The organism is Grimontia indica, assembly GCF_000333895.2.
GTDB lineage: Bacteria > Pseudomonadota > Gammaproteobacteria > Enterobacterales > Vibrionaceae > Enterovibrio > Enterovibrio indicus.
This window is the reverse complement of the sequence record NZ_ANFM02000017.1, coordinates 57,672-110,031: the sequence shown is the minus strand read 5'-3', so window position 1 is coordinate 110,031 and position 52,360 is coordinate 57,672. Positions and strand designations below refer to the sequence as shown.

Genomic DNA, 52,360 nt, shown 5'->3' with positions numbered 1-52,360 from the left:
CGTTTTATGCTTTGTTGAGGTGTATTTGCTTAGAATGACTAGGCGGCACACACCTCGCCGCGCCTAAAACGCTTATGGCTAGAACAAAATTTAACCACCAAAGGTCAACAGCCCCTAGAACGTGGTCGTTTACTTTCTCTAAGAAAAAGAAATAATGGTCTTAATTGTTTCTCAGAGTGAGTGAATGCTGTGCGCGCGGATGATCTGATTCTCTTTTCCCAAGTGGTTGAGCTGGGCAGCTTTAGTAAAGCTGCCGAACAAAACAGCCTGACAAACTCCGTTGTCAGTAAACGTGTTGCGCGTTTAGAAGAAGAATTAGGCGTTCAGCTTCTCTACCGTACTACTCGCAAGCTCACACTGACAGAAGCGGGAAAAGCCCTCTTGCAGGGGGCTAAAAACGTCAAACAGGCTACCCAAGAAGCGGTCGATTCTGTCGTGGGGTTTGGCGAAAACATCACAGGGCATATCAAGATGTCGGTGCCAACCATTTCTGGTGATTTGCTACTGGCAGATGCAGTAGCAGAGTTCTGTCACCAAAACCCTGGCCTGACGGTTGATATGTCGCTCGACAACAAATTCGTCGACCTGATTGAAGGTGGTTATGACTTGGTTATCCGCACGGGATATCTCGAAGATTCCAGCCTGATTGCCCGCCATTTTCTTGATTCCCAATGGATAGTTTGTGCTTCGCCGCAATACATTGCCCAGCACGGAAAACCCGTCACACCTGAAGCATTGGTGGACCACAATTGTCTTCAATACGCGTATCAAACCACGGGGGCGTCGGACTGGGAATTCAAGGCGAGTAAAGGTAACTACATCGTCAAAGTGTCCGGCAGTTTCTCCACTGACAATGCTACTGCACTTCGCAAAGCTGCACTGGGCGGCTATGGCATAGCTTATGTGCCGCGCTGTTTGGTTTACCACGACCTGTTGGAAGGGACGCTGATTGATATTCTTCCTGAGCAAGTGGGTAAGAAGCTCGGCATCTATGCCGTGTATCCGTTTACCCGACAGCCTCCGACCAAGGTGAAGGCGTTGATCGAACATATCCGCAGTCGGTATCTGGACATCGCGCATTATTTCTAAGTACGAACGAATCCCTCTCATTGTGCGAGCTGAATTTAAAGGACAAAAATGCTCTCTATTCCTTTGCCATTTGTGGCGTCGTTGATGTTGCTCTTCGGTGCGGCGATAATTTTCAATCGTTCACACCACCAGTCAAACCGTGCTTTCTGGTTTTTGGTTCTGTGTGCTGCTGCGACCGCGGTCGTGGGTTTGAGGTGGACGACGGATATTAGTTTCTTCCGCACGATCCAACCCATGTTAGGAGCGTGCCTTCCTGTCGTGGCATGGCGGTGTTTCTCTCATGCACACTCGAACAAGCCTCTCAGTAACGTTCACTGGATTGGTCCTGGGTTGGTGGCATTGTCCTCTGCCAGTTATCCATATCTATGGTTGGGGCTGACAGATGTATTGCTGGTGATTTTGTACCTAGTCTATGGTGTGTGGTTACTGTCTCTTTCTTTCAGCACCGCAGACAAGGTAAGGCTCAGCGACACAAATCAGACAAGTTACTCCGAAAGAGTTGCGGGTGCACTGTTACTGTTTTCTGCATTCATTGATGGGGCAATCTCCTATGACTTTGTCGCGTTTGGTGCTGAGCACACGGGCTTCATTCTGACGTTTAGCTATCTAATACTGATACCTGTCATGGGTATGCTGGTGGTGATTGTTGACGGAAGTGTGCCCTCCCAAGAGCAAGTTCCCGAAGGGGAAGTGTTTGAGGCGAATGACGCTGAGTTGGCTCTCAATGACTTAAATTCTGAAGTGGATCACGAACCTGGACCCATCACTGACGAGAATGATGAGGCGCAATCGGTTGTCGCGAAATTGGATGAGATGATGGAGCAAAGGGAGCTGTTTAAAGACCCTGATCTGACGTTAAATAAGCTGGCAAGGAAACTGGGTATTCCGGGGAGAAAAATCTCTTCATCGGTGAATCAGGTTTGTGGGGAGAATATCTCCCGCGCAATCAACCGCTATCGGATTGAGCACGCCAAGTCTCTGCTGAAAAACAGCGACTTGGCGATCACTGAGATCTATCTTGCTGCGGGCTTTCAGACTAAATCTAATTTCAACCGAGAGTTTTTGCGAATTACCGAAAAAACGCCCAGCGAATTTCGAAGCGGCACCCTTTGATTCCTGTATGAGTTACTCAAGAAACCAAAGGATATCCTCCAACATGTCGGCATGCAGTGCTTCGCGCCGGGTGCCGAATCCATCCTTACAGATAATGCCATCGCCTTTGTGTTCCTGTTCCAGCAGGTCGATAGCACCTGTCTTACATCGCTGCATGAAACTGAAATGGGTGGCTTCCTCATACACCTTGTAGTGTCTCGTCGACAAAGGTAAATGTTCAGCCAAATAGCCTGACTCCATAGCTTGTGGCAAATCGCCTATGTCGATTCCTGCAGCGAGAATGAGCGTCGGTGTTAGCGTTTCAGTCATACTCTGAACAGAAAATCCGCGCGCTAAACCCAAGTCCAAACTGACGACACGTTTGATACGTGTATCTTTAAGCGAGTTGGTTTCCGGCTCCTTTGGCTGAGTCTTATCAAGCCCCAGTTCTTTTGCCAGTCCGCACGTTCTTGGATTAAAAATGAGCTGGCATTGTTTTTTCAATTCGTTTCTATCAATTTCAACGCCAGCCAACTGCATCACCGTCCATCCCCCCAAAGAGTGGCCGATAGCGGAAATGTTGTTCGCGTCCAAAGCGTTACTCCACTTTGAGTCAGCCAGTAGAAAACTCAGCAAGCGGGAAACATCTCTTGGTCTTTGCCACCATTGCGCGGCTTGAGATGGAGCTTGGTCAAAAGTTGTTGTACCGGGGTGATCAGTGGCGGCCACCACGTAACCACGTTTAGCAAGCTTAGTCGCCAGCCAATTGAGATTTCGCCAGCTTCCACGATAGCCATGAGAGAGCAAAACAACAGGCGCTTTTCTCGCATCTAGCGTTGCTGCTTTGATCACTTCAGTACCAACAAAAGCGGGATTTTCGGCAATCACGGTTTTTGGTGACGTTTGAAATGTTGGGTACCAGATGGAAACATTCAGTGGTCTTGATGCGTCATCATCAAGCGAGAATTGCTCAAACCCAATATTCGCTGCAAAGGCAGAATTTAGGACGAACGTTAATAGGATAACGAGTAAATAAATGGGTTTCACCTTGTGGCTCCTTAAACCATGAAATTGGAGCCAGTATGTGCTGAGACCAGTGTTGGTGCGTCCTAGAACACGATCGAGGACGTCCTCGAACGTGATTTTATTCCTAATATATGAGCTCCTTGTTAGTTCGTTTGATTAATTTGACCAGTCACCCAATTGATAAACGTCCGTACTTTGGGTCTTTTCTCTGAGCCAAGCGGGCAGAGCAGATCATGGGTTTTGTGGGTCTCCATTCCGGGATAAGGAGAAACCAGTTCGCCACTTTCCAGTGCGTCTTTGACGAATCGGTATCTACCCATTGCGACCCCCAATCCTTTTCTTGCGCTGAACACAGCCATGTCTTGGTGTGTGAAAACGCAACATTGTTTGGCGATGTCGATATCCACTTTGTGGTGCTTTGCCCATCGTGACCAGACTGTCGATGTGGAAGCGTAGAGGAAATTCACTCGGGAAAGAGAATTCATTCCATCCTCAAAGAGATGGTTCTCTTTAGCGTATGTCGGTGTGCAGACAGGCACATAACGCTCATCAAACATTTTAATGCGGTAGACATCGGGTCTTTCTGATGCCCCGTAGTAAAGCGCGACGTCAATATTGTTGGTCTCGAAGTCCAGTTCGAGCTCTTGCGTCATCACCTTCAAATTGAATTTAGGGTACTTGGCTTTGAAATCTGCCAGCATTGGAATAAGCCATTCGTAGGCAATACCAGGTGAGGTTGCAATGGTCAGGTCACCGCTCAGTTCCGTATGCCGAATATCATCAATTTCACTGAAAATGTTGTTCAGTGAGCTCGCCAGTGTGCCCTGAAACCGTCTCCCTTCCTCTGTCAGCGTCAGCTTTCGCGTGCCGCGAACAAACAAATTGAACCCCAGTTCCTGCTCCAACACCTTGATGCGATGGCTGACAGCGCCTTGCGTTAAGTGCAGAAGTTTTGCCGCTTCGGTAAAGCTCAATGTTCTTGCAGCCACATTGAAGGTATGGAGATTGCCAAGCAGGGATTGAAGGTTCGCCATCGTTTTTCTGTTAACGCTCTTATGCATTAAAAATATTAATTCATGATGGCGTCGGATTGGTTTGTTTGCAAGCGGGTTTAATCGTCAAATAGGCCTAAAGCACTGATTGTGAAGCAGCGAAAACAAGCCAATAACGACAGCATCACAATCATGCGGGGGATTAAGAATTTTATTGAATAAAGCTTGGGGGCTTAGATGAATATCTTGGGATATATGCAGAAAGTCGGTAAGGCATTGATGGTACCCGTTGCCACTCTTCCTGCCGCAGCAATTTTAATGGGCGTCGGGTACTGGATTGATCCGGTGGGTTGGGGTTCAGAAAGTGTCATGGCGGCGCTATTAATCAAATCCGGCGGCGCCATCATCGACAACATGGCTGTGCTGTTCGCCATCGGTGTCGCATTCGGTTTGAGTAAAGATAAAAACGGCGCTGCAGCCATGGCGGGTTTTATCTGCTTTATGGTCGTTACGACGCTCCTTTCTCCTGGCGCTGTAAGCCAATTTATGGGCATAACAGCCAGTGAAGTGCCGGATGCCTTCGGTAAGATCAATAACCAGTTCATTGGTATTTTGGTCGGCATTATCTCGGCGGAGATCTATAACCGCTACCACACGGTTGAACTGCCAAAAGCACTCGCGTTTTTCAGCGGTAAACGTCTGGTGCCTATCCTGACCTCGATTGCAGGTATGGCGATTGCGTTTGTACTGCTCTATGTCTGGCCTATGGTTTACAACGCACTGGTTGTTTTCGGTAACCATCTTGTCGCGCTGGATGCACTGGGTGCGGGCTTATTCGGCTTCTTTAACCGCCTGACACTGACCATCGGCATGCACCACGCGCTATACCCAGTTTTCTGGTTTGATGTAGTCGGCATTAACGATATCCCTAACTTCCTGGGTGGCGCGCAATCTATTGCTGACGGCACGGCTATCCCTGGTAAAACCGGCATGTATCAAGCGGGCTTCTTCCCCATCATGATGTTTGGTCTACCGGCAGCAGCACTGGCGATGTACCACTGTGCAGATGCGGAAAACAAAGGCGCGACATTCTCTATCATGATTGCAGCTGCCATGGCGTCATTCTTCACGGGCATCACAGAGCCGCTTGAGTTCAGCTTCATGTTCCTGGCACCGGCACTGTACTTCATTCACGCTGTACTGACGGGTATCTCGCTCTACATCGCGGCAAGCATGGAATGGATGGCAGGGTTTGGTTTCTCAGCAGGTTTCGTAGACTTCGTGCTCTCTAGCCAGAACCCACTTGCAACCCAGTGGTACATGTTGATTGCTCAAGGTCTGGTGTTCTTCGCGGTGTACTACTTCACCTTCCGCTTTGCGATTCTGAAGTTCAACCTGAAAACGCCGGGTCGTGGAGAAGGTGCTTCGAAAGAAGAAACGAAAGAAGAAATTGGCCAACTGACGAATGACTACATTGCAGCCATTGGCGGTGCAGAGAATATTCTGGAAGTCGACAACTGTGTCACCCGTCTTCGCCTGACAGTGAAAGACTCTGGACTGGCTGACAGTGAGAAACTGAAACAACTTGGCGCGGCAGGTGTGATTCCAATCGGTAAAGGTGGCCTGCAAGTGGTCGTCGGATTGGGCAAGGTCGACAAAGTCGCCGAGCAGATGAAAGTCGCGCTCGCTAATTAAAACGAATCAAACGGCATTTAAATGCCAATAGGTTCCCCCTGAAGTGCAGTTTCGCATTCCCCCGCGATTCTGCACTTCGCCTTTTGTGGTGGACTAGATTTTCCCTTGCTGAATCAGCGTACTTAACCGCAGCACCAAATCTGCCACATTGCTTGCCTCGAACTTCTTCATCATGTTCGCGCGGTGAACTTCAATGGTGCGCAGAGAGACACACAAAGTCTTCGACATCTGCTGGTTGGTCTGGCCTTTCAGCACTTCTCTCAGTACTTCTTTTTCACGTTCAGTCAGGCTGTTGTATTTCTTTTCGACACAGACATGACCAACACGCTGGAAAGAGTAGGCGAGGGCTTTTTCAATCGCTGCTACCAAGCGATCACCGTCGACCGGTTTTTGGAAGAAATCGACCGCACCGTCTTTGAGTGCATCCACTGCCATGGGCACATCGCCATGACCTGTCAGGAAGATGATAGAGAGTGGACTTTGTGCGTCGTTGAGGATCTGTTGTAGCTCCTGACCGCGCATTTCTGGCATCCGGCTATCGAGCACAATACAACCGGGCGCTGAAATATCGACGCTTTCCAGAAACGCAGGGCCAGAGGCGAAATCTTTTAGCACCAAGCCATAGCTTTCCAACATAAAGACCAGTGACTCGCGGACTGCATCTTCATCATCAACAATAAATACCGGGCCTTTGTTCATTTATTCTTGTTCTCGTTTGATTGGCAGCACCACAGTAACTTCACAGCCAACCGGGCGTGCAGCTTGAATAATAAAATGTCCGCGGTGGGCTTCGACGACTTCACGGCAGATAGGTAAACCAAGGCCCAGGCCATCTTCTTTGGTGGTATAGAAAGGCTTCTTCACTTCGGTCTCGCTTGCCGCAAGGCCGATGCCGTTGTCCTGAACCCGGATAACCACTTCATGGGTGCCATACAAAAGCTCAATAGTGACGGTCGGCGAGACTTGGTAATCCAGACTTGCCACGCAGGCATCTTTGGCGTTTTTCAGCAGATTGATCATCACCTGCTGCATGCCAATGACATCAAATTCGCCATGGATTGGTTTGCCTTCAACAATCAGATTGAGCGCGATTTTTTGCGCCTGAAAGTCGTATTCAATCAGTGAAATCGACTCTTTGACAAAGAAGATCGGATCGCAGGTGACATAGTCTGTCGGTGTCTGCTTTATCAAGCCACGCAAGCGCTGGATAATGCCACTGGCGACCGTCACCTGTTGTTCTATTTTCCCAAGAAAAGGTGACATTTCATCCGGTGTCATGCCTTGGGCAATACGGCGCTGCAAACCTTCGGAGTAGTTTTTAATGGTAGAAAGCGGCTGGTTGATCTCATGGGCAATGCTGCTGCCAAGCTCGCTGACAATCATGGTGCGCTGGGCATGCTCCAGTTGTTCATTTCTCTCTTTGAGTTCATAGAGTGTTTTCTTGAGGTCATTTTTACTGCGCTTGAATCGGTATTCCAGCCAGAAGTGATAGATGTTCATTAGCAAGAAAACGATGAAGGTGGCGAAGGCGAGTACCTGATTACGATCCAGCCATTTCATGAATCCTTCCTGCCAGGTACGCTGTAAGGGGTGCATGTCGAGTTGGTGCAGCACATGGTCGACTTTGACTGGGCTTGCTGGCAGCGTCCACCCTACATTACCCGCAGCCTCTGCGGCGTAAGCACTTTCATGCATCGAGAGCAGTGACTGGGTGACCAACTTGCCAATGCTGTCAGAAGCGCGCTCCGTTTTGGCAAACGTCCAGTTTGGATAGAGCGGGGTAGTCACCGTACAGATCGAGTCATTCGGACGCTTGCCTTCAAGTACTCGTACTTTATGCCGCTCGATGCGGCCTTCTCTAATCATGCTTTCCAGCGTACAGGCAGGCAGCACCGCGACATCTAAATCGTTGTCAATCACACTTAGCAGAATGTTATCTGTTGGTGGGCCATAGAATTTCACCCGCTTAAAGAAGCTACTGCCAAACACATTACGTCTTTCAATTTCATAGCGGAGCGCCAGAAAGCCACCAAACGCTTTTTCGGAAACGGCACCGACGCGGGCATATTCAATATCGCGAAGGGCAAGATACGGCGAGTCACTGCGCACCACAGCAACAGAAGCAATGGAGTGGGTGAGGTTGCTGCTGTATGGGGTTTTTTGGGTGGCGAGCCAGTTCAGAGGATATTGCCGTGCAATGCGCGTGGCCTGTCCCGGACTGGTCAGTAGGAAATCCAACTGGTTGTGCTCGAAGGCTTCATCCAACTCTTCAAAGTCGTAGGTATGAAGGGTGAACTCGGTATTCGGAATGGTGTCTTCCAGCCAATCCAGTGTTGGCCGCCAGGATTGCTCAGCATGCTGATCGCCACGAAGCGCTAACACACCGACATCATAATGCTGGAGCACTTCAGCTTGTGCGGGACATACGCAAAAGCAGCACATGCTGACGGTATAGAGAAAGACAGCTTTTATGCCGAGTAGCGGGGTAAATCGTTGGAGATATTCGTTCAAATGAAAACGACACAACAAGGAGGCGAGTGGCACGCATTCTACCCTAGAAAACCCTATGTTTTATGTTGCTTTAGATCAAATATTTCGCACTATTGTGGTAAACCACAATATCCCGCAAACCTTCCTTCACACACAATCCGTGCTACTGACCCGGAGCGGTCAACCCAACGCATTTTGAGCGCGATGCTGGCAGTAAGATTGGCACTTAAAACGAATCATAAAGCCGAGTATTCAGCATCCCGTTATTGATTTCCTTTTGCCCTTGATAAGGCAGAAAAATTTTTAATAATCTTGGGAATTTCACGATGAAAAAATCGACAGTTGCAATCGGCGTTGTCGCTGCTGTTCTGGCAGCAGGTTATGTCGGCTACACCAGCATGTTCGGTGCAGAGGCGGTTCAGGTAAGTGCTGAAGTGTTAGATCAGAAGTTTGCTGAGTACGCGAACCCAGAAGCGTTCGTTTCTGCACAGGAAGTGAAGCAGATGATGGATCGCGATCTGGATGTGGTTGTGATCGGCGCGCTGAACCCAATGAAGCCAGATGCACCTATCGAAGGTTCATTCTCAATGTGGCGTCCTGATTACTCTGCAGCGAAAGACGCGTATGAGTTTGACGGCATGCGCAACTCAGTCGAAGAAATGGAATCCCTGCTGAGCAGCTACGGTGCAACACCGGAAACCACCATTGTGGTTTACGCTGCAAACTCTCACCACGATGCAGCCCGCCTGTTCTGGCAAATCAAAAACCTGGGCCATGAAGATGTGCGCTACCTGGATGGCGGCCTGAATGCGTGGATTGGTGAAGGCCTCCCAACAGGCAATGCAAACCCAACGGTGACAGCATCTCAGTACAAAGCCCCTGCGCCACAAAGCGAAGAATCAGCACTGGCAACACTGGATATGGTTCTGGCAGCGCAAAACACCGCTGACTGGGTGATTCTGGATACCCGTGGCACCGCGGAATTTGATGGCAGCACCACAGTATCTGGCGCATTTGGCCCGGGCACTATCCCTGGCAGTGTTCACATCAACTGGACCAAAGCGCTGAACGACGACACCACACTGAAGTCTGCAGAAGAACTGCAAGCCCTGTACGGCGACGTGATTAAAGGCAAGAAAGTGATTGCCTACTGTCAATCAGGCGTTCGTTCTGCACACACCATGATGGTTCTGGAAGAAGTTCTGGGTGCACAAGACGTCTACAACTACGACGGTTCTTGGATTGAGTACAGCTACGCGCACTACGAACAAAATCGTGCGGATATTCCAGTGCAAAGCGGTGCGAAGAAAAGCTAATCAATGACTTACCCAGACACACTTGAGCACTGCGTCTGAGTAGGTACTGCCAAAAGAATTACATATACCGGAATCATAACAACAATGAACAATGTCATTTTTAGTCAAAAGCTCTACGACGCGGCACAACGCGTAGTAGACGGCTGTATGGGTGATGCAGACCCAGCATGCCAAACTGCATGTCCAATGCACACTGACGTTAAGCAGTACGTACGTCTGGCTGGCGAAGGCAAGTATCAAGAAGCACTGGACGTGATCCGCGGCAAACTGTTCCTGCCACAAACGCTGGGTCGCATCTGTGCGCACCCGTGTGAGCAGGCATGTCGTCGCCAGACTGAATACGGTCAGGGCATCAGCGTGGCGGGCATCAAACGCTTCGTTGCAGAAAAAATGGATAACAAAGAGAACTGGGATCTGGCGGTTCTGAATCCAACTGGCAAGAAAATCGCGATCATCGGTGCTGGCCCTGCGGGTGCACAGGCGGCAATTGAACTTCGCCGCAAAGGTCACGACGTCACTATCTTCGAAAAAATGGACGTGTACGGCGGCATGATGCGTGTAGGTATTCCTGAGTACCGTCTGCCACGCCATGTTATCGATTTCGAATACAGCTACCTGGATATGCTGGGCATCGAAACCAAGTTCGGTGTGGAAATCGGCAAAGACATTACATTTGAAGAACTGCGCAATACACACGATGCAGTGGTTCTGGCACACGGTGCGCACGTGGGTTCTATCATCCCGCTGCCTGGTCACCAGTCTGAAGGCGTATTCTCTGCGGTTGAATACCTGAAAGAAATCTCTGAAACCCGTGCATTCCCCCGCGCAGGCAAACGAGTAATGGTGATCGGCGGTGGTGACGTGGCGATGGACTGTGCACGTTCATCATGGCGTATCGGTGCTGATGAAGTTTACCAGTGCTCTCTGGAAGCGATGGAAAAACTGCCAGCAAGCCATGTTGAAATCGAAGAGTCGCTGGAAGAAGGCGTGGTCTTCAACGCTGGCTGGGGTCCAATCTCTATCGAAGAGAAAGACGGTAAAGTGACCTCAATTACTCTGCGTCGCGTGCTGTCTATCTTCGACGAAAACGGCAACTTCGCACCAAGCTACAGCGATGAAACCCGCACTATCGAAGTCGATACTGTGGTATTCGCAACCGGTCAGCTGGTGGCAGACATCACTGACGGCGCGCTGGAAACCACCCGTGGCGGTCGCTACGTGGTCGACAAAGACACGCTGGCAACTTCGCTGGAGGGGGTTTACGTCGCAGGTGATGCGGCTGGCGGTAACATCGTGATTGAAGCGATGGCACTGGGTCGTAAAGCAGCCATGAGCATCGAGCGTCAGTTCGCGGGTCGTCCTTTGGAAGAAGGCCGCGATTTCCAGGAAGAGTACAGCTACAAGTCTCGTCTGGACATCCCACTGCCTAAAGGCACTACCGATGTTCCTCGTCTACACGGTGAACTGCGTGATGCCGAAGTGCGCAAGCGCGATTTCGCACAGGTTGACCTTGGTTTCACCCAAGAGCAAATCAAGCAGGAATCAAGCCGCTGCCTGCAGTGTACCTGCAAGCTGTGTATGAGCGAGTGCATCATGATGAACGACTTCGGCGACTGTCCGAAGACCCTGTTCAGCGACTTCGTGAACAACAAAGAGATGGACCCACTTCTGGCTTACTCCTGTAATGCCTGTGACCAGTGCACCATCGTTTGTCCTAAAGATTACCCAATGAAGGATATCTTCCTTGGCGCCCGTGTTGACTTCGTTAATGCGAACAATGGCGAATCGCCAATGAAAGGCCACAAGGCAATCAACATGCACCAGAAGCTGGGCTTCTCGAAATTCTTCACAATGGCTAAACGCGCGGTAACCACAAAATGACCAATAAAGTATTCATGCCAGGATGCAGCCTGCCATCCTACTCGCCAGAAGGTGTCGCGGCGATTGCACAACACCTGAAAAACGTGTTCCCGGAAATGGGTGCAGTTCAGAAATGTTGTGGTAAGCCAACTGCAGCGATTGGTCAGGCAGACAAATTCAAAGAGCGTTACGGCCAGCTGCAAGCTGACTTTGACAAGCTACAAGCAGACGAAGTGATCGTGGCGTGCCAAAGCTGCTACGGCATGATCAAGAAATCGGGTGGTACGCAAAAGCCCGTTTCTCTGTGGAAATTGCTGCCAAAAATCGGTCTGCCAAAAGAGCTGGTGGGCAAAGCAAAAGACAGCGACGTGGTATTCACCATTCACGACTCTTGCTCAACCCGCTACGAGAAAGAACTGCAAGACGGTATCCGTTGGATCCTGAACGAGCTGGGCTACAAAACCGCTGAGCCAGAACACACCCGCGAAAATACGCGCTGCTGTGGCTTCGGTGGCATGGTTGTACCGGCTAACCCTGACGTGGCAACCCGTGTGGTTCAGCGTCGTGTTGATGAGTTTGAAACTGACCACGTGGTGGTTTACTGCGCAGCATGTCGTGCATCCATGATGGGTGTGGGCGCGAAATCTTGGCACATTCTGGATCTAATGTTCGGTCCGGTTGTGATGCAAGATACTGCGCCACCAGTGAACGTACTGGCTAACCCTGCAAAAGCTTGGTTCAACCGCTACAAGTCAAAAGCTGGCCTGATTAAGTGCATGTCAGTGTGAATTAAGAAGCCGCCGGGTGTTGAGCGATACGCAGTTGTCTCCTGCAGTTTCGCCCGGCGAGTTTCTTGCCTTAAGAAGTCGTTCGGTGTGCTTTTAGGATGCGTCTGGGCCTAACGGGAGCCCCTAAGCAAACAAAAAGCGCACATTCAAGGCCGAACGCCTTCTTCAGGAAAAAGCAGAATTCTTTATTTTTCGGGTAAATACTCATGAAATTTCTAAAAATAGGTCTGATCGTTGCGGTTATCGCCGCTGTTCTGTTTGCAGCGAAACAAAGCGGCATTCTGGAAATCATCACTGACATCCAAAGCCTGCAAGCTTGGATCGCAAGCTTCGGCGCAATGGGTTACGTGGTATTCCTGATTGCTTACGTTTTCGCCTGTATCTTCATGCTGCCAGGCAGTGCGTTCACCATCGTTGCGGGTATCGTCTTTGGCCCGGTTCAAGGCGGTATTCTGGCACTGGTAGCTGCAACTGTGGGTGCGTCTGCAGCGTTTGTTGTCGCTCGCTTCCTGCTGCGTGGCACCATCATGAAAAAGTTTGGCACCAACCCAATCTTCAAGAAAATTGATGACGGTGTTGCACAAAACGGTACCAGCTTCCTGATCCTGACCCGTTTGGTTCCAGTGTTCCCATTCAGCCTGCAAAACTACGCATACGGCCTGACTGGTCTGAGCCTGAGCACTTTCGCGCTGGTTTCAATGATCACTATGGCACCTGGCGCTTTCATCTTCGCTTACATGGCGGGTGACATCGCGACTAACGGCGTGTCGGCAATGCTGCTGGTGAAATTCGCGGTTGCGGGTCTGGTGCTGTTCGGCATGTCTCTGATCCCGAAATACATCGCGAAGAAAAAAGGCATCGATATGGCGGAACTGTCTAAATAAGCTTGCGCTGGATTCGAAAGTGAATATTGTATCGTCCCTTGCCGCGCGTAAGGGGCGATTTTCGTCTTTTTAACGCCCTAGAAATTTATAAAAACGAAGTAGTATGAAAAACCTTTTCACCGCGCTTGCTTTAGCGGTCACCACCTTCTCTGTGTCTGCGACGGACACCGAAAACTGGCAGCAGATTGAAGCCGAGGCTGCCGGACAACACGTTTACTTCCACGCCTGGGGCGGTAATCAGGAAATAAACCGTTATCTGGGTTGGGCAAAAAAAGAGCTTAAGCGTCGTTACGATGTCACGCTTCATCACGTCAAAGTGACAGACATTACCGAATCCACTACGCGCCTGATTGCAGAAAAGGCTGCAGGCAAAGCGCAGGGTGGCAGCGTTGATATGCTCTGGATTAACGGCGAAAACTTCAAATCCCTCAAAGATAATCAACTGCTGTTTGGGCCATTTGTCGAAGAATTACCAAGCTGGCAGTACGTGGATCAGTCACTGCCTGTGACCGTGGATTTTTCCGAGCCAACAGAAGGGCTGGAAGCGCCATGGGGCATGGGGCAACTGGTGTTTATCTATGACGAGGAAGAGCTTTCATCTCCGCCACGTTCTTACGCGGACATGCTGAAATATGCGCAGGCGAATCCAAACCGACTGACATACCCACGACCACCGGAATTTCACGGCACCAGTTTTTTGAAGTCTTTGCTGATTGAACTGACATCGAACGATCCACGTCTGCAGAAAAACGTGTCTGAAACAGATTATGCAGCTGTTACCAAACCGCTTTGGGACTATCTGGATGCGTTCCATCAAGTGGCTTGGCGTGGTGGCAAGCAATTCCCGGCAGGCACAGCCGAAACGCTGCAATTGCTGGATGATGGTCAAATCGATCTGGCGATCACTTTCAACCCAAACGCGGTTTATGCTGCCCATGCCACGGGTAACCTTGCGGAAAGCACTAAAGCTTACGCGATGGATTTCGGCGCGCTGTCGAACATTCATTATCTGGCGGTGCCATGGAACGCCAATGCAAAGGCTGGGGCGTTAGTGGTCATTAACTTTTTGATGTGTCCTGAAGCGCAATCACGCAAAGGCAATATCGATATTTGGGGTGATCCATCCGTACTGAAAACCGAATTCCTTTCAGGATCGGCGAAAGAACACAAGCCGTTCAAATCAGTGCCTGAAACCCACCCAAGCTGGCAAAGTGCCATCGAAAAAGAGTGGCTACAACGCTACGGAAGTTAGGTGTGATGTTACGCGCGAGCTATCTGTTCATTCTTCTTATCTGCGTCCTGCCGACCCTGTTTGGGTTGGCGGGTGTTGCTGTCTCTTCAGTGGGCTACATTCCGCCGCTCGACATGCACCTCGTCTCGCTGAACGGATTTTCCAAAGTGTTCGCTTGGGAAGGCGTTTGGCGTTCGATTGGCATGACGGTCTATTCCGGATTAGCGAGCACGTATCTGGCGTGTTTGCTGACATTTACCATTCTGCAGGCAACCTGGGGAACTAGGTTCTGGCGTAAGGTCGAGGTCTCCCTTTCTCCTTTGCTGGCTGTACCGCATGTGGCCTTTGCCATTGGCTTTGCCTTCCTGTTTGCCCCAACGGGGATGGGAATGCGTTTGCTGGATGTGGTTGGCATTAGCGCTGATCCAAATGCGTCTGATCTCGCGCTGCTGATCAAAGACCCGCACGCGCTGGGTTTAATCCTGATGCTGGCATTGAAAGAGGTGCCGTTCCTGCTGCTGATGAGTATTTCCATTCTCCAGCAGGTGAAAGTGAACAGAGTGGAAAAAGTCGCCGCTTCACTGGGGTATTCGCGTGCGGAAGCCTGGTGGAAATGCGTGTTCCCGCAGTGGCTGTCCAAGCTGCGTTTTCCATTGCTGGCGGTCATGGCCTATGGCTTGTCGGTAGTGGATGTGGCATTGATCATTGGCCCAACCAACCCGCCAACCTTTGCGGTGTTGGTGTGGCAATGGTTTAACGATCCTGACTTAGCGCTGCTACCGCGCGCGTCGGCAGGCGCTGTGGTGTTGCTGGCGATCTCCCTTGTGCTTATTGGTGTTGCGCGTCTGATTGAATGGGCGGTCACCCAAGGCTTCAAGCAATGGCAATATGCTGGGCGTACAGGTTTCGCGTTACCGGGAAAAACCCTGTTTGCGGGTATGCTGACACTCTCGATTTCGATGATCCCGCTGATGCTAATCTGGAGCGCAGCGCAGCGCTGGCGCTTCCCGGATTTATTACCAAGCCGATACAGTCTGCGCTTCTGGGAATATGAGTGGGATGCCATTCTTGGCTCGATTGAGCAGAGCATCGTCATCGCGCTGATCTCCGCCACGTTGGCTTTGGTGATGGCGTTACTGGCGCACGAATACCGCCTGCGTCACCGCATTCAGGTGCCGGGTTACATCATTGCTGTGCCAATGCTGGTGCCGCAGCTTTCCATCCTGTTTGGCATGCAGGTTGCCACACTTTACGTGAATGGCGACGCACACTTTTTCTGGGTCTGCTGGGCGCATCTGTTCTTTGCTTTCCCGTATGTTTATCTTTCGCTGGACGGCCCTTGGCGCAGCTACGACGAGCGTTTAACCCGCGCGGCGTTGAGTCTGGGTAAATCGCCACTCCGCGTCTGGCTTAAAGTGAAAATGCCCATCCTGTTGCCCGCGATTCTGTTCGCTTGGGCAATTGGTATCAGCGTCAGTCTGGCGCAATATCTGCCGACACTGGTGCTGGGGGCAGGACGCATTACCACATTGACCACGGAAGCGGTGGCGCTTTCCAGCGGCTTCGATCGTCGTGTTACGGCGATTTACGCTATTTGGCAGGCATTGCTGCCGTTCCTGTTCTTCTCGCTGGCGATCCTGACAAGCCGTTTGCAGCTAACGCTTCGCCGCAAACCAATCAAAGAGTTGTTTCACAATGAGCTTATGTCTCGAAAACCTCGCCATTCGTAAGTCCTCTGGCGAGGTGCTGTTTTCATCGCTGAACATGTGTGTAGAAAAGGGCGATGTGCTGTGCCTGATGGGACCAAGTGGTTGCGGTAAATCCACTTTGTTGGATGCCGTCGCAGGCCACCTGTCAGATGAATTCGAATATTCCGGCTGCATCAAACTGAATGGCATCAAGCTTGATGGCATGGCGGCGCACAAGCGCGAAGTCGGCATTCTGTTTCAGGATGACTTACTGTTTCCGCACCTGTCTGTTTGGGAAAATCTGGCGTTTGCTTTGCCGGATACCATTAAAGGTGCGGAACGCAAAGAACGTGCGATGCAGGCGTTGAAAAATATCTCGCTGGCACAGCTGGCGAACTCGTTTCCAGACCAGATCTCCGGCGGGCAACGGGCCCGTGTCAGCCTGACCCGAATGTTGTTAGCAAAACCCAAAGTGGCGCTGCTGGATGAACCCTTCAGCAAGCTGGATAAAACCTTGCGCAGCCAGTTCCGCGATTGGGTGGTTGAGCAGCTGAAAGAAGCCCATATTCCCGCGTTGATGGTGACGCATGATCTCGAAGATATTCCTCAAGGCAGTCAGCTTCTGAACTGGCCTTGGCACGCCACACAACAGGAGCGTCAGCATGCTTGATAGTTTTTGCATTAAAGTGGTAAAGCGCCCGCTGGCGATGTTTGCTGAGATGGTCGATGAGATGGGCGTTTCTGCCAATCAGGTGACTTTGGCAGGCTTTTGCATCGGATTTCTGGCTTTGCCAGCGCTGGCGATGCAGCAGTACGAACTGGCGCTGATTTTCATCATGATCAACCGAATGATGGATGGATTGGACGGCGCGTTGGCGCGGATTCAAGGCATTACTGACGCCGGTGGCTTTTTGGATATTAGCCTCGATTTCCTGTTCTACTCGCTGGTGCCATTTGGTTTTATTCTGGCGAACCCAGAAGTGAATGCGGTGGCGGGCGCTTTCCTGATTTTCTCCTTCATTGGCACAGGAAGCAGCTTTCTGGCGTTCGCGATCATGGCGAGCAAGCAGGGGATTGATGACCCGGTTTACAGCAACAAATCACTGTATTACATGACGGGATTGACCGAAGGTTCAGAGACGATTCTTTGTTTTATGCTGATGTGTTTGTTCCCTGCACATTTCGTGACGATTGCCTGTGTGTTTGGCGCGATGTGCTGGTTTACCACAGGCTCGCGCATTTATAACGGCTACCAGACACTTGCCAAGCAAATTCGCTGAGTTTGCAAGTCGCCCAACGACATGTTGGGCGATTTCATTTTAAGCCACCAATTTCTCCCACGTTCTTCGGCCAACCGTGCCGTCGTCAACCAGTCCTTTCTTTCGCTGAAATGAAATCACTGCCGCTTTGGTGAGTTGGCCAAAATGACCGTCGATGGTGAGGTCTATTTGCAGCTTTTCATTAAGTAGCGCTTGAAGGTGAGCAACAGCGGCACCTTTGGCGGTGAGTTCAAGAATGGGCTGCTCAACCCGCTGCGGCTCACTTGCTGGCGCGTTTTTTCTGTCTCCTGATTCGGTTAATCCCAACACGGTTTTATAGTCAAACGCCGGGCAGGTTTTGGCTGAAACCTCACAGTGTCCGTGGAAGGTAAGTTGGTTTTCATAGGCTTTGTCGATTTCCCGACAAAGTGCGATGAGCCGCTCGAACTGGGCTTTGGTGAATTTTTCCTGCTTCAAACCATGCAGGCAAATCGCAATCGAACCTGTATTGTGACCTTGTTGTGCGGCAGGTACCTCTTCCAATGAGCGACCAGCCTCCAACTCGCCACTCTTTCGGATGAAATAGTGATAGCCCACATCCCGCCATCCTCTTTCAAGATGCCATCTTCGCATGGTTTCAATGTTGTCGTGTGCCTCTGAATCGCTGGCACTGCAATGCAAAAACACCCTATCGACAGGGCGCTTGGGTTTGGAAAAGTCCATGGTGATACCTATGTCGTTGATTATCGCCACGTCCTTGTTGAATTATTTTCTTCCTGATGCGGCCGTCGTAACGCCGCTATACACCAAGTATCGTAACGATTAGCGATGGAAGGGATATCACAGATGCGACTTAATGAGCGATTGCTAATGCTGAAGTGGAAAAGCCGCTGAGTGCGGAAGAACGGAATCAATGTCGCTTTTTTCCAGAAAGGGCAGGGGAGCGAACGGATTTTCCGGCTTGGTGATGCATTTCACACATCGATTCGCATGCGACTTTTGTCCAGTAAATGTTAGTTATTTCATCTGTTTGAACGGGTGTGAAAGGCATAGCATGAGCACATCCGAATCAAACAAAAAGCCATGCTATGAAAGTTGTTGCCATCACTGCCTGCCACACAGGTATCGCCCATTGCTACATGGCTGCCGACCGACTGGTTGAAGCGGCACGCACCCTGAATATTCAAATAAAAGTCGAAACTCAGGGCGCAATGGGCATCGAAAACAAAATCTCCGAACGCGAGTTTGATTCCGCGGATCACATCTTGTTGGCTACCGAAATTACTCCTTCTGAAAGCGACCGCTATGCCGGGAAGACGCTGACCATCACCTCGGTGCAGGAAGCCATCAATCACCCTATTGCCCTTTTGAAAAAATTTAAGTGAACAAAATGAAAAAAGAAGTCGCATTTACCTGTGAGCTGCCAAACGGCATTCATGCCCGCCCTGCAAATCATCTTGAAGCAGTGTGTAACCAGTTCAAAAGCACCATTACGTTGAAAAACCTGCGCAACAATAACGAAGGTTCAGCGAAAAGCGTTCTGTCGTTAGTGGGTACTGACACGCTACTCAATGACCCTTGTTCCATGCTGATTGAAGGTGAAGACGCAGACGCCGCGTTCGATGTGCTGGCGAAATACCTTCACAACGAATTCCCGCATTGCGATGAAGAATTGGTGGTGATGGATGAAGGCGAGGTGACGCTGCCACAATCGCTGATGCGTCATAACCCGACACTGGTGAATACGAAACGTCTGTCGGCAGGCATTGGCAAGGGCAAACTGATTCGATACAGCGAAGTGGAACTGTCACTGTTCGACAGTGCGGTATCAGCAATGACGTTTGAGCACGCGAAAACCTTGGTGACGGAGAAGCTTCTGGATCAGGCTGAAAGCGCATCTGGTCAGGAAAAAGCGATTATCGAAGCGCACCTGAGCATTCTGAAAGACGAAGCGCTGAACCATTCTGTGATGACATTTATTGAGCAAGGCGAAACGCTGGCGAAGGCGATTATTCTTGCGGTAGATGTGATTTGTGAAAGCCTGTTGCAATCTAGTTCTGACTACCTCAAAGAGCGTGTTTTGGATATCAAAGACATCGCACTTCAACTGCTGATCGCTGCCCACCCTGAGATGAATATCTCAACGGAATTTGCGCTGACTGAGCCTTCGATTGTTATCGCAAACGATCTAACGCCAAGCCAGTTCCTGGGTCTGGATCGTGAACACTTGAAAGGCTTAATCCTGACGCAGGCAGGCTCTACCTCTCACACTATTATTCTTGCCCGCGCATTTAACATTCCCGCGGTTTCCGGTGTGGCAGTGGCGGAATGTGCTGCTCAGGAAGGTGAATTGATTTATCTGGATGGCAGCTTGGGTGTGGTGGCGCTGGCACCGTCAGAGCATGTAGCGACCTACTTTGAACGCGCCATCTGGCTCGCCGGGCAAATGGCAGCGAAAGAGGGTGCATTTACCCATCTTTCCGGTAAAACCCGTGACGGCAAAGATATTGAAATCGCTGCGAACATTGCTTGTACCGTTGAAGCTGAGCCAGCTTTCGCCAAAGGCGCTGAGGGTATCGGCTTGTTCCGCACTGAAATGCTGTTTATGGACCGCGCGACGGCACCAGACGAAGATGAGCAATTCCACGCTTACAAAACGGTGCTGGAAGCGGCAGAAGGCAAGCCAGTGATTATCCGCACTATGGACATCGGCGGCGACAAGCCTATCGAATACCTGAACCTGCCACATGAGCATAACCCGTTCCTTGGGTATCGCGCCGTGCGTATCTATCCGCAATTTATCAGCCTGTTCCACACCCAAATCCGCGCCATTTTGCGCGCCGCACCTTTTGGTCAAACCAAGGTGATGATCCCGATGATCCAAAGCATCGAAGAGATCCGTTGGGTGAAAGTGCAGATCAACGCTGTTAAAGCGCAAATGGAACAAGACGGTGTGGTGTATGGTGAGTTCGAACTTGGCATCATGGTCGAAATTCCGTCTGTCGCCTTCATCATGGATCAGTTCTGCAAGGAAGTAGATTTCTTCAGCATTGGTTCCAATGACATGACCCAATACCTGCTCGCGGTTGATCGTGACAACGACAACGTCGCGAAGCTCTATAATAGCTTGGCACCGTCGTTCCTGCGTCTGCTGGAAGCTGTGGTCAGTGGTGCACACGCGCACAACAAATGGGTGGGCCTATGTGGCGAATTAGGCGCTAACAAGAAAGTGTTGGCACTGTTGGTTGGTGCTGGATTGGACGAGCTCAGCATGGCAGCGCCAAGCATTGCGACCACCAAGGCGCAATTGAGCCAACTGGATGCCCAGCTTTGCCGTGAGCTTTTCATTCAGGCTTGCAACTGCGCGACTATCGAAGAAGTGGAGCATTTGCTGGAAGCGTTTAGCCGCTCTCAGGAAGACAAGCCACTGCTAGCCACCGAATGTGTGCTGTTGGATTGCGATTTCAACTCTAAGGAAGAAGCCATTCAAACGCTGGTGGGCAACCTTGGTATTCAAGGCCGCACCAATTTGGTGGGAGAGTTGGAAGCCGATATCTGGGCGCGTGAAGAAGTCTTCACGACCGGTCTGGGTAATGGCTTTGCGATTCCGCATACCAAATCAGACAACATTGTTCATTCGTCGATTTCTATTGCCCGCCTGAACAAACCGGTGCGTTGGAGCGATGAAGAAGACGGCGAAGTAGAGTTTGTGATCATGCTGACCCTGAACAAAAATCAGGGTGACCAGCATATGCGCATCTTCTCCGGCCTTGCCCGCAAACTGATCCACGAGAATTTCAGAAACACCCTGAAAACGATGAATACGGAAGACGAAATGATCGCCTTCCTGACGTCAGAGCTAGCATTATAAAAACGATGTAACTCAAACACCCAATCAAACGGGTATCTATTCGCCGCTCCCTACGAGCGGCTTTTTTGTGTTGATAGGGTGGGGTAGTGTAGGAGATAGAATGTGACAATCAGAAGTTTCGGCAAGTAAACTTTTAGCGTCTTATGAATAGACTGAGATAAAGAAGGGGTGCCTAACACTGCGTTCAAGGCTCATGGTGCAGACCAAATTACTCAAGGATGAGAAATGAAGAAACTAAATCTGTTTGATAAGCTCAACGCTGCCTCACTGCTGCTGGTCTCTCCGGAATGGCCTAAAGTGAAAGCCGCTCAAAAGAGAGCGCAATCGTTTGAAAACCCTGTTGTCAATATACCGCTGGAAATACGAACTATCGCCGGGCGAAAAATTCGCTTGGCAGAAGCAGGTCCCGTTGATGCACCAACAGTTGTTCTGCTCAGCCCATTTCCGGCTAGTATCCTCAATTTTGCCGGTTCTTGGGAATCGCTCACTGCCAATTTCAGAGTAATCGCAATAGATTTACCGGGTTTTGGTGGCTCTGAAGGTGATCGTCATGATATGACGCCAAGCGCACAAGGAAATCACCTTGCTGCAATCTTTGACGCTCTTGAACTGAACGACATTCACCTTGTCGCTCCTGATGTAGGAATGGCCTCTGCCCTTAGTTATGTGCTCGACCACGAACACAGATTAACCAGTATGGTGATAGGCCACAGTATCGGTAACCCCAACCCAGTAGAGCTTGGTTTTATGAGCGGTATGCTGGCCGAGTTTGGTTTCATGCGAGCCACTAGCGCACTGCTAGGTGCTGGTCCACTGATAGCGTATTCTGCCAAGATTGGTGCTGTGCGGCATCAAGCCAGCGCCGTTGAAATTGACGATTATAAGAGAGCCTATGCGGGTAGGGCGCCTGAAGTCATACATTGGTTTAAAGATTTTTATGCAAAGTCAGAAGCAATTGCGGCACGTCTAAGTGAAATTCAGATCCCAACATTAGTATTTTGGGGGGAATTAGATGTGTTATTTGATGTGAGTAATGCAGAACGTATCCATGCAGCATTACCGAATAGTAAACTACATATTCTCCCCGAAGCAGGTCACTTTTCATGGGCAGATCAACCGCAAATGTTCGCCTCAATGATTGAGAGTTGGGTTGCTAATGAACATAAACAGATTGGTATCTCTGCTTGAGTTTCCTCAATTAGCCCGTTGTTCTGCCAGAATAAGTGCCAATCTTTCTGATTAGGAAAACCATGAAGTTTGGCTGGTTGATGTTAACCAGTCTTGCCCTAATAGCCTGCAGCACTCAGCCAAACTTTAGCTCCAAAGCAAAATACCAAGTTGGAAAGTTCTACAGTTCAAGCACATGATTGGGTAAAAGGTGTATGCATTGCCAGCATGGGCAACCGGCTATAGCCGATCGCAGGTGTGTAGGATATTGGCTAGCTGAATTTTGGACAATTGTGGGTTAGGGGTTGTACCCGTAGCAGCTCACTTCGGATAAGTTGAGTTCGGGCAAAGAATGGATTTTAAGGGTCGGCTGCTCAACACTTCTTCTTATTTGTTAGGCTTAACGTTCTCCATTTATCTGCCTTGCAAAATCTGCGTGAAAGCTGATTAGCTCAATACCATCAATTGCTTTTATTGATGCATTGTTGCTTTCAACAGTACAGAAAGGCGGATAAACGAATAGCAGCTGACCAACCTTTAGCTCCAAATCGCTTGGAATATTCAATCTTTCAATTGGGTCCTCTTCTACCCAAGCCAAAAACTGCTCCCAAGTACAACCAAATTCATCAATCTCACCAGTTTCAGCATTCAACTTAACTACCAAGTTATCTCGAATAAGGAATTGATCGCCAAAGCAATCCTGAGCAATCGGAAAATCGCTTGCTTTAACTTCTCGATACAAGTTGTGGAGAGCAAATTCACCTTCTAAAAAGGTATTAACATTTAGCAAGCGTTCTTGTGCATCATGAGAGCGAACCTGAAGACCACCTGAATATAATATTTTCATAGTTTCCCCTGTAAGCCTAACGCCCTGCTAAGTGGCTAGCAACGCATTACACGATACTTAAACTAGCCGCCGTAAACACTTTACCAAACTAGAGCCCAAATTGCCGAGCGTTGATAGTCCGCCTTGAGCAGTTTGTTAGGGCTTGAACCTAAAACCCATTGGATAGCTATGCAAGCCATCAAAATCACCTTTGCTGAGCGGAACACCATTTTTCCTAGCAATTGCATACACCATACTGACGTGGAACATATAGTTGGGGATTATGTATTCTAAGATGAAGCTGCTTTGAGGGAGTGACACTTCTGAAAAACCGGCGGAATCAGAAATTGATTTATTGTCATCAAAATTCTCCACATCAGGCATTGACTCGAGATGTGTCCTAACCTTTTCTAGCATCTTAGAGACAGAATCTTTCCCCGAGCCAACGAGTTTATACGACGCTGAATCAGCACCTACCAATGGGCAATAACCTCTCAACAAAAAATTAGCTGCAACTTGTGCGTTTAACTCAAGAGAAAACATGCCGTCAGATAAGGATTCAGAGAATACATCATTTTGTACTTTATCTACGATAACGCTCAGTTGCTTCAAATAACCAAGGAATAATTGCTTTGTCGAAATTCTAATATTGACCTCCTAGAGCCCTAACGCCCAAAGCAAGCGCGCGTTTACGCGTCGCTTTGCCTTTGATTGTTATGTGCTAATTGCCGAAATACACTCTTCGCGAGCGCTCCATACCCTATCAAATTCAGCCTCACCAAATTCTCTGCGCACGTACTCTCTATGATATTCCTGCTTCTCAGCTCCTATTCCCTGAGGTTCAATAACTTTCTCAGTCAGAAATTCAGCGATTTCCTCTTCAGCCTGAGCTCCATGTCTAGTCAAGTCGATCCTACTTCCACTAAACCGCAGATAGCAGTGTGCCTCAGGTATGTATGCTAATCCATATTCACTTAGAACATCCCCAACACCTGGAGTATTATTCTCGTGCATGAGATAAATGCCAACAATAAGATCAATATCTAAAGCCAGCTCGTTCGACAAAGCCTTCAACAGTGCATGCTTGGTACTACAAGCACCTTTTCCTTCAGAAAGTACCAAATCCCAATTCGATCGATCACTCGTCCTCCCATAAGGAAGCTTCCATACATATTCACAGGCCTCATGAAAGTCAGAAACACCAACCTCCCGAAACATATTTGAATACTTCCCTGAGTTCAGAAGTTCTCTATTTGGAATGGATTTATACATAATTCTCTCTTTGCACATAACGTTGCAATAACGGGCGCTTACCAAACCGACCAAACAGCTTTAATCTCTTGTATTCACAGCACTTTGAGAAGCTTCCGCAGTGACAAAGCGTCCCGTTGATGGCCTTTGTTAGGTGAACAACTAGCTTTCCATCTCAATACTCTCAACTTTGCCTTCCTCATCGAATGTTACGCTGACAACATAATCTGTAACTTCTCCAGGGAGAGTAAAGTCATATACTTCTTCATCTTCCCATTTACTGCGAAGTATAAGTAGGCCAATGACTTGCTCACTCGATGGCGATTCTGTTCCCAGTAGCTCTACCCAATAACTTGTCGGCAACTCTTCCAAATGGTGGGATACAAATAAGTCAACACCTTCTTCTCCTATTTCAGTACCAGAAGAGTCCTTGATTGCTTGTAATGCCAATGTTTCGTATTTCATGGTTCACCTAACAACTTATTAGCGGGCATAAAGCCCGTTTAGTACAAAATCGAGATGCCCGATTAGTCCGCGTACACTTAAGTCACTTTACCATATAGCTTAGTAGAATCAGTGGATTAACTTATTGGCTTGTGGTCCAAAAATGAGAAATCTGGCGTCCCGTAATTAAAGCGTTCATATTTTTACTATATACATATTTCTGTGTTTTTATACAGCGGAAATGAATAAGAAAAACTCAGGCTTTGTGGGATGATTCGAGCACTCAAATGGTCGAAACGCTAACTCAATTTGGGCAAAGACGTTTTAAAAACGAAAGCTCTGATTAGGATTGGTCAAAAGTAGCTTACTACGCCTTCAAATGTTATAGGAGGCTTTCGAGAGTGGCGTGGTTCGTGGTTGTATTCGCTTTTTCTAAAAAGTGTTGCTGGAACGCTACACGGCCCCCAACCGATATTCACTCGGCGTTTTCCCCGTTTTCTGCTTAAACACCCGGCAAAAGTAATTGGTGTCTTTAAATCCGCAACGGTGGGCAATTTCGTCCACTTTAAAGTTGTACTTCTTGAGCATAAATTTGGCGCGGTCGAGCCGGACGTAGGTGACGTAATCGGCGTATTTCACTGAGCCTTCCTGATTGAACAAACGGGAGACATGCGCAGAGGAAACACCAAAACGGCTGGCGACGGAAACGCGGGTGATGTCTTTGTGGAAGTTTTCCTGCACGTAAATACACATGCTTCGGTAAAGCTTCTCGCCACGGCTGACTTTCTCTTGCTGTGGGCCTTGCAGCAGTTCATTGCAGTAAACCAACAACGCATTGGTGAGGTGGTCTGCCATCACGACTGAACGGCTTTCATCGGTCATGCTGTTGAGAGCATCCAGAACATGTTCGACGGCCATCGAGGTGGGGAGAGGTATGGCGTGTTTTTGCACATCGACGTAGCCTTCGTTTTCATCAAAATGCACGAAGCTAAAGCCAACCTGATGCTTGCCGAAGAGAATCGACATCATCTTGCAGCTGTTTTCCCAAGTGGGTTTGCTCCAGGCATTGGAAGGGATGTAGACCATCTCTCCTTGTTGCAATGCCAGCGTCTTCTCGCCGTTTCTTGAATCCACGATCAGGTCGTATTTCCCTTCTAGAATCACTTCCAGACGATTGAAGTTTACCTGGTACGCGCCTTCTGGCGGGGTGTTTTCACTGCAACATACCTTGGCAAGTGTGCCATGAAAGTTGCTAAGGGAAGCGGCGATATTGTGTTGCATGAATGGAGCCTTCCAAAACGAAGCGTAAAGCGTGGAAAAGGGGATTTAAAAGGATTTGCCTTACGAGCCTGAACGGGAAAACCGCGGCAGGGGAACCTTACCGCGGTTTGTTTTTACTTACGCTTGCGCCAGCATGCTCTCCAGCTTGGCGATAATTTCAGGGGCTTGTTTTGCCGCTTGAGTTACAGTGACTCGAACAATTTTCTTACCCGCGAAGCGCTCTTCTTTCTTGATAGCGATGTCTTTTGTCAGGACCACCACATCAGCAGCTTCGATTTCAGCAGCGGTCAGTTCGTTTTCGATACCAATCGCGCCTTGGGTTTCAATCTTCGCGTCCCAGCCTTTTGCTTTTGCTGCTGTTTCCAGTGCTTCGGCTGCCATGTAAGTGTGTGCTACGCCAGAAGGGCAAGAAGTTACACCAATCAATTTCATATTCATTTACCTATGTATTTCTTATTGCTTTGTTCGTTAATCGAAGGACAGTTCCAGTTCTTCGGTTTGTGCTTGTTTTTCTTCTTCGCGGTCAGCGACAGGTTTCTTCAGTGCGTTCACAATCAGTGCTGTGGTTGCTGCACCGGCGATGACCGCGACGACATACATCATTCGACCTTCGACAACCGGGAGGACAATCAGACCACCCCATGGTGCGTGGTTCAGAACACCCGCCATAAAGGCCACAATGTTACCGACCATGCCGCCTGCCACGATGGCTGGAATCACGCGCGCTGGGTCGTTTGCAGCGAATGGGATGGCACCTTCAGTGATACCGATACAGCCCATGATTGCCGCCGCTTTACCCGCTTCTTGTTCTTCCGCAGAGTACTTCTTAGGCGCTAGGAAAGTTGCCAGTGCCATACCCAGTGGTGGAACACAGATAGCAACACCAACACCACCCATCAGCCATGGTTGTGTACCTACCTGAGTTTGTGCGAACAGGGTGGCAACTTTGTTGATTGGACCGCCCATATCGAATGCTGTCATACCGCCCAGTACCGCACCCAGAATCGCTTTAGAAGCGCCAGCCATGGATTGCAGACCTTCGTTCATGAATGCCATGAATGCCGCGATTGGTTGACCGATCACCCATACCACCAGTGCAGACACGATGAAGGTACCGCCGATAGGGATAATGAAGTAGGTAGACAGCGCTTTAAGCTTGTTGGAAAGAGGGATGCGCTTCAGTTGCAGAACGACGTAACCGGCGATGAAACCCACCACGATAGCGCCAAGGAAGCCGGCTTGAACCTGGTTAGCCAGGTAAGCACCAATCATACCCGGAGCCAGAGCAGGACGGTCAGCGATAGAGTAAGCAATGTAGCCACCCAAAACCGGTACAAACAGGGTGAAACCTGCGATACCCATGTCCCACAGACCTTCAAGGAATACACCTTCTGGCACTGCACCTTTACCGTTCAGCATTACCGACAGAGCCAGCAGAACACCACCTGCAACAACGAATGGAAGCATGTGGCTGGTGCCGGTGAGAAGGTGCCGTTTTAGTTCAGCAAGATTCGTTTTCATGATTCAGACCTTTAAGTTCGAGTTATTAGATTTGTGTTTTGAGTTGGTCTGATTATGCGCCCGGCATTTTGCTTAATATATTGGACAAATAAGCCCTTTACTGGAGAAATGTTGCATCTTGATTCGACTGAGAAGGCAATCACATATCGCTATAGATCAGTGTCTTATGAGGCTGAAAATGAGAGAGCGATAGCAGATAGGAAACTTGAAGTATGCGTGGTGTTAGATGGTGAATAGTCGAAATAAAAGAACAGCGCCTGTTGAGCGCTGTTCTTTTTTGGGTTATCCAGAAACGAAGTAAGTCAGAAATCCACCTATCCCAAGCAGTATCGCTCCCGCTCGTTTGTTCGACCTGAAGAACAGGGAAGTCGGTTGCAATTGCGCTTGCCGTCCCGTAATCATCGCTTTCACCAATGATTTTCCTTTTGCGCTGTAAATGGCTATTGCTGCTAGGTGCACACCAACTAATCCCATCAACAAATACGCGCCATAAAGGTGGAGAGTAGCCAGAAGGTCGATGTCATACAGCCAGCTTTCGTCGCTGATGTAATCGTCAAAATACCCCGCTTGGGCCATCCCGATAAAACACTGAAACACCAACAATGACAGCATGATAATAACCATGAGTCCGCCGGCAGGGTTATGACCGACACCGTCATGCTCCTCTTTACCAAGGAGGTAGTTCACAGCTGAACGCGGTGATTTTACAAAATGCAGGAATCGGCTGGTCTTGCTACCGACTAAACCCCACAGTATCCGCCAAACCAGCAATGCAGCGAGCGCGAGGCCAATGGTCAGGTGCGGACCTTCTTGAAGAAACCCGGTCACGCACATCGCCGTAAACAATACGGCTTGGAGCCAATGATAAACGCGGGTCGGTGCGTCCCATATCTTCATGATTTGTTCCTGATTTTCCCAGAAAATGTAGGCTTGGAGTTTAACGCGAAACGTTACAATTTTTCTGTCGAGTTTTAACAGAAATATCCATAAAATTGTTAGGTTTTATGATGTTATTCGTCGATTCAACAGCATTACAGGGATAAAGTCGTGAAAAGAATTGCAACAAGAAGTAAAGCAATCGGGTTGGTCAGTGCTCTGCTGATGGTGTCTGGTGCAGCGATGGCGCAGGATTTTTCTGAAGTGATTGATAATCGCCAGCAAAACTTCCTCTCTATTGCAGACACATTCAAAAGCTTGAAGAAAGCCGAAGATGGCAGTGACTCGGATTGGGAAACCATCCGCAATCTGGCAATCAAAAATGCCGACACAGTCGGCGCACTTAAAGGAATGTTCCCGGAAGGCAGTAGCTTTGACAGCCGCAGTAAGCCAGCAGTTTGGACGAAGTGGGATAAGTTTGAATCTGGCCTTGATGGCCTGCAAACCAGCTTTGTTTCAATGGCTGATGCAGCCGTAGCGCAAGATGATGATGCTCTGGAAGCCGCAATCAAAAGTGCCGACCGCTCCTGTAAAGCGTGTCACCGAGGTTTTCGTACCAAGCGTTAATTAGGTTAAACGAAAAGACAAAAACAGCGCCTTTTGGCGCTGTTTTTCTTTGGTCTAAAGCCGTTAAGCCAACGAGCTGACTGCAGCTTTCATTCTACGAACGGCTTCTTCCAGCGTTTTACGGGTACACCCAAAATTCAGTCTGACGAATTTGCGGTTACCAAAGTCCAGCCCAGGTGAAAGACCCACGCCAGCTTCCTCGAAGAAACGATGAGCGTTATCGACGGGCAGTTCACTACAATCAATCCAAGCAAGGTAAGTGGCTTCGATGTGTTCCAGCTTCATGCCTGGCAAGGCATTGATTTCCTGCATCAGGTAATCGCGGTGGCCTGCGAGGTAGCAAAGTTGCTCTTGTAGCCAAGCTTCGCCATGCTCATAGGCCGCCTCTGCAGCGGTGAAAGCCAGCATGTTAACACCGGGTACAATTCCACGCTTAATCTTACTAAAGCGCTGGCGAAGCTTCGCATTCGGAATAATGGCAATTGACGCACCAAGCCCAGCGATATTGAAGGTTTTGCTCGGTGCCATGAGTGTCACGCTGCGTTGTTCGGCACTTTCACTGATACTCGCAAAGGGAATATGTTGCTTGTCACCATCCAGAATCAGGTCGCAATGGATCTCGTCGGAACACACAAACAAATCATGTTTTTCCGCAAACACTAGCGTCGCTTCCAACTCTTCGCGGGTATAAACCGTCCCACCCGGGTTCAGAGGGTTACACATTTGCAGTAAACCGCCTTTCCCAGCGAGTTGTTCCCCTGCTTCTTCCAAATCCGGCATCCAGCGGCCATCTGTCAGCTTCACTGTGGCTTTCACTAAAGGGCGTTCAGCAAACTTGGCTGAAGAAATGAAAGGTGGATAGATTGGGCTAGGGCTAATAATGGTTTGGCCTTCATCCGTTAAAGCTCGGGCGGCGATGTTGAGTCCGCATACCAAGCCCGGAAGATAGACTACCCACTCAGGTTGAATGTCCCAGTTGTAGCGGGATTTCATGCGGGCGACGAAAATCTCAGTCAAGGTATCTGACGCATGGGTATAACCAAACACGCCGTGTGATACGCGTTCTTGGAGTGCTTCGATTACCGCTGGTGGGGATTGGAAATCACTGTCTGCCACCCACATTGGCAGGATATCCTGACCTTTGTATTTGTCCCATTTGTCGCTATGGCTTTTTGTGCGGTCGACTTCTTTATCAAAATCAAATTGGTGGGTTGATGCGTCCATTCTCAGTGTTCCTTTGGGGTCAATAACCCTAGCTTACTGAAACTAGATGGGAATGGGAAAGGGGGAGTCGTTGCCTGAAATAAAAATCGGGCCGAAGCCCGATTGAATTATCTTGTTTGAATTTAATGTCCGGGCGTGTAGGTGCCTGAAAAATTTTTCGCGGCGTAAGCCACACGTTCTTCCGGAGTTGTGAGATGCGCTGTTTCTCCCATGGCTTCGATATGACGAAGTCTTGGCAGTAATCCGCAGCCGTTAGCGATTTGAATCGCCAGACCAGGACGGGCATTGAGCTCCAGCACCATTGGGCCTTTTTCTTTGTCGAGCACCATATCGGTGCCGAGATAGCCAAGGCCTGTCATTTCCCACGCGCTTGCAGCGAGAGTCAATAATAGCTCCCAATGAGGCACCTGAAGTTCACTCAGCAGACGGCCTGTATCAGGATGATGCTCAATAGGGCGGTTGAACTGCACGGCACGCAATGCCTTACCCGTCGCGATATCAATACCGACACCAACCGCACCTTGGTGAAGGTTCGCTTTACCATCGGAAGCTGCAGTAGAAAGACGCATCATCGCCATCACAGGGTAACCTTTAAAGACGATAACGCGGATATCCGGCACGCCTTCGTAGCTGAAACCATCAAACACGTCATCGAACTGGATAAGGTTTTCTACGACAGCGACATCGTTCTTACCACCCAGCGAGAATAATCCCGCTAGGGTGTTGGTGATGTGGCGTTCGACTTCTTCTTTACTGACCTCGGAGCCAGATGGCTTTTTATAAACGCCATCTTTGTTTGAGGTTACCACCAGAATACCTTTACCGCCTGAGCCTTGGGCTGGCTTTATCACAAAGCCCGGCCAGTCTTTAACCATCTCGTGGACGGAGGCAACTTGGTGCTGTTCGTTGATGACGCCAATCAGTTCTGGAACCGTTGCACCAGCACGTTGGGCAATTTGCTTGGTTTTCAGCTTGTTATCCACCAACGGAAACAAACTACGTTTGTTATATCGGCCGATATAGCTGATATTCCGGCGGTTCATTCCCATGATGCCAGCATTGTGCAGCTTAAAAGGCGATGTGTATTTCTTTAGGAAATCCAGCATGCCTTAGTCCTTCACCAACGGCTTGAATCGCTTCAATTCGCTCAGGCGGTAGCCAGTGTAGTTACCCAGCATTAGGATCAATGCCAGAATCACGAGTTGAATGCCAACGAAGTTAAAGGTGATATGACGGACAAATTCATTGGTCATGGCGAGGTAAACCAACACGGCAGTCAACAGCGAGCCACCACCTTGAATGAGTACCTGCTTCGCACCTTCTTCTTCCCAAAGAATCGACATACGTTCGATGGTCCAGGAAAGGATAATCATTGGGAAGAAGGTGATTGTCAGGCCTTCAACCAATCCAATCTTGAACGCGACGACCGTAAAGACAGAGATAATCATGATCACCGTGATGATCACGGCAGATATCCTCGCGACAAGGAGTAGATTAAGCCTTGATAGGTAACTTCTGATAATCAGACCGGTACCAACAATCAACAGGAAGCCCACCAGGCCTGGTACTAACTGCGTTTGAACAAAGGCAACTGCGATCAGCACGGGCATGAAGGTACCGGAGGTTTTCAGACCAACCAGCACGCGTAGCAATACCACAATCAGGGCACCGATTGGGATCAACATAATGGTTTTGAACATCGCCTGTTCTTCAATAGGCAGACTGTGAATAGAGAAATTCAACAGACTTTCGGCCTGTATTTTCTCGTCGGTTGCCTGTTGAGGGCTGATATCCTGCGCGATGATGGAGAAGCTGACCTGGCTGTTAGTGCCACCCATGACTTCAAGTAAAGGCGTGCCTTTTTGATTCCAGATCAATAGATTGTCGAAAGAGTCTTCTGTTCCGGTATCTAGGTTAAACAATTGCCACTCTTCGTTATTCCAAATCTCGACCATTGGAACAACGCTTTGTCGACGACGTCCGTCTTCCAGCTGCAAAGCACCAACAACGCGGGCGTGGATGCCTTCCAACGACAAAATAGCCACAATAGCGTCCGCCTTGCTCATCTCTTTGGTAAGGAGTGCTGCGTTTTGGCTTTCTTTGTCGTTGAACTGTTTGATGAGCTCACGCGCGAGTGTCACATTGTCTGCGGAGCGCTGTCTGGCTTGTTCGAGAAGAGCATCTGCCGCTGTTTTGATTGGCCCATCAAGCACGGCAGGGGTGACTTCACCGAGAGGGGGCTCAGTCGGGTAGTTGGCATTTTCATCAACCAGCATTTGGTTTTTGAAATAAAGTATTTGTTGCCCGCTCGCTTCGCGCTTGCTCCACTCGGCTCTGCGGCCATCTTCGGTATTGATCAATGCAAACCCATAGCCCGGTGAGCTGGTGTTTTCATTAATGAGGGTAAAGCCTTCCTGGGTATCCGGCGTTGCCAGTGACACTTTGACTGGCTCGCCTTTGGCTTGGAATTCAACGCGGGCTTCCACTTCCCACACTTGGTGTTTTTGTCCCGCCGTCCACGGCACACCGTAGACGTTATGGCGGTAGATACTCATGCTCATGCCGACGATGATCAGCAGGCTAATGAGTAAATAAAAAGGAACGCGTGAAGTCATTCTTTCCTCGTTATTGGCACTGTGGTTGGTAGTTCAGTGCGCTATTTCTTTTCGGCAACAAACTTTGGATGGATGTAAGACTGAGAGACGTCAACAACGGCAATGTCTTTAAAGAATTCACGACCCAGAAGAACCGGGAATTCCATGTGCGAACGGTCAGCCAGCGTAAATTGCGTTTTTTCATGCAGTTCACCCAGTCTGACACGCAGTTCTACAACAGGACGGCGCTCAAGACCTTCAGTGGAAGCTTGACGGATCTTCACCCAGCGGGTCACTGGTGCTTCAATCGTTGCTAGCGGTTCGGACTCACCCTCGCCATTTTGGGTATGTGCAAGACTGAAGCGGACCCAGGTTTTACCGTCGCGTTCAAACTCCTGAATGTCAGTCGCATTCAGGGAAGACGTCGTTGCGCCAGTGTCTACGCGGGCCTTGTAGTTGGAGCCAGCAGCATCAATCCAAACCCATTCTTGCTCACCTAGCACAGCTTTATCGGATTTCTGTGGCACAGGCACTTCTTTCTCGACGTAGACCACTTGCGGTTCAGCTCGGTTCGCAGCTTCGCGGGCTTGATTCTGACGCATGATTTTGAGTGTGTCAGACATATCAGCAACCTGTTGTTCAAGGGTTGCGATTTGTTCTTGCTGTGTTTGAACACTTTGGTTTAGCGACGAGTAGTCACTCTGAATGTTGGTCTCTATGTTACTGATTGCATTCAGGGTTTGCTGGTGCTGTTCCTGAGATGTAATGCTGCAGCCAGAGAGGACAGCAGAGAAAAGAATCAGCAATCCGCTGCGAGTTAGCATGTGGAGCTCCGTGCTGGGTGGTTAAGGCGTTGAAAATAGGAGTGTAGTTTATCCCGAAAAAAACGAAGCGAGAAGGGTGATTTGTCATATCTGAGTCAGGATTGTCGCTAATCTGAACATACTGTTTTGTTGCAAACTTTCCGAACTTTATGATTGGGATTTCAGTCGCAAAAATTAGTGCCGGCCAATTTAATTGTCTTTGTTGTTATTGTTGGCATGAAAAATCCGAACAGAATTTCATTACGTTTTCTATAAACCAGCCTAAATTGTCTCTCGGTGCCGGGCTCGTGGTTTCTGAATGGCTTGTGATAGCGGACACGGCAGCATAACCAAAGTGCTGAGCTTGTTAATTTATCTGACACTTTCCCCTACGTTCATTCTTTGGAAAATGCCCTTTCATTATTTCTGATGATGGTTTTTCATGCTTGCATTCAGGATGACGATTCATGCGCAAAGAGCTTTACTCTCTTTATCTTCGTACTCGATTTTTTCAGGGATTAATCGCCTTAAACCTGACGCTTCAATAAACGGTTTATAAAAGGAAGTTGTTAATAAATAACCGTTGAGTCGAAAACAGTGAACTCTGACGAAATTAAAGAATATTCTAATGGAACGCTGTTTCACTTTATTTATGATTGAAAGCCTATAGTGAATATCCATTCGCTTGATATGTTTGATTGACAACCCTATTGGGTACAAGCTCCTCAAGAGGCGAACGGTTGCTCCTAATAATGAGAATGTAAAGGTATACGTGTTATGGCGTTAAACAATCAGCCCGAGTCAGTTTCATCAGTGCTGAAAACTTTTGCGATTTTGCAGGCATTAAGTTCGCAGAAAGACATTGGCGTGAGTGAGCTGGCGCAAAGACTCATGATGTCAAAAAGTACGGTATATCGTTTTCTCCAAACCATGAAGACGTTAGGGATCGTGTCGCAGGAGGGCGATTCAGAGCACTACTCGCTGACGTTAAAGCTGTTCGAAATGGGCGCAGCTGCGCTTGAATACGTCGACTTAGTAGAGATCGCAAACGCTGAGATGAGTAATGTAGCGACTGTATCAGGAGAAGCAGTGAGTCTCGGAATAGAGGATGGTGACAGCTTTGTGTATGTCCATAAACTCGATGCTTCACACAGCCTTGGTGTTCAGGTTCGCGTAGGAAGCCGGCATTCGTTGGTTGACGCTGCGTTGGGTAACGTATTTTTGGCTGAGAAGAGCGAATCTGAAACAAAAAGGATCTGGCAAGAAACGGGTGGAGATGATGATACAGACTTCGCTACCTTGATGATAAAACTCGAAGCAGTCCGTAAGAAGGGGTATGCGTTCGACAGAGAAGAACACGAAGTCGGCGTGATCGCTTTGGCGGTGCCTGTCTACGACAGATTCAACAAAGCGGTCGCCTCGTTATCTGTTGATATGCCAACTGTCCGCTACTCACAGGACGTCTGTGACCGTTACAAAGCAGCATTGCTTCAGGCCGCTGCAGCCATATCGTCAAAGCTGGGCTGCGCGAAATATCCTTATCAGCAAGCTGTGGCCTAGGGGCTGTTGACCTTTGGTGGTTAAATTTTGTTCTAGCCCTAAACGTTTTAGGCGCGGCGAGGTGTGTGCCGCCTAGTCATTCTAAGCAAATACACCTCAACAAAGCATAAAACGTATAGGGCAGAACCCTTCGGGCAGCGTTTGTGGGGAATTTCTGCTGCGTTATCGGCTTCTCATGTAGGCCAGCTACACGTCGAAGCCTCTGCCTTGCATAAAGTCCCCACAAACTGCTGCAAAAGTCATCACCAAAGATCAACAGCCCCTAACAGATAAAAAAGTGCTATCACCAAGGTGATAGCACAAAAGGAGTCGTAAAAATAAAAAAGAAATTAGCAGTGCAATGTGGGACCGGCCTGCCCCACGGGTTATCCGTTAGAACGTGAGTTTCACGCCCAAACGAATGACGTCACCCTCTTTACGGTCAGTACCGTCTTTACCTTCACCCACCTGATAGTTCGCCCAAGTTGTGAAGTTGTCGCTTACCTTGTAAGTCAGGCCTGTCGCATAGGTGTCGATATCGAACGCTTTATCCACTGCCGTACCTTTTGCATGTTGGTAGGTGGCAAAAAGCGCCAAATCATCGAGGGTGTAAATTGAGGTCAAAGCGTATGTTTCACCGCTGTTCGGTGTGTCCAGCTCAATCGAATCTACATCGGCATTAACGGTCAAAGAGCCTGCGTTCTGGAAGTCTACGTAGGCAGCACCTACCTTCAGAGATCCAAACGTCACGTCTGCTCCAACACCATAGGATTGTGCATCGTCGCCATCAGAGCCATAAACTGCTGCAACTGAGAAGTTGCTTCCGCCGTAGTTAACGGATGCTGCGTAGTTTGAAGGGTCTTTCTCGCCGTCATCATTAACCTGGCTTTCTTTCGCTTCATAGTTTGCTGAGAAGTCGAAGTCGCCAACGGACTTGGTGTAGCGAATACCATTCTGGCCAACGCCACCCTGGCTAACTGCGTAGATATTGGTGATTTCCAGACCATTCGCCTTTTCCAGTGCACCGAAAGAGCTGCCGGTATCGCCCAGAGAAAGCACACCGTATTTGGTGTGAGAACCTGATAGTTTAAAACCTTCCAGCCCGTCACTGCCGTTGATATAAGCAGAACCGGTCAGTTTTACGTCATCGTTCAATTGGTAAGCTGCATTGAAAGCAACCTCACCGCTCGAAGTCACGTGAAATTCTTTTTCCGCTGTGGCAACACCATTGGTTTTAGCGCTTGATGAAGTGCTGTTCGCTTTTACGTGACCCGAAACGGAAAGGGTCAAAGTATCATTCTTGTATACATCCGCAGCCACTACTGCGTTAGAAGCCAAAATTGCTGGGATAATAAGGCCAAGAGTTTTTAGTTTCATTATTCGTTCCTTTTGCGTACGTATCTCACAGGACACATCCAATACATGCTGCTTGTGTCTCGAATTAAATATTCACGAAACGAATATGAGATTAAATTGAAATAATGTTTCAAAATATTCCGAACAATGACTTACAAATTCTGTTGGATTTCTAGCGGGGTTTGACTCGAAATTATTTGAATGCGAATGAAATGAAGTTGACTCTTATGCGATTAAAATCACTATTAGTTTTGGGGTGGAATTGGCTCGAAATGACGCTAAGTTGTCGGAAAATTTAACTATTTGATTCGAATATACGACAAAAGGCAGCCGGGGCTGCCTTTTTATATCAGAAAGGTGTTATTTCAATCTGGGTTACGTGCAACCAAAATAGCGCGCTTGGGTGCCGGATAACCTTCAACCGTTTTTGTTGGATCATTCGGGTCAAGATAATCAGGTAGCGAATTGTGTGTCATCCAATCGGTTGTGCGCTGCTCGTCAGTGGTGGTTACACACTCATCAACAATACGAACGTCCACGAAGCCAACTTTCTCCAACCACACTTTCAGTGCTTTCGCGGAAGGGAAGAAGTAGACATTGTGCATTTGCGCGTATCGACTGAATGGCACCAGCACCGCGTTTTCATCGCCATCAATTACCAGCGTTTCTAATACGAGTTCGCCATTTTTCACTAATTGGTTTTTCAATTGGATCAAGTGATCAAGTGGTGAACGACGATGGTACAGTACACCCATGCTGAATACCGTATCGAATGCTTTCAACTCAGGCAGCTTTTCAATACCCAGCGGAAGTAGGTGAGCACGTTGGTCGTTGCCCATCATTCGGCGAATCGCTTCGAACTGAACGAGGAACAGCTCAGAAGGATCGATACCTACTGTCAGCTCTGCACCTTCACCCAGCATGCGCCACATGTGGTAGCCGTTGCCGCAGCCTACATCCAACACATAGCGGCCTTTCAGTGGAGAGATATGCGGTAGCACACGATCCCATTTCCAGTCCGAGCGCCACTCAGTATCTATATTGATGCCATGAACATTGTAAGGACCTTTGCGCCATGGGTGGAACGCGCGCAGCAGGTTTTCAATCTTCGCGCGCTGGCCAGCCGGCAGTTCGTCTTCTGTACCAATGGTCACGCTGTCTTTCAGGTCAATCGTAGAAGGCGCATCCATCGGGATCTTCTTCAGCACGCGCATCCATTTTGGCAGATCACCATGTGGCTGGTTTTGCCACTCCGTCAATTGCGCTGGCAATACATTCAGCCAGTTCTGCAGACGGTTTTTTGCAATCAGTTGGTAGAAGTCAGAAAAATCGAACATAGGTATCGTCTTTTGGTTTTTCGTATTGCGCTGGGACTACCCAGCGCGATGAATTTGTTTAGCCAGGGTCTATTGGCCTTTGGTAGTTACTTGATGGCAAACATGGAGCCGAAGTTAAAGCACTGGAACCAGACCGCCACGCTACTGAAACCAATGTCAGTCAGGCGCTGCTTGTGAGTGTCGATGCTGTCAGGCTTCATCACGTTTTCCAATGCGCTGCGTTTTTGGCTGATTTCCAGCTCGCTGTAACCGTTGGCGCGTTTGAAATCGTGGTGCAGGTCAATAAGAAGCTCGTTCGCAGTTTCATCGGCGAAGTTGTATTTCTCAGAGAGAATCAGAATGCCACCTGGCTTGAGGCCAGCGAAGATCTTCTCGAGAAGCGCCTGACGATCGTCTGGGGTCAAAAACTGCAGGGTGAAATTCAGTACAACCACAGAAGCGTTTTGAATATCGACATTGCGAATATCGTCTTCGAGGATTTGTACATCAGTGTCTGAGCGGTAAGCATTGACGTGAAGTTTACAGCGTTCAACCATCGCAGGAGAGTTATCAACGCCAATAATGGTGCAGTTTTGCGCTTTAATATGACGGCGCATAGACAGAGTTGCTGCGCCCAGCGAGCAACCTAAATCGTAAACACGACTACCATCAGTGGCGAAACGCTCAGCCAGCATGCCAATTGCAGAAATGATGTTGCTGTAGCCCGGTACCGAGCGTTGAATCATATCCGGAAAAACTTCGGCGACGTTTTCGTCGAAGGTAAAGTCACCCAGTTTTTCGATTGGCGCAGCAAAAATATTGTCGCGATTTGCCATCTGAACCTGCCTAAAAAGAACCGTTTACCGTCGATCTCTGCATTCCTGAGATTCGGTATTACTACACTCGTTGACGCCAGTTTCCATCCAGCATCCAAAGGGCGCGTATTGTAGAGAATTTTGCTTCGCTTGTCTCTATCCTGCTTATTCTGAGCTCAATGTGTGAATTGTCGGGTCATTGAATTTCGTCAAGTTGTCAGCTTTTAAATACAGCGACCGTTTTCCGTTTTGTCATGTTCCATGCTATAAGTGAGCTGATCTTGTGCAGGAAGTGATTATGTTAGAGCAAACCATCGAAAACAGAATGTCCGCGATTTACAACGTCGATACTTCGTCTTTGAGCCGCAAGCAGCTTGCCATGCGTGACAGAGAGAAAGAGCTGTTGGAAATCGCGCGTGATGTTGTGATGCGTGAAGGCTTTGCTCAACTGACTATGGATAAAGTGGCTGCAGCTAGCTCGTACTCCAAGGGAACAATTTATAATCACTTTAACAGCAAAGAAGACCTGATTGCGGCTCTGGCGATTGAAGCGCTAAGTCGTGAGCTACCAATGTTTAAACGTTCTTTGGCATTTGATGGCTCCAGCCGCGAGAAATGTATCGCCATGCATGCAGGCTACTTCGTTTTCTCCCAACTCGAACCCATTCTTTCCATGTGTGCCATGGTCAGCCGCACGCCTGCTGTGACAGAAAAAAGTGCGCCTGAGCGCCTGGAAAAACTCAATGAGCTGGAAGAAATAGCGGTATCTATTGGTGATGCGTTCATCCAAAACGGTATTAACTCGGGTGAGCTAGTGTTGAACCCTGGTGTGACATCAGACAACGTTGTGTTTGCTAACTGGGCGATGGGTTTTGGTACAAACGCCTTGGTTCATAACGCGGAACACAGCACTTGTGTGTCACGCCAACTGAATCACAATATTGTCCTTCAAAACATTAACTTCCTGCTGGATGGTCTTGGTTGGAAACCGTTGTCGACTGAGTTCGACTATGAGCAAACCTGGGCCCGTGCAAGGAAAGAACTCTTCTCTGAGGAACTTGCTCTTCTTGGGCAAAAAGCCTAATCCTGACGAATCGTCAAAAAGTGCTTTCAATGTGATACTGGTTGATCTATATTGACGAAACGTCATTTATGACGGATCGTCAACTTCCTGTTGTGTGGAATGTTGTCTTGGCGCATGAGCGCCTTTTAATTTTTCCAATTTTGACGTTTCGTCAAGGTTGGTTCGGAAATCTGTTGAGTCTTACTAAGCCACTGCGTTGGCTTTTTAAAGCGGATTTATTGACGAATCGTCACAAACGGAGCCTGTGATGAACAGAGATCTTTCCCAATGGCCAACTTTAAGGCCATGGTTGTTTTTAATCCTTAGTGTTTTGATTTCCCTGCTTGCGGCGTTTGGTGCCTCCAAACTGTATTTCCGCGGCGATTACCAAATCTTCTTTGATGAAGGAAACCCTCAGCTTCAGGCGTTTAAAGAGCTGGAGGCCACCTTCAACAAAACCGATACCCTATCCATCGTGGTTGCACCTGCTAATGGTGACGTCTTCACCGAAGAAAACCTGTCACTGGTGAGGCAACTGACCGATGAAGCCTGGCAAACCCCATATGCAAGCCGCGTCGATTCCATTTCCAACTATCAGCATACGTCCGCAGAAGAAGATGACTTGTTGGTGGAGGATTTGGCTGCGGATTACATCGAGTTGGATGCTTCACGTCTCGCCTATATCCGAGATGTGGCATTGAGCGAACCACGGCTCGTAGGTTCAAGTGTGTCACAGGATGGCAGTGTTGCTGTCGTGACGATTACATTCCAACTTCCTGACGGTGACCAGAGTGTTGAAGTTGATGAAATCTCAGTTTTTACTGACCAGTTGCTCGACAGAGTTAGCCAGTCACACAGCGATGTAGAGTTTCATCTTGGCGGGATCATTGCCCTGAACAATGCCTTTGCTCTCGCTGCCATGGATGACGGCAATACGCTGGTACCCATGATGTTTCTGGTAATTCTGGTCTTTCTGGGTTTCATGCTACGGTCGTGGAAGTTTGTTTTCGCGACGCTGGTGGTCATCGTACTCACTATCGCCAGCACAATGGGATTGCTTGGCTGGGTGGGGCACTATCTCAATAACGGCACCGTGAATGTACCGACGCTGATCATGACGTTGGCGGTGGCGGACTGTGTTCACCTGATTACGTCATATGTTCATGCGCTTCGTGAAGGGAAAGAGAAATCTGAGGCTATCAGCTATGCCTTGAAGCTGAATTTCCTTGCACTGTTGATTACCTCGGTTACCACATCTATTGGTTTCCTGATGATGAATGCCTCGAACTCTCCGGTACTGCGTGACATGGGTAACTTGGCAGCGGTCGGTGTGATGATTGCGTTCTTCCTCTCAGTGACCTTGCTACCGGCTTTGCTACAACTGATGCCAGTGAAAGTGAAGCAATCGCAAAGCTCGGGCAATAAGGTGATGGACTGGATTGCTGATTCAGTCATTCGCCACCACAAAATGATCTTGCCTGTCAGTGCTGTTGTGGTGGTGCTGAGCAGCATGCTGCTGGTTCAGAACCAAGTGAACGATAACTCAGTGGAGTACTTTGGCCCCGAAAATACCTTCCGTCAGGCAGCTGACTTTATGGAAGAAAACATCAGTGGTACGACGGCCATCAGCTTGTCGATTAAGTCTGGCCAGCCACAAGGCATCACCCAGCCTGAGTTCTTAGAAGCCGTGAACGGTTTTACTGATTGGCTGCGTATTCAGCCGGAAGTCGACCATGTTGCGTCTATCTCAGACACGTTCAAGCGTTTGAACAAAAACATGCATAGCGATGATGAAGCCTACTATCAATTGCCGACCGATCCCGAGCTAGCGGCCCAATATCTGCTGCTGTATGAGATGTCGCTACCTTACGGCCTCGACCTGAACAACGAAATAAACATTGATAAGTCGGCAGTGAAGTTGCTGCTTACCATCGATAACTTGGGCAGCGTTGAGCTCATCGATCTTGAGCAGCGCATGGATAAATGGTTTGCCGCTAACGCGCCGCAATTCGACATGACCTCTTCCGGTCCGAACCTGATGTTTGCCCACATTGGCGAAACCAATATGGAAAGCATGCTCAAGACCTTGCCGATTGCACTGGCGCTGATTTCTGGTCTGCTGGTATTTGCGCTGCGTTCATGGCGACTGGGTGCGATCAGTCTGGTGCCTAATCTTGCTCCCGCCATTATCGGCTTTGGTTTGTGGGCAGTGATTTCCGGTGAGATCAATCTGGGACTTTCTATTGTCGTGACTCTCACGCTTGGCATCGTGGTTGATGACACGGTTCACTTCTTATCGAAATACCGCTATGCGCGTCTTCAAGGACGCAATGTGGAAGAAGGTATCCGTTACGCATTCAGCACCGTTGGTCGTGCACTTTGGATCACCACAGTGGTGCTGGTGGCAGGCTTCAGTGTACTGGCAACGTCCGTATTCCGCTTAAACGCTGACATGGGCATGTTAAGTGCCATGGTGATCTTCATTGCGCTGGTGGTCGATTTCATTCTTCTGCCTGCAGTATTGCTGGTTGCCGACCGTAAACCTTACGCCCGTGAATCTGAAAACCTGATGACACAAACCGCCCAATAGACGAACAGACAAAAGACAAAAAAGAATCAAGGAGAGAACTATGAGCACGATGAAGAAGTTAAGTCAGGCGGTGGTGGTGTCATTAAGCCTGTTGAGCGTATCAATGCCGCTGATGGCGGATGAAGCTCGCGGTTTGGAAATTGCTCAAGAGCGCAAAAAGCGTGATGAAGGGTGGGGCGATAGTGCTTCCACCCTGACCATGGTGCTGCAAAACGCCAATGGTGATACCAGTGAGCGCAAACTGCGCATCAATACATTGGAAGTGGCAGATGACGGCGATAAAGGTCTGACGATTTTTGATGAGCCGCGAGATGTGCGTGGCACGGTATTTCTGAACTATTCGCATGTGACAGGCCCGGATGACCAGTGGCTGTATCTGCCAGCGCTTAAGCGCACTAAACGAATTGCATCACGCAACAAGTCAGGCCCATTTATGGGCAGTGAGTTTGCCTATGAAGATCTGAGCTCATTTGAACTGGAAAAGTACCGTTTCAACTATTTGGGTGACGAGTCTGTCGAAGGGCTGGACAGCTTTGTGGTGGAGCAAATCCCGACCGATAAGTATTCCGGTTATACCCGTCAGAAAGTGTGGCTGGATAAAGAGCACTATCGCCCGCTGAAAATAGAGTTTTACGACCGTCGTGACACTTTGCTGAAAACTCTGAGCTTCGCGGATTACCAGCAGTATATGGACCAGTATTGGCGTGCGCTTGAAATGGTGATGGAGAACCACCAGACCGGAAAAGTGACGACACTGACCACCAGCAAACTGGCATTCAATACGGGGCTTGAAGAAAAAGACTTTTCCAAATCCAGCCTGAAACGTGCGCGCTAGGAGGTTGGATGAAATCAGCAGTATTGGGGGCAGTACTGGCGCTGACTGCGCTTCCCCTTTCTGCCTTCGAGCATTTTGAGGCAGAAGGTGAAATCTCATTCCAGCAGCGTCAGTTTGCAGAAACCGGCTTGTTGGGACAAAGCAAAAGCCAGACTTCGGTGGCGATAGAGCCAGAGCTTTATTGGGAAACCGAAGAGGGCAACTCGAGTTTTGTGTTTTCGCCATTTTTCCGCTGGGATTCAATGGACGACGAGCGCACTCATGGTGATGTTCGCGAAGCCTTGTGGCGACACTATGACAGCAATTACGAAATTCGCGCGGGTGTCGGTATTGTCTTCTGGGGCGTGACGGAGTCACAACATTTAGTCGATGTGATTAATCAAACCGACGCAGTTGAAGCAATTGATGGTGAAGTAAAACTCGGCCAACCCATGGTGAGCATAGGTTGGGAGTTTGATGACAGCCTGCTCGATTTGTACCTGCTTCCTTACTTTCGGGAACGAACCTTCGCCAGCAATGATGGCAGACTGGCTTTCCCGGGGTTGGGTGATACAGAAGCGCAATACGAATCACGACATGAAGAATGGTATCCGGATGTGGCGGGGCGTTACTCGCTAATGTGGGACCAATGGGACTTCGGTGTCAGTGCTTTTCATGGCACTAATCGGGATCCATATTTCGTGCAGGGTTTGTCGAATTCTATTCAACCGTATTATGCCTTGATGAGTCAGGTCGGACTGGATGTGCAGGCGATTTTCGGAGACTGGCTGTGGAAAGCAGAAGCTATTCGAAGATTCAGCTTAGACAATCACACGGCGTTTACTGGCGGCTTTGAATACACCTATGTTGGCGTCAATGATGGCATGACCGATCTTGGCTTTTTGGTGGAATACCTTTATGACAACCGCGGTGAAAAAGCGCCAGTGGCAGGTCAGAATGATGTGTTTGCCGGACTTCGCTGGGTGTTGAACGACTTGGACGGCACCGAGTTTCTGATTGGTGGCACGCTGGATTTGGATAACTCTGATTCGGTCACCGTTAGGCTCGAATCCAGTGGGCGTTTCAGCAACGACTGGAGTTGGACAGTCACAGGTTGGATGTTTGATTCTGATACCCCATCTGACCCTGTTTACTCGCTCCGCAAAGACGATTTTTTGGAAGCGGAAATCAGTTGGTATTTTTAAAGAAGGTCCTAGGAAGGGCTAAAGAGAGGTCCTAGGTCCTAGGTCCTAGGTCCTAGGAAAAGCAAAAGCTTGAAGTGGCAGCTATGACTTAAAAAACTTTGCAGGACCCAGGGCCCCCTCTAAAGCAAACTCATCTGGCTGCTGTTAGGTTGCTCCGGCATTAAGGGCGCTAACGGTGGCAAGGTAATGTGCTCACACAGCTTTTCGTAATAACGCGCTGCTAACTGCGGCGCTTCGTCGTTATTGGCAGTGTGAATAAAGAGATAAGGCGTTTTACCTTCATTTATCCAGACTGGGATCTTCTTCAGCCAGTTGGCAAAGAACTTATCGTTTCGCTCCAGCGTTGGGTCGCCGATAAACCTCACCATGGGGGTTTCTGCCGTCGAAATGGCATGCACGGGCACTTTCGGCTTTTTCTGTTGGGCATCAAGGAGGGCGTCGGTATCCGGTGGAACCGCGAAAACAGGGCGGCTGTCCATGATGATGCGGTTGGCGCCAAGCTCCATCAGCATCGCATTCAACGCGCGTTCTTCTTCACCTTTGGCAAAAAACGCGAGATGACGAACTTCCACACCCAGTTTAAAGCCTTTCGGCATTGCGCTCAGAAAACGTTTGAGGTCGGGCAAATTCTCAGGCCCAAATGCTGCAGGAAGCTGAATTTTCCAAAGGCCAATGCGCTCGTGGAGTGGCTGCATCAGAGTAATAAATTCTGAGACCATTTCATCGGAATGGCGCAGCATCATTTGGTGCGTCACGGGTTGGGGAAACTTAAAGGTAAAGCTGAATGCATCGCTGGTGGCCGCTTTCCAGTTCGCTACCGTGGCGTGGGAAGGACTCGCGTAAAAAGTGGTGTTTCCTTCCACTGAATTGAACACTTCTGCGTAACGGGCCAGTCGTTCGCCGCTTTTTGTGCCTGAAGGGTAGAACACACGCTGCCATGAATTGTGTGACCATTGAGTCATACCAAGGCGGATTGGCGGTGAAGTCAGTTGGGAAAGCGGCGTTTGCAAACCTAAAGTCCTTTCTATTGTTTGAGCGGCTATTGTGGAATTAACACTGGCGAGAGGTCAATCTTTGCTGCTTTTTTGCGCAGTTGCGACGATTTCCTTCCTTAGTCTGGCTACGATTTACCGCAGGCTCATTTTTTCCTTTATAATGCGCCGTCTTTTTGAAATATTTAGAGGTTCGCTGGTGCAGTTTTTCCAGCGGGCATCAGCAGTGAAAGCTGCAAACCCTCATTCGATACTTTGCGTCTTGTGGCGTAAAAGGACAGTAAGTAACAGATCGGGAAATTCATATGCGCACCCAATATTGTGGTCACCTGAACAAAGCCCTCGCAGGGCAAACTGTAGAACTATGCGGCTGGGTTAACCGTCGTCGCGATTTAGGCGGTCTTATCTTCATCGATATGCGAGATCGTGAAGGTATCGTTCAGGTAGTTGTAGACCCAGATATGAAAGATATCTTCGAGGTTGCTAACCAACTGCGTAACGAATTCTGTATCAAGATCACCGGTGAAGTGCGTTTGCGTCCTGACAGCCAAATCAACAAAGGTATGGCGACGGGTGAAGTAGAAGTGCTGGCGCGTGGCGTTGAGATCATCAACCGTGCAGCTCCACTCCCACTGGACTTCAACCAGAACAACTCTGAAGAACAGCGTCTGAAGCACCGTTACCTTGACCTGCGTCGCCCTGAAATGAGTGACCGCATCAAGCTGCGTGCGAAAGCGTCGAGCTTTGTTCGCCGCTTCCTGGATGACAACGGCTTCCTGGACATCGAAACGCCAGTATTGACCAAAGCGACCCCAGAAGGTGCGCGTGACTACTTGGTGCCAAGCCGTGTTCACAAAGGTAGCTTCTACGCGCTGCCTCAGTCTCCACAACTGTTCAAACAGCTGCTGATGATGTCTGGTTTCGACCGTTACTACCAAATCGTGAAGTGTTTCCGCGACGAAGACCTGCGTGCAGACCGTCAGCCTGAATTCACCCAAATCGATATCGAAACCTCGTTCATGAACGCAGAACAAGTGCGCGAAGTGACTGAAAACATGGTTCGCGATATGTGGCAAGAATTGTTGAACGTCGATCTGGGTCAATTCCCAATCATGTCGTTCGAAGAAGCGATGCGTCGTTTCGGTTCAGACAAACCAGACCTGCGTAACCCGCTGGAAATGGTTGATGTTGCAGATATCCTGAAAGACGTTGAATTCAAGGTTTTCTCTGGCCCAGCAAACGATCCGAAAGGCCGTGTTGCAGTTATCCGTGTACCGGGTGGCGCAGAACTGTCTCGTAAGCAAATCGACGACTACACCAAGTTTGTTGGTATCTACGGCGCGAAGGGTCTGGCATGGATGAAAGTGAACGACCGTGCAGCAGGCTTTGAAGGTGTTCAGTCTCCGGTTGCCAAATTCCTGAACGAGGAAGTGGTTAACGCCATTCTTGATCGCACTGGCGCAGAGTCTGGCGACATCATCCTGTTCGGTGCTGACAGCAAGAAAGTGGTGACTGAAGCGATGGGTGCACTGCGTCTGAAGCTGGGTACCGATCTGGGTCTGACCGACACCAGCAAGTGGGCACCACTGTGGGTGGTTGACTTCCCAATGTTCGAAGAAGATGACGAAGGTAATTTGCACGCGATGCACCACCCATTCACGTCACCTTTGGGCATGACGGCAGAAGAGCTACGTGCAAACCCGGCATCAGCAATTTCTAACGCATATGACATGGTTCTAAACGGCTACGAAGTGGGTGGTGGTTCTGTGCGTATTCACAACTCTGACATGCAAACTGTTGTGTTTGATATTCTGGGTATTGAATCAGACGAGCAGAAAGAGAAGTTCGGCTTCCTGCTTGAAGCTTTGAAGTACGGTACGCCACCACACGCAGGTCTTGCATTCGGTCTTGACCGTTTGGTCATGCTGCTTTGTGGCACTGAAAACATCCGTGATGTTATCGCGTTCCCGAAAACCACTGCAGCGGCGTGTCTTTTGACTGATGCACCAAGCCTTGCTAACCCGGCAGCGCTTGAGGAACTGGCGATTGCGGTTACCGTAGCAGCGAAGAAGAACGAAGAAGACGACGCGTAACGTACACGAAGTCTGCACAAGGGTCAGCACTTTCTGGCCCTTTTTTACACCCAAATTGCCTGAATTCAGTCAGCTTCAGGTAGTTTGATTTTATCCAAGAAAAGGGGCTTAGCTCAGGCCTATGGCGAAACGCTTCTCTTTACTCCCAAGCTTTGCAATTCAAGGTCCTCACGAAGTTGGTTAATCTTGTACTGATAGCTGTTGAGGATGTATTGCGCTTTATCCAACTCTTCCAATGATTGCTCGCTCTCGGCGAAGTTGATTCTGCCCATCAATGGGAAAAGGGTGTTGCTGTATTGATAGGATTTTATGATACCTGCTTGTTCACCTCCTGCTTCTTTCAGGTTCGCGAACAGGGTTCTGGCTTTCTTGAAGCCCTCGTTTAAGGCCGCCCACTCACTGACTAAACCAGCATGTTTAGAAACAAACGCCTTTTCTAACACTTCGGCTTTGTTCGATTCAGGGTAAAGCCGCTCAAACTCCTTGATGGATGCCAGCACTTTATGGCTTTTATCAACAGAAAACGGCTCGTGGCCATAGGTGTTGACAATCGCCGCGAGCCTTTCATACAAGGGCTGTTGTATAGCGGTGAGTTCTGTCGGCGTATCCGCATGTCTGATCACGGTCAATACGCGTTCAATGGAATAGTCTTTGATGTTTTCTTTTAGCCTCTCCAATTGTTTTTCTTGGTAGATAATGTAGAAAAACGCCGCAAAAAAGGTCAGTGCGATCATCAGTAGCAAAGGCGTATTTGCCTTTTTGCTGCTTGGCTTTTGGGAAAGCGCGGCCTCAGGCTCGGCCGAAGCAGGCGTAGTCGAAGACTGTAGGGGAGGCGGTTCAGCCTGATCAAACAGTGTCAGCGACGCCCGCTGTTTCGCCTCAAGATTTTCAATACGGCGGGAAAACAGCGCGACCAATGAATCAAAAGCAGGCGCTGCTCTTCCATAGTGCTTGAGCAATTCTTCATGTATATCAAGCGCCAGCGAACGGCCTAATTCTAGCTTCGCTTTGTCTTTCTCTTCTTGTATCAAGGCTTTGGTAGGTAAGATATTTTCGATATACCATTCAAACGCGGCTAACCGGGCATCTTTTTTCCCTCCTTTGGGAAAGCCGTTATCCCAATAGATCAGGCACATATCAAAAATGGCGTTTAACCCATCGAATAATCCCTCTATGCCTCTATTGTGCGTGGCAGCAACGGCGTAATAACACACGCAGCGGAAATCCTTACTATGGTGGCGTAATATCTCCTCCGTGCCTTTCTCGACCACTGGCCAGGAAACCCTGGCCATGATCTTGCTCTTATTATTAATCTGAGCCTTTACTTCATCAAAATGCTCAGTTTCCGCTGCGTTGATGCCACAGGAGCTTACTTCGGAAATTGGTCTTTTGATCATTTTAGACCTTTTTTATAGAATTTCATTAAACGAAAAAAGCTTTATTTTGTGTTTTAATATATATACTACCCCCTTCTAACTGGAGTGCTTTTTTACTTTTAACAATCGAATTTCCTTCTGAGAAGGTATATAATCCTTGATCTGCTTTTAAACATAAAATATTTTTAGCTTTTTGAATTATGTCTATGTTCGCTTCTAATTTAATATCTCCTTGTGTGGAAGTGTAAATTACATCTCCAGTTACATTCTTTTTTTCATGCCCCCCAATATATTTTTCTTCAGAACCATCAATATAAATATGACTCATTACATTCGTATTATATGTTGAAAACTGACCTGAAGGTTTTTTAATTGTTTTTTCTTTTGCTGTTCCTCTTACAAGATGGTCCTTTTTAACCTTATCCTCAACAGCATTATATCCTATATATAATGTATTTTTGTTTATTGTCTCTGTTTTATCTGTTGCAGTAAGGTTATACTCCTTTGTCACTTTATCTTCTTTTATAGAGGTGCTCTTTACTAAATTACGGTTTTTCCACTTTCTTGTATACACAATCTCGTATTTCCAACCAAAAGAAACATCTAAAACCGCTGCTAGTTTGAAAGATATGTCAACACCGACAGTGAAGGCTTCTTTTGAGCCAACATTTATTCCAAGCGCATGTCCTAGTGTATAAGCATGACTATCACCACCCGTCCAACTAAAACTATGTCCTCTATGTTGAAGTCTGTATATACCTACTCTATCTTTATCATATTCCATTGTTTTAACCTTATGTGAAATAGTCAATTACAATGAGTTATTCCCTTAGGAACAACTAGTTTTCTGGCTTTTTTCCAGTTCCTTATTGAACGTCCTCCTTGTATTTCATAATTGATGGTCACTTGCTTAATATTGTGTTTTTTCAATGACAGCAGGGAGCTTGAAAAATCATAGGGAGCCAGTCTCAGGGAGCCTCCGGCCATATCCTGAAGGAAATCGGGAAATGCGCCTTCACCCTCCCAGGCTTTATTCAAAATGAAATCGCCAAAATCGATGCTGATTTTGGTGGTGAGACAGGAAGAGGGCTGCCATTTGAACGCCTGCTTCTTGTCATAGTTATGGTTGACCAAAGTCTGTTCGCCGCTTTCACAGGAAAGTGAAAGGGTGGTTTTTTGCGGGTAAGTTAACGCATCCCGGTTGACGGTAACGGGTAAGGACCGAACGCGCACCGTATATTCCTGTTGCTGCGAACCCCGAACATACGCCCCCCGTTCCACTAAGTTGAAAAAGGCGGGCTGGAACTCAATTTGCTTGCCTTGCAACATTTTGGGCTTCCAGCCTCTCCCGTCAAGGCTGACGAAAGGGGTGAGCTGTTGGGTAAGAAAGGTATCTAACAACCCTTTTTTTTCATATAGTCGCTGTACTTTTTCTCTATTGGGCAAATACTTGAGTGGCCCGAGCACGTCACTTTCCCATGCACTTTGTATGCGACAGGCGGCGGTTTCCATGCTGGATTCGAGCATAAACTGGTAGATATTGTTGAAAAGCTGATAGCCCCCCAGCGATGTTGAGCCGGGCGCTAAGGCCAATAAATTCTCCAGTTGCTGTGTGGCCGTAAAGGCATCTTCTATGCCAGCACCGGAGTCTGCGCCGCTTAGCCATCGCCCCAGGCTTTCTGTCACTTTGGACTGATTATCAATATTCTGGTTTTGCACCACCATGGCTTGAGTGAATGCGCCAACCCATTCTTTGCCTTTTTCTATTTTTTCGAAATATGCGCTGTCCCCTTCGACCAGACTGTTGACTGCCGAATCTATAAACGCCTGTCCTTTATTCAGGTTGTCTTGTTCTTTCTCCGCCCAGTAGCCTTTTAACATCGTTTCCGCGAGCGTGAGGGAACGTAAGCTCACATCATTGATTGCTGCTATGGCCTGCAGCGCTTTAAGGGTTCTTTGCTGCAAGATGGCGAAAGGGTTGTCGGGTTGGTTCACCGTGAGAGACACCATACGCCTTTCTGCCATGGTCATGCCTTCGCCGGTCTGGTTGAAGTTCAGGTTCAGGTTGCGCCAATGTTCGAGGTATTGAACGGCATAACCACTGTTGAAACGAGAAACCTGACTGTTGTCGACCAACTTCAAGGCACTGAGTGTGGTCAGCAAGGCTTGAATGTGTTGATGGCCCTGTTCGGTAAATGCCCCCGGTATTTTAAGCGGACTCACTAAAGGTAATTGCCAGAACTCATTGGAACTGACAGGTCGGTTGTGGTGATTTGCCCAGTTGACCAACCAGGAGAGTTCACCGTTGATGGCAAGCAGATTGTTCAACTGGTCGTCAAGCTGAGCACGCAATGCGAGCAATTGTTTAGGCTGGGTGTTAAATCCCAGGTAGGCGTTAAACAGTGATTCGTATACACCTTGGTATAGCCAGGGGGTTTCGCTGTCTTCTGCTTGTCCTGCCGGCGTTGAAAGCGTGATGGGGCGATAAGTATCGTTGAGGGTGGCATCGACTCCCTTTAGCTGGGAGGCGAAATTATCAATCACGGCACCGAGCGCCACACTGGGGTCTCCTGCATGTTTGAGCCACTGCAATTGCCGTTGGTTGGTGGGGTGGATGACCTGACGGTGAAAGTTCTCGCTGTATATGTTTTTCGCGTTAGCAAGGGCGATAACCATCGGTTCCTTTAAGCTGACAGGCTGCAAATAACGGGGGGGCAATTCGCGCTCGAAACCAGTAATCTGGGTATGTAAATCTGACAGCCTGAGCAAACTTTGTTCGGGCGACGTAGTTTGCTGCGCATGTTGTTGAAGGTTCACCAGACTGTTCTGTAGGGCTGATAGCTGGTTGTGACCTTGCCAAAACACATAGGTGAGGGTGAGTACGCCTACCGTGAGGATGGCAACAAATACGCCACCCAGGGTGTAGACTTTTTTCCGTTGAACATTTAACCATGCGCTGCTGGGGTGGTATGCCGCTCGCTGACTGGGTAACAAGTGTGAAAAGAAATCGTGAAGAAAGAGACCGTGTTCCCTCTCAGGGCCTGTGCTTTGGCTGATTTGCGAGAAACAGGCGCTTTTGGTGGGGTGTTGCTGTCTGGCACTGGAAAGGTAGATCCCTCTCAGTAACACGGCTTCATGATATTTCCCATGACCAAACGCGGACCTGGCGAACTGGTTCAATACTGTTTTCAACGCTTTCAGCTCGTCCGTTAGGCTGAGCTCAGCGCATGAGACCTGATTCGGAGAAAGCAGTGATAACGCACCAATTCGGTCACACAGATCGTTTAATGCCATGTCAATAAAGTC

General features: G+C 48.8%; 45 protein-coding genes (1 of these 45 running past the window's edge). 21 read left to right on the top strand and 24 right to left on the bottom strand.

All coding sequences use genetic code 11. The annotated features are described in order from the left end of the window. Positions 1-189: 189 nt before the first annotated feature. The gene (locus tag D515_RS11300; protein ID WP_002538551.1) at positions 190-1,089 is read left to right on the top strand and encodes a LysR family transcriptional regulator; all 900 of its coding nucleotides are present in this window, start codon (positions 190-192) and stop codon (positions 1,087-1,089) included. Positions 1,090-1,137: 48 nt separating this feature from the next. Beyond that, positions 1,138-2,202, top strand: a complete 1,065-nt coding sequence (locus D515_RS11295) for a helix-turn-helix domain-containing protein (RefSeq protein WP_002538549.1) — start codon at positions 1,138-1,140, stop codon at positions 2,200-2,202. A gap of 12 nt (positions 2,203-2,214) precedes the next feature. On the opposite strand, the gene D515_RS11290 is transcribed toward D515_RS11295, so the two are convergent. Next, a complete protein-coding gene (locus tag D515_RS11290; protein ID WP_002538547.1) occupies positions 2,215-3,228 on the bottom strand; it encodes an alpha/beta hydrolase family protein in 1,014 nt (337 codons plus the stop codon). A gap of 122 nt (positions 3,229-3,350) precedes the next feature. Then, complete coding sequence (locus tag D515_RS11285; protein WP_002538545.1) at positions 3,351-4,241, bottom strand: LysR substrate-binding domain-containing protein; 891 nt, start codon at positions 4,239-4,241, stop codon at positions 3,351-3,353. A gap of 195 nt (positions 4,242-4,436) precedes the next feature. Here D515_RS11285 and nagE point away from each other — a divergent pair, with 195 nt between their 5' ends. Continuing rightward, positions 4,437-5,894: an N-acetylglucosamine-specific PTS transporter subunit IIBC gene (nagE, locus tag D515_RS11280; RefSeq protein WP_039849957.1), complete on the top strand. Its 1,458-nt coding sequence runs from the start codon at positions 4,437-4,439 to the stop codon at positions 5,892-5,894. Between the two features lie 93 nt (positions 5,895-5,987). Here nagE and D515_RS11275 read toward each other — a convergent pair whose 3' ends face one another. Next, on the bottom strand, positions 5,988-6,593 hold the full coding sequence (locus D515_RS11275) for a response regulator transcription factor (protein ID WP_002538541.1): 606 nt from the start codon (positions 6,591-6,593) through the stop codon (positions 5,988-5,990). Further along, on the bottom strand, positions 6,594-8,336 hold the full coding sequence (locus D515_RS11270) for a sensor histidine kinase (RefSeq protein WP_051997503.1): 1,743 nt from the start codon (positions 8,334-8,336) through the stop codon (positions 6,594-6,596). It abuts the gene before it with no gap. A 374-nt stretch (positions 8,337-8,710) separates the two neighbouring features. Between D515_RS11270 and D515_RS11265 the strand changes: the two genes are divergently transcribed. The 8 genes from D515_RS11265 to D515_RS11230 all read left to right on the top strand — a co-directional run bounded on the left by D515_RS11265 (position 8,711) and on the right by D515_RS11230 (position 17,431). Then, on the top strand, positions 8,711-9,700 hold the full coding sequence (locus D515_RS11265) for a sulfurtransferase (protein ID WP_002538538.1): 990 nt from the start codon (positions 8,711-8,713) through the stop codon (positions 9,698-9,700). A gap of 84 nt (positions 9,701-9,784) precedes the next feature. Next, positions 9,785-11,581, top strand: a complete 1,797-nt coding sequence (locus D515_RS11260; RefSeq protein WP_002538537.1) for an FAD-dependent oxidoreductase — start codon at positions 9,785-9,787, stop codon at positions 11,579-11,581. Continuing rightward, a complete protein-coding gene (locus D515_RS11255; protein ID WP_002538535.1) occupies positions 11,578-12,348 on the top strand; it encodes a heterodisulfide reductase-related iron-sulfur binding cluster in 771 nt (256 codons plus the stop codon). The genes D515_RS11260 and D515_RS11255 overlap by 4 nt, the downstream gene beginning before the upstream one ends. A 206-nt stretch (positions 12,349-12,554) precedes the next feature. Further along, entirely contained in the window at positions 12,555-13,232 is a 678-nt protein-coding gene (locus tag D515_RS11250) for a TVP38/TMEM64 family protein (RefSeq protein ID WP_002538533.1), read from the top strand. 103 nt (positions 13,233-13,335) lie between these two features. Next, positions 13,336-14,484 (top strand): ABC transporter substrate-binding protein, encoded by a 1,149-nt coding sequence (locus D515_RS11245; protein WP_002538532.1) that lies wholly within the window; start codon positions 13,336-13,338, stop codon positions 14,482-14,484. 5 nt (positions 14,485-14,489) lie between these two features. Then, entirely contained in the window at positions 14,490-16,193 is a 1,704-nt protein-coding gene (locus tag D515_RS11240; protein WP_002538530.1) for an ABC transporter permease, read from the top strand. Further along, positions 16,159-16,821 (top strand): ATP-binding cassette domain-containing protein, encoded by a 663-nt coding sequence (locus tag D515_RS11235; RefSeq protein ID WP_002538529.1) that lies wholly within the window; start codon positions 16,159-16,161, stop codon positions 16,819-16,821. The genes D515_RS11240 and D515_RS11235 overlap by 35 nt, the downstream gene beginning before the upstream one ends. Beyond that, positions 16,814-17,431 (top strand): CDP-alcohol phosphatidyltransferase family protein, encoded by a 618-nt coding sequence (locus D515_RS11230; RefSeq protein ID WP_002538527.1) that lies wholly within the window; start codon positions 16,814-16,816, stop codon positions 17,429-17,431. The genes D515_RS11235 and D515_RS11230 overlap by 8 nt, the downstream gene beginning before the upstream one ends. Positions 17,432-17,470: 39 nt before the next feature. On the opposite strand, the gene D515_RS11225 is transcribed toward D515_RS11230, so the two are convergent. After that, positions 17,471-18,133: a peptidoglycan recognition protein family protein gene (locus tag D515_RS11225; protein WP_002538526.1), complete on the bottom strand. Its 663-nt coding sequence runs from the start codon at positions 18,131-18,133 to the stop codon at positions 17,471-17,473. A gap of 365 nt (positions 18,134-18,498) precedes the next feature. On the opposite strand from D515_RS11225, the gene D515_RS11220 reads away from it, so the two are divergent. The 3 genes from D515_RS11220 (at position 18,499) to D515_RS11210 (ending at position 22,469) form a co-directional block, all read left to right on the top strand. Continuing rightward, complete coding sequence (locus D515_RS11220; protein ID WP_002538525.1) at positions 18,499-18,795, top strand: PTS fructose transporter subunit IIB; 297 nt, start codon at positions 18,499-18,501, stop codon at positions 18,793-18,795. A 5-nt stretch (positions 18,796-18,800) separates the two neighbouring features. Beyond that, a complete protein-coding gene (gene ptsP / locus D515_RS11215) occupies positions 18,801-21,281 on the top strand; it encodes a phosphoenolpyruvate--protein phosphotransferase (RefSeq protein ID WP_002538523.1) in 2,481 nt (826 codons plus the stop codon). Between the two features lie 225 nt (positions 21,282-21,506). Next, positions 21,507-22,469 carry an alpha/beta fold hydrolase gene (locus D515_RS11210; RefSeq protein WP_002538522.1) on the top strand — a complete coding sequence of 321 codons (963 nt, stop codon included), beginning with the start codon at positions 21,507-21,509 and terminating at the stop codon, positions 22,467-22,469. A gap of 379 nt (positions 22,470-22,848) precedes the next feature. Here the strand turns inward: D515_RS11210 and D515_RS11205 are convergent, their stop codons facing one another. The 8 genes from D515_RS11205 to D515_RS11170 form a co-directional block, all read right to left on the bottom strand. Continuing rightward, positions 22,849-23,295, bottom strand: coding sequence for a hypothetical protein (locus tag D515_RS11205; protein WP_002538519.1), 447 nt, complete (start codon positions 23,293-23,295; stop codon positions 22,849-22,851). A 135-nt stretch (positions 23,296-23,430) separates the two neighbouring features. Further along, positions 23,431-23,886 (bottom strand): DUF1993 family protein, encoded by a 456-nt coding sequence (locus D515_RS11200; protein ID WP_083939882.1) that lies wholly within the window; start codon positions 23,884-23,886, stop codon positions 23,431-23,433. A 102-nt stretch (positions 23,887-23,988) separates the two neighbouring features. After that, entirely contained in the window at positions 23,989-24,546 is a 558-nt protein-coding gene (locus D515_RS11195; protein WP_039849954.1) for a hypothetical protein, read from the bottom strand. Between the two features lie 141 nt (positions 24,547-24,687). Next, positions 24,688-24,990 (bottom strand): DUF2004 domain-containing protein, encoded by a 303-nt coding sequence (locus D515_RS11190; RefSeq protein ID WP_002538515.1) that lies wholly within the window; start codon positions 24,988-24,990, stop codon positions 24,688-24,690. Positions 24,991-25,422: 432 nt separating this feature from the next. Then, positions 25,423-26,250, bottom strand: a complete 828-nt coding sequence (locus D515_RS11185; RefSeq protein ID WP_002538514.1) for a helix-turn-helix transcriptional regulator — start codon at positions 26,248-26,250, stop codon at positions 25,423-25,425. A gap of 117 nt (positions 26,251-26,367) precedes the next feature. Continuing rightward, positions 26,368-26,682, bottom strand: a complete 315-nt coding sequence (locus tag D515_RS11180) for a PTS fructose-like transporter subunit IIB (protein ID WP_039849953.1) — start codon at positions 26,680-26,682, stop codon at positions 26,368-26,370. Positions 26,683-26,718: 36 nt separating this feature from the next. After that, positions 26,719-27,771, bottom strand: coding sequence for a PTS fructose transporter subunit EIIC (locus tag D515_RS11175; protein WP_039849952.1), 1,053 nt, complete (start codon positions 27,769-27,771; stop codon positions 26,719-26,721). A 282-nt stretch (positions 27,772-28,053) separates the two neighbouring features. Continuing rightward, the gene (locus D515_RS11170) at positions 28,054-28,668 is read right to left on the bottom strand and encodes a cytochrome b/b6 domain-containing protein (protein ID WP_002538513.1); all 615 of its coding nucleotides are present in this window, start codon (positions 28,666-28,668) and stop codon (positions 28,054-28,056) included. Between the two features lie 150 nt (positions 28,669-28,818). On the opposite strand from D515_RS11170, the gene D515_RS11165 reads away from it, so the two are divergent. Beyond that, entirely contained in the window at positions 28,819-29,274 is a 456-nt protein-coding gene (locus D515_RS11165) for a c-type cytochrome (RefSeq protein ID WP_002538511.1), read from the top strand. 63 nt (positions 29,275-29,337) lie between these two features. Here the strand turns inward: D515_RS11165 and D515_RS11160 are convergent, their stop codons facing one another. From D515_RS11160 to D515_RS11145, 4 genes are all read right to left on the bottom strand, one after another. Beyond that, entirely contained in the window at positions 29,338-30,498 is a 1,161-nt protein-coding gene (locus tag D515_RS11160; protein WP_002538510.1) for a MalY/PatB family protein, read from the bottom strand. A gap of 122 nt (positions 30,499-30,620) precedes the next feature. After that, complete coding sequence (locus D515_RS11155; protein ID WP_002538509.1) at positions 30,621-31,604, bottom strand: alpha-L-glutamate ligase-like protein; 984 nt, start codon at positions 31,602-31,604, stop codon at positions 30,621-30,623. 3 nt (positions 31,605-31,607) lie between these two features. Continuing rightward, complete coding sequence (locus tag D515_RS11150) at positions 31,608-33,113, bottom strand: inactive transglutaminase family protein (protein ID WP_002538507.1); 1,506 nt, start codon at positions 33,111-33,113, stop codon at positions 31,608-31,610. Between the two features lie 41 nt (positions 33,114-33,154). After that, the gene (locus D515_RS11145; RefSeq protein WP_002538505.1) at positions 33,155-33,916 is read right to left on the bottom strand and encodes an ATP-dependent zinc protease family protein; all 762 of its coding nucleotides are present in this window, start codon (positions 33,914-33,916) and stop codon (positions 33,155-33,157) included. A gap of 756 nt (positions 33,917-34,672) precedes the next feature. Here D515_RS11145 and kdgR point away from each other — a divergent pair. Continuing rightward, complete coding sequence (kdgR, locus tag D515_RS11140) at positions 34,673-35,455, top strand: DNA-binding transcriptional regulator KdgR (protein ID WP_002538504.1); 783 nt, start codon at positions 34,673-34,675, stop codon at positions 35,453-35,455. Positions 35,456-35,827: 372 nt separating this feature from the next. On the opposite strand, the gene D515_RS11135 is transcribed toward kdgR, so the two are convergent. The 3 genes from D515_RS11135 to cmoA form a co-directional block, all read right to left on the bottom strand. Then, the gene (locus D515_RS11135) at positions 35,828-36,811 is read right to left on the bottom strand and encodes a porin (RefSeq protein WP_002538503.1); all 984 of its coding nucleotides are present in this window, start codon (positions 36,809-36,811) and stop codon (positions 35,828-35,830) included. A 344-nt stretch (positions 36,812-37,155) separates the two neighbouring features. Beyond that, entirely contained in the window at positions 37,156-38,127 is a 972-nt protein-coding gene (gene cmoB / locus D515_RS11130) for a tRNA 5-methoxyuridine(34)/uridine 5-oxyacetic acid(34) synthase CmoB (RefSeq protein WP_002538502.1), read from the bottom strand. 86 nt (positions 38,128-38,213) lie between these two features. Beyond that, positions 38,214-38,942 (bottom strand): carboxy-S-adenosyl-L-methionine synthase CmoA, encoded by a 729-nt coding sequence (gene cmoA, locus D515_RS11125; protein ID WP_002538500.1) that lies wholly within the window; start codon positions 38,940-38,942, stop codon positions 38,214-38,216. 277 nt (positions 38,943-39,219) lie between these two features. Here cmoA and D515_RS11120 point away from each other — a divergent pair, with 277 nt between their 5' ends. The 4 genes from D515_RS11120 (at position 39,220) to D515_RS11105 (ending at position 44,593) form a co-directional block, all read left to right on the top strand. Beyond that, positions 39,220-40,005: a TetR/AcrR family transcriptional regulator gene (locus tag D515_RS11120; protein WP_002538498.1), complete on the top strand. Its 786-nt coding sequence runs from the start codon at positions 39,220-39,222 to the stop codon at positions 40,003-40,005. 247 nt (positions 40,006-40,252) lie between these two features. Beyond that, entirely contained in the window at positions 40,253-42,574 is a 2,322-nt protein-coding gene (locus tag D515_RS11115; RefSeq protein ID WP_002538497.1) for an efflux RND transporter permease subunit, read from the top strand. 49 nt (positions 42,575-42,623) lie between these two features. Continuing rightward, on the top strand, positions 42,624-43,409 hold the full coding sequence (locus D515_RS11110) for an outer membrane lipoprotein-sorting protein (RefSeq protein ID WP_192815503.1): 786 nt from the start codon (positions 42,624-42,626) through the stop codon (positions 43,407-43,409). 8 nt (positions 43,410-43,417) lie between these two features. Further along, the gene (locus D515_RS11105; RefSeq protein WP_002538494.1) at positions 43,418-44,593 is read left to right on the top strand and encodes a hypothetical protein; all 1,176 of its coding nucleotides are present in this window, start codon (positions 43,418-43,420) and stop codon (positions 44,591-44,593) included. Positions 44,594-44,712: 119 nt separating this feature from the next. On the opposite strand, the gene D515_RS11100 is transcribed toward D515_RS11105, so the two are convergent. Continuing rightward, positions 44,713-45,555 (bottom strand): DUF72 domain-containing protein, encoded by an 843-nt coding sequence (locus D515_RS11100; protein WP_051997505.1) that lies wholly within the window; start codon positions 45,553-45,555, stop codon positions 44,713-44,715. A gap of 335 nt (positions 45,556-45,890) precedes the next feature. On the opposite strand from D515_RS11100, the gene aspS reads away from it, so the two are divergent. Then, positions 45,891-47,678 (top strand): aspartate--tRNA ligase, encoded by a 1,788-nt coding sequence (aspS, locus tag D515_RS11095; protein ID WP_002538492.1) that lies wholly within the window; start codon positions 45,891-45,893, stop codon positions 47,676-47,678. A 119-nt stretch (positions 47,679-47,797) separates the two neighbouring features. On the opposite strand, the gene D515_RS11090 is transcribed toward aspS, so the two are convergent. The 3 genes in view from D515_RS11090 to D515_RS11080 are tightly spaced (at most 25 nt apart) and all read right to left on the bottom strand, a layout consistent with a single transcriptional unit that may run on beyond the window. Next, on the bottom strand, positions 47,798-49,075 hold the full coding sequence (locus tag D515_RS11090; RefSeq protein WP_002538490.1) for a type VI secretion system ImpA family N-terminal domain-containing protein: 1,278 nt from the start codon (positions 49,073-49,075) through the stop codon (positions 47,798-47,800). 25 nt (positions 49,076-49,100) lie between these two features. Next, positions 49,101-49,838 carry a hypothetical protein gene (locus D515_RS11085; RefSeq protein ID WP_002538488.1) on the bottom strand — a complete coding sequence of 246 codons (738 nt, stop codon included), beginning with the start codon at positions 49,836-49,838 and terminating at the stop codon, positions 49,101-49,103. Between the two features lie 23 nt (positions 49,839-49,861). Then, positions 49,862-52,360 carry the 3' portion of a type VI secretion protein IcmF/TssM N-terminal domain-containing protein gene (locus tag D515_RS11080; protein ID WP_002538487.1) on the bottom strand. The gene runs 873 nt beyond the window's last position, so only the last 2,499 of its 3,372 coding nucleotides appear in the window; the start codon falls outside the window, past its right edge; its stop codon occupies positions 49,862-49,864.

Bases quoted from the DNA above. Each gene is read 5' to 3' on its own strand.
- kdgR (WP_002538504.1), top strand. From the start codon at position 34,673: ATGGCGTTAAACAATCAGCCCGAGTCAGTTTCATCAGTGCTGAAAACT.
- D515_RS11245 (WP_002538532.1), top strand. From the start codon at position 13,336: ATGAAAAACCTTTTCACCGCGCTTGCTTTAGCGGTCACCACCTTCTCT.
- D515_RS11295 (WP_002538549.1), top strand. From the start codon at position 1,138: ATGCTCTCTATTCCTTTGCCATTTGTGGCGTCGTTGATGTTGCTCTTC.
- D515_RS11150 (WP_002538507.1), bottom strand. From the start codon at position 33,113: ATGACTTCACGCGTTCCTTTTTATTTACTCATTAGCCTGCTGATCATC.
- D515_RS11190 (WP_002538515.1), bottom strand. From the start codon at position 24,990: ATGAAATACGAAACATTGGCATTACAAGCAATCAAGGACTCTTCTGGT.
- D515_RS11145 (WP_002538505.1), bottom strand. From the start codon at position 33,916: ATGCTAACTCGCAGCGGATTGCTGATTCTTTTCTCTGCTGTCCTCTCT.
- D515_RS11160 (WP_002538510.1), bottom strand. From the start codon at position 30,498: ATGGACGCATCAACCCACCAATTTGATTTTGATAAAGAAGTCGACCGC.
- D515_RS11085 (WP_002538488.1), bottom strand. From the start codon at position 49,838: ATGGAATATGATAAAGATAGAGTAGGTATATACAGACTTCAACATAGA.
- D515_RS11230 (WP_002538527.1), top strand. From the start codon at position 16,814: ATGCTTGATAGTTTTTGCATTAAAGTGGTAAAGCGCCCGCTGGCGATG.
- D515_RS11205 (WP_002538519.1), bottom strand. From the start codon at position 23,295: ATGAAAATATTATATTCAGGTGGTCTTCAGGTTCGCTCTCATGATGCA.
- D515_RS11110 (WP_192815503.1), top strand. From the start codon at position 42,624: ATGAAGAAGTTAAGTCAGGCGGTGGTGGTGTCATTAAGCCTGTTGAGC.
- aspS (WP_002538492.1), top strand. From the start codon at position 45,891: ATGCGCACCCAATATTGTGGTCACCTGAACAAAGCCCTCGCAGGGCAA.
- D515_RS11155 (WP_002538509.1), bottom strand. From the start codon at position 31,604: ATGCTGGATTTCCTAAAGAAATACACATCGCCTTTTAAGCTGCACAAT.
- D515_RS11175 (WP_039849952.1), bottom strand. From the start codon at position 27,771: ATGAAAACGAATCTTGCTGAACTAAAACGGCACCTTCTCACCGGCACC.
- D515_RS11285 (WP_002538545.1), bottom strand. From the start codon at position 4,241: ATGGCGAACCTTCAATCCCTGCTTGGCAATCTCCATACCTTCAATGTG.
- D515_RS11225 (WP_002538526.1), bottom strand. From the start codon at position 18,133: ATGGACTTTTCCAAACCCAAGCGCCCTGTCGATAGGGTGTTTTTGCAT.
- D515_RS11100 (WP_051997505.1), bottom strand. From the start codon at position 45,555: ATGACTCAATGGTCACACAATTCATGGCAGCGTGTGTTCTACCCTTCA.
- D515_RS11170 (WP_002538513.1), bottom strand. From the start codon at position 28,668: ATGAAGATATGGGACGCACCGACCCGCGTTTATCATTGGCTCCAAGCC.
- D515_RS11195 (WP_039849954.1), bottom strand. From the start codon at position 24,546: ATGTATAAATCCATTCCAAATAGAGAACTTCTGAACTCAGGGAAGTAT.
- D515_RS11260 (WP_002538537.1), top strand. From the start codon at position 9,785: ATGAACAATGTCATTTTTAGTCAAAAGCTCTACGACGCGGCACAACGC.
- D515_RS11180 (WP_039849953.1), bottom strand. From the start codon at position 26,682: ATGAAATTGATTGGTGTAACTTCTTGCCCTTCTGGCGTAGCACACACT.
- D515_RS11270 (WP_051997503.1), bottom strand. From the start codon at position 8,336: ATGTGCTGCTTTTGCGTATGTCCCGCACAAGCTGAAGTGCTCCAGCAT.
- D515_RS11265 (WP_002538538.1), top strand. From the start codon at position 8,711: ATGAAAAAATCGACAGTTGCAATCGGCGTTGTCGCTGCTGTTCTGGCA.
- D515_RS11250 (WP_002538533.1), top strand. From the start codon at position 12,555: ATGAAATTTCTAAAAATAGGTCTGATCGTTGCGGTTATCGCCGCTGTT.
- D515_RS11240 (WP_002538530.1), top strand. From the start codon at position 14,490: ATGTTACGCGCGAGCTATCTGTTCATTCTTCTTATCTGCGTCCTGCCG.
- nagE (WP_039849957.1), top strand. From the start codon at position 4,437: ATGAATATCTTGGGATATATGCAGAAAGTCGGTAAGGCATTGATGGTA.
- D515_RS11135 (WP_002538503.1), bottom strand. From the start codon at position 36,811: ATGAAACTAAAAACTCTTGGCCTTATTATCCCAGCAATTTTGGCTTCT.
- cmoA (WP_002538500.1), bottom strand. From the start codon at position 38,942: ATGGCAAATCGCGACAATATTTTTGCTGCGCCAATCGAAAAACTGGGT.
- D515_RS11090 (WP_002538490.1), bottom strand. From the start codon at position 49,075: ATGATCAAAAGACCAATTTCCGAAGTAAGCTCCTGTGGCATCAACGCA.
- D515_RS11210 (WP_002538522.1), top strand. From the start codon at position 21,507: ATGAAGAAACTAAATCTGTTTGATAAGCTCAACGCTGCCTCACTGCTG.
- D515_RS11105 (WP_002538494.1), top strand. From the start codon at position 43,418: ATGAAATCAGCAGTATTGGGGGCAGTACTGGCGCTGACTGCGCTTCCC.
- cmoB (WP_002538502.1), bottom strand. From the start codon at position 38,127: ATGTTCGATTTTTCTGACTTCTACCAACTGATTGCAAAAAACCGTCTG.
- D515_RS11255 (WP_002538535.1), top strand. From the start codon at position 11,578: ATGACCAATAAAGTATTCATGCCAGGATGCAGCCTGCCATCCTACTCG.
- D515_RS11235 (WP_002538529.1), top strand. From the start codon at position 16,159: ATGAGCTTATGTCTCGAAAACCTCGCCATTCGTAAGTCCTCTGGCGAG.
- D515_RS11120 (WP_002538498.1), top strand. From the start codon at position 39,220: ATGTTAGAGCAAACCATCGAAAACAGAATGTCCGCGATTTACAACGTC.
- ptsP (WP_002538523.1), top strand. From the start codon at position 18,801: ATGAAAAAAGAAGTCGCATTTACCTGTGAGCTGCCAAACGGCATTCAT.
- D515_RS11275 (WP_002538541.1), bottom strand. From the start codon at position 6,593: ATGAACAAAGGCCCGGTATTTATTGTTGATGATGAAGATGCAGTCCGC.
- D515_RS11220 (WP_002538525.1), top strand. From the start codon at position 18,499: ATGAAAGTTGTTGCCATCACTGCCTGCCACACAGGTATCGCCCATTGC.
- D515_RS11115 (WP_002538497.1), top strand. From the start codon at position 40,253: ATGAACAGAGATCTTTCCCAATGGCCAACTTTAAGGCCATGGTTGTTT.
- D515_RS11185 (WP_002538514.1), bottom strand. From the start codon at position 26,250: ATGCAACACAATATCGCCGCTTCCCTTAGCAACTTTCATGGCACACTT.